This is a genomic window from Streptomyces sp. NPDC041796 (assembly GCF_055590785.1).
The window spans coordinates 149,490-207,160 of sequence record NZ_JBVJAH010000002.1 but is presented as its reverse complement, the minus strand read 5'-3'; the positions used below and the strand labels follow the sequence as shown (position 1 = coordinate 207,160).

Genomic DNA, 57,671 nt, shown 5'->3' with positions numbered 1-57,671 from the left:
AACTTGCGCACGTCGACGGCCAGCTGGGGGTACGTCTCGGACGACGCCTGGATGTGACGGCTCACCACTTCGCGGAACCGTGAGAGGTCCGCCTCGGTCGCCCTTCCCTTGACGGCCAGCTCGCGGGCCCAGGCCCGAAGGACCGTGGCGGAGAGGGCCTTGCCCTCGGCGTACGCGAGGTAGCGGCCCAGCAGCCACTCCTTGTCGACCTTGTGTGCCTGCACGCGCTCGGCCGTGCGGGCACGCCCGAACCAGGCGGCTGCCGTCTGATGCTGGTCCTGCCGCAGGGCCAGGTCCGCCATCTCGTCGAGGAGCGTGACCAGCAGCGCGGGAGCCGACTCCTCCAGCCCGTGGAGGACCGTGTCGACGCCTGCCTTGTAGACGAAACTCCACTGGTGCGTGGTTTCCTGCAGGAGCATGAGCTTGTGGACCGCCAGCTCCTCAAGGCCCGGGTGCGCGGCGACGACCCGCTCCGGGAAGGGAAGTCCACCCTGGGAGAGGTCCGGTATGCCGGTGGAGAAGCAGTCGTCCGGCTCCCAGTGCTGCGCGCGCATCAAGCGGTCCCGGTACGGGATGAGCTGTTCGGGAAGCAATTGGCTGAGTGTGCGGCCGCCGAAGCCGGCATACGTCCGGACCCACAGGCCGCCCTCGCCCAGCTCGTCGGTCAGCTCGACGCACTCGGCGTCCAGAGCCTCCCGCCACAGTGGATCGGCATCGGCCAGGGCTCGCGGCACGCTCGCCCCGGCCACCGCCCACTCGCGCGCCTGCAGGCGGCACGCCTCACGCTGCTTACGCAGATGTGTCCATGCCTCCAGCAGCGCACCCAGCCCCGGCGCTCCGGCGATCGCGTCGGGAAACTTCTTGAGCCTCCGCCCCTGCGGATTGCGGTAGACGACCTCCAGATCGTCCGTCAGTTCCGCGGTGTAACCGTTCTTTTCGACACGCCTGCTCATGTGCCGGCCTCCCCCGTGGTGCTCGTCAATGCCTACACGCTACGCGGTGTCACTGACATCGCCGCTTCGCATGCCGACGGACCGGCAGGGAGCACGGAGCGCACCTGTAAGGCGGCGGCCTAGGGCGGAGCCGGGCCAGTCTCCGCCACCGGACGAGACGACCCTACGGAGTGGCGGGACGACCTGCCTTGAGGCCTCCGCCACCACAACGGTGCCGGACGAGCAGGCACGACGAGCAGCCAAGACGAGCAACCATGGCGAGCAGCCACAACGGGCCGTCCTACGGGTTGTCCGCTCGCTCGCGGAAACGCCGGACCGCGCTGCCGCGCCATGGCCGCCGCGGCAGCCCTCGCCCGCACCGGGTGTGCGCCGACGCCTCGCCCTTCCACTCGGACAAGGCGGTCCTGCCGCACCTGCGCCACACCGAGGGTGAGATCCGTGCACGCTGCCCGCCGCTGGTGATCAGCGTGTTCACCGGCGCCAGAGGGTCGCCGGCCATCGTCTTGGCCAGCAGTACGGCGGCGGCCAGCGGGAGCAGGACCGCGGCGAGGGCCGCGCCGGTGGTGGCGACGTGCTGCATGTTCACGCGGCGCGATGCGTCAGAGATCATGCCCTCATTCCATCCCCGGTGCGGCCGGGTGACATCGGGCGGCGTACTCAGTATTCGTCCCCCGTACTCAGGCCGGGCGGCCCCCACCGTACTCAACCGCCCGTGCAGCGCGACGGAGGCGCGGATGTGGTCGAAGGTCCACGTAGAGACCGGCGGCGGCCCGCTCCGGGCTGGTGGGCAGGGGCAGCAGGTCGCTCGTTCCGTGGCCTGCCGACCCGGGCCGGGGGACGCCGCCGTCCGGTCGTCGCACTGTGCGCAGGAAGGCGCCCACGACGTCGGTCCGGCTGTCGTGGAGGTCCTCGGCGCCGGTGCTGATGTCGAGGAAGGACTCGTGCGGCGCAGACGTGCATGGTGCCGCCCTGCGCCGTCGTCCTTGAAGGTGATCCGCCCCGCCCGGGTCTCCTCCCGCACATCGGCGCCCTGAGCACGGGCATGCGCCAGCAGCAACCGGTCGAACTGGGAGCGGATCACCTGGAAGCTGTACGCCGCCGGCCTCCTGGGCTCGTCGAACCCCAGTGACCGCTCCTGACCGCCCCAGCCGTAGAAGGCCCCCGTCTTGCGCACGAAACCGTGCTGCTCGACCACCTCGCGTGCGCCCAGGACATCCAGGACGGGCAGCAAGGACGGCAGCAGCGACTCACCGATGTGGTGGCGCGGGAACCGGTCCCCTTCCAGCACGGTCACCTGGTGACCATGACCGGCCAGCAGGGCGGCGTTGGTTGCGCCGGCGGGGCCGCCACCGACCACCAGGACGTCGGTTCGCTCACCCATGCCGTGCTCCGCCACCCTTCGGCCACCGCGAACACGGTCCCTTACACCGATCGGGCACCGTCTGAGACAGTTCCATCACTATGAGCAGTCAACCTCATGAACGGTCGGCACTGACAGACGTCCACGAGCCACCCCTCCCCGCCGACCCCGGCAGCGGGTCGGGTCCCCTCACCGTCGGCATCGAAGAAGAACTCCTGCTGGTCGATCCGGCCACCCGCACCCCGAGTCCACGCGGACCGGAACTGGTGCACGCCGCCGCCGGCAAGCTCGGGAACCGGGTGGGCACCGAGCTGACCCGCTATCAGGTCGAACTCCGTACCGACCCACACACCTGCCTGCGGGAAGCCGGCGAACAGATCCGCACGACGAGAACGACTCTCGCCCACGCCGCCTCCCGCCTGGGCCTCCAACTGGCCTCCACCGGCACACCCGTGTTCGGCCATGCGACGCCCGTCCCCGCAACACCCAGTCCTCGCTACGCGCGGAGCATCGCCCACTTCCGCGCTCTGGACGACGAGCAGAGCGCCTGCGCCTGTCACGTCCACGTCGGCCTGCCCGACACCCGCGACGCCGTCCACATCAGCAACCACCTGCGGCCCTGGCTGCCGACACTGACCGCGCTGACAGCGAACTCCCCGTTCAGCAACGGCCAGGACACCGGATATGCCAGCTGGCGCACCACCACCTGGGGCCGCTGGCCAGTAGCAGGCCCACCGCCCTACTTCGAGTCGCAGGCCCACTTCGACGAACTCGTGCACGCCCTGCTCGAGGCGGAAGCGCTCATCGACCGCGCCGGCCTGTACTGGGACATCCGCCCCTCCCACCACCTGCCCACCCTGGAAGTACGCGTCGCGGACGCCGCCCTGACCGCCGACGACAGCATCATGCTCGCCGCCGTCGTCCGTGCCCTGACCGCCACCGCCCTGACCGCCGTCCAAGCCGGAGAGCCGGCCCCCCGCCCGGCCCCGGAGATGCTGCGCGCCGCGTGCTGGCGCGCGGCGCGCGACGGACTGGCCGGAGAGGGCATCGACCCGGTCACCGGCAGACTGGTGGCCCAGACCGCACTGGCCGAACACCTGCTTCACATGATCGCGCCCGCCCTGCACCAGCATGGTGACCTCGACCTCGTCCGTACCCAATGGAAGCGCCTGCGTACCGAGGGAACCGGCGCCGATCGTCAACGTGCCGCCCACCGCAGACGCTCCAGCGCCGCCGACGTCGTCGATTACGTCGTGTCCGTCACCTGCCACCACTGAGCACGAGGCGCCGTACGCCGGCGACAGCGCGATGAACGCCGTCAGTCCACACCGCTGCGGGTCCGCCGCCACCGGCCCTGGCGGCGGACCGGAGAAGATGGACGACGATGTGACGTACCTACAGAGAGATGAGGCCGGTGCTGTGACGACGGTGCGCAGAGACCTGGAGCGTGCTGACGCCCTTTACGAGACAGGGCGTTACGAGGAGGCGAAGGCCCTGCTGGCCGAGTGGCTCGCGGAGGATGCCGACGACGCCCGTGCCTGGACGGCCCTGGCCCGCTGCCACATGAAGACGGGAGACCCCGACTCAGCCGTCGAGGCCACGGGTGAAGCCCTCCGCAGCGACCCGCGGTATGTGGACGCCTACTTGGTGCGGTCCCGGGCACTGCGGGCGTCGTCGAAGGGCGGCGGCATGGGGGCGCAGGAGGAATTGCTGCGGGAGGCGATACGCATCGATCCGCGGTTCTGGGGCAGCTACGCGATGCTCGCCGACGTCGTGTACAAGAGGGGCTTGTACGAGTTCCTGAGAGCTCAGGGGAACAGGGAGGTCAGGCCGGGGGAGGTACCGGCGGCCGTGGCCGAGGAAGCGGCCGCCCTGGCAAGGGAGGCGATCCGGCTCGGACCGGAGGAGGTCCAGGCGTACGAAACCGCGCTTCTGATCGCCGACTTCTCGGGTGCCGAGGAGGACGCCGACCAGTTGGAGCGCGCCATTCTCCGACTCGATCCCAGCCACCCGGACGCCCTTGCCCGGCAGACCGCCAAGGCGGCCAAGGCCGCGGAAACCGGCGCGGCACGGGCGACCACGCTGTACGCCGACGGGCTCGCCGTCGCACCCAACAACTCCGCCCTGCGCCGCGGACTCGACAAGGCCACGTTCCGTCTCCTGCGCGGTACCCGCTGGCTGGCCCTGGCCTGCCTGGTCGCGGCAGGGCTGATGATCGACCTGTTCGCCACGGCGAAGGACCCGGCCCTGAGGCAACTGCCCGTACCGTTGGGAAACCGGCTGTGGCTGCTGGTGGTCATGGGCGCCATATGGGGCGTGGGAGCCTGGCGGCGTTACCGCAAGCTCCGCAGCGGGGTGCAGTTGAACCTGAGGCGGGTGATCCGCCAGGACCTGTGGGCCCGTATCGTCCTCGGGCAGGCGACCTGGACCATGCTGTGCGCCCTGCTGATCAGCCAGGTGCCGTGGACGGAGCGCTCCGTGCCGCAGCTCGTGTTCTTCGCGGGCCTGCTGGTTCCTCTGAGCACGATGTCGTACGACCACCGAAAGACGCAGTGACCGGCCACGGTCCTGCTGACGCCACCCCGGGCGCGGACACTTCACGGCCTGCTCGTCCACGGCCCACCGCAGCGGATCCGTGCCGGTCACGGCTGACGCCCGCGTCCGCGCGTCGTCACGGGCGCTGTGGCCCGCGACCCGCTCGCGGACACGGCCGGGCGGATCGCCTGCGGGCCGACCGCCTGCCGGGCGGACCGCCTGCCCAGGGGCGTGAGGCGAGTGCAAAATAAAGTTCGCCGCCGACCGATGAGTTCTGCGGCTGCGGCCGGTCTGCAGGTGTAGTGGATTCACCTATGTGAGGAGACGGACATGGCCGAGACTGTTACCCGGACCCTGGACGCGCCGGGCGCGACGCTCACCTATGACGTGCGGTGCCCGGACGGTGACGGCACCGGGGGCCGTCCCCTGATGCTGATCGGCTCGCCGATGGACGCGGCCGGGTTCGGCACGCTCGCCTCGCTCTTCGCCGACCGCACTGTCGTGACCTACGACCCGCGGGGCACGGGCCGGAGCCCGCGCACCGACGGGGCCACCCGGACAACCCCCGAGGAGCACGCGGACGACGTACGGCGGGTCATCGAGGCGGTCGGGTCGGGCCCGGTCGACCTGTTCGCGAGCAGCGGCGGCGCGGTGAACGCGCTCGCGCTGGTGGCCCGGCACGGCGAGCTGGTGGCGACACTCGTCGCCCACGAGCCGCCGGCGGCCCAGGTGCTGCCCGACCGGGAGGCCGTCCTGGGGGTTTGCGGGGACATCCACGCCACCTACCTCCAGCAGGGGATGGGGCCGGCGATGGCCAAGTTCATCGCCGCCGCAGGCCGCAAGGGCCTCTTCCCCGACGACTGGCGCGACGAGCCGGCGCCCGACCCGGCGGCCTTCGGACTGCCGACCGAGGACGACGGCTCGCGGGGCGACCCCCTGCTGGGGCAGAACATGCTCGGCTGCACGGGCTTCCGGCCCGACACGGCCGCGCTCCTTGCCGCACCGACCCGGGTGGTCGTAGCGGCGGGCAAGGAGTCGGAGGGGGAGTTCCCGGCCCGGGCGGCGGCGGAGATCGCGCGGGAGCTGGGCACCACCCTGACGGTCTTCCCGAGCCACCATGGAGGCTTCCTCGGCGGCGAGTACGGGCAGCAGGGCGCCCCGGAGGAATTCGCCCAGACCCTCCGCGACGTCCTGGCCGACGCGGGCTGATCCGTACGACCGACCGGCCCGCCCTGCCCCGGAGTGCCGGGGCAGGTGTTCCGGCCCCGGGCCGGTCGGCCCCTCCGTACACGTGCCGTCAGCGGCCGTGCGCCGCTTCGCGGCATCAAGTCGTCAAGTCGTCGCCTTCTGATCACTCTCACATGTGTGCGATAGGTTGCCCGCCATGACCGGACTCGGACCCGTCACCTGGCCACCTACCCCGTTGAGGACCGAACGGCTCGTGCTCCGCGAGTCCGAGGCCCGTGACCGTGCGGCGTTCATCGAGCTGTTCGCATCGCCAGAGGTGGGCACCCACATCGGTGGCCCTCGGCCGCGCGATGAGCTCGAAGGCACGGTGCCCGAGGTGCCCGGGCGGCGTCCAGGCCTCTTCGTGATCGATCTCGACGGAGCGATGATCGGCATGGTCACGCTCGATCGGCGGGACGCGGAGCGTCCGGGGCACGTCCGTCCGGATGCCGCGGAGGCCGAACTCGGTTACCTGTTCCTGCCGGAAGCGTGGGGACGCGGGTACGCCGCCGAGGCGTGCGCGGCGGCACTCGACTGGTTCGCCGAGGCACTCCCCACCGAGCCGGTGGTGGTCTGCACCCGCACCGCCAACGAGCGTGCGTTGCGCCTCGCGGCGAAGCTCGGGTTCACCGAGGTGGAACGGTTCGAGGAGTTCGGCGCCGAACAGTGGTTCGGCGTGTGGTCCTCCGTCACGCCGTCCGCCTGAGCCAGGTCGCTTCCTCCGACCGTGACGCCGAACCAGATGATGACGCCCGCACATGAAGTGCGGCGAGGAGGATGCCGGCGGTCTTCCCGCAGCGGCTCGGTCCAACCCACTCCGTGTCAGTGAACGGCACGGTCCGACTAACGGTCGGCTGCAACGGCCCGCCGCAACGGCCGGCTGATCGAGACGGTCGGCCGATCGAGACGAAACCGCCCAGTCGGGTCGCCGCGGGCCGGACGCGGCCGTTGCGGCTCGCTGTCGGCCCGATGTCGTCCGGGGTGTCGGCCGGGGGAGTGGTGGTGTGGCGCAGGTCACGGGAAGCCGACGGGTGGTGCCGGACAGCTGATGGATGTGAGCACTCATATGCGTGCCCGGATACGGGCCGGGGATCCGAGCGCGTTCGCGGAGCTTTTCGACAGCTATGCCCGCGCGGTCTACAACCATGCCTTTCGGCTGACCGCCGACTGGTCGACGGCGGAGGACGTGATGGCCGCGACCTTCATGGAGGCGTGGCGGCTGCGTGACCGGACCGATCCCGAGGGCGGCTCTTTGCGGCCGTGGCTGCTGGGCATCGCCACCAACATCGCCCGCAACCAGTACCGGAGCAACCGGCGCTACCGGGCGGCGGCGACCGCGGCCGCGGCGGCGGAGCTGTCGGTTCCGGACCATGCCGAAGACGTGGCCGAACGGGTCGACGACCGGCGTCGTCTCGCCAAGGCCCTGACCGCCCTCGCCTCACTGCGCAGGACGGACCGCGAGGTGGTGGCGCTGTGCCTGGGGGAGGGCCTGGACTACGAAGCCGCGGCGCAGGCCCTCGGGATCCCCGTCGGCACCGTCGGCTCGCGCCTGTCCCGGGCGCGCAAGAAGCTGCGCGCGCTCGCCGAGGACGAGCCGGCCGGTGCGGCCGCCGACAGTACGCGGAAGTTCGTGCCCGGAAAACGGGAAGGCAGCCGCTCGGCCCGACAGACAAGAGGTGATCACGTAAACGTGGTCCGGCCCGCGCAGGGAGGAAACCGATGAACGCGAGCACGTCCCGGCAGAGTCCGGCCGAGGGGGAAGACGGCCGGGAGCTGCTGGCCCGGACGGCGCGTGACCTGCCGACAGGCCGTCACCAGTACCACAAGGAGCGTCTGATGGCCCACATCCAGCAGGAACAGCACACGGAGACCGCAGGCTCGGCGAGGGCACGGAGCTTCCGGCTGCCGCGCCCGGCGATCACCCTGCCCGCCATGGCGACCGCCCTGGCCGGTGTGGTCGTCGCCCTCATCGTGATGCCCGGTGGTGAGAGCGGCCGAGGCCTCGCCACCGGACCGGCCATGACCACCACCGTGGGCGTCGCGTCCGCGAAGGGCGTGCCGCAACTGCTCGACCGGCTCTCGCTGGAGGCGGCCAAGAAGCCCCACCCGGTGGTCAAGCCCGGCCAGTACGTCTATATCGAGTCCAAGATGGCCGACACCTTTGTGAGGACCGAAGGAGACAAGAGCACCCTGGCCAGCCACGAGCTGCACACCCGCCAGATCTGGCAGTCCCCCGACGGCACCAAGGGGTGGCTCGTCGACCCCGCCGTCAACGACAGCCCCGAAGGGGAGACACTGAGCCTCCCCGACGAGCAGGGCCGCACTCCGGTGGCCACCCTGAACGCTCCCTCGTACGACCTGCTGGCCGAGCTGACCACGGACCCCGGCCAACTGCTCGCCAGGATCTACAAGGAGGCCGAGGGCAAGGGCACATCCCCGGATCAGCAGGCGTTCACCACCATCGGCGATCTTCTGGGGGAGAGCTACCCGCCCGGGGACCTGTCCGCGGCCCTGTTCAAGGCCGCCGCGAAGATCCCTGGTGTCGTCGTCGTGCAGGACGCCGTGGACGCGGCGGGCAGGCGGGGCGTGGCGGTGGCCCGGCTGGACGAGGCCAGCGGTCAGCGTGAGGAATGGATCTTCGACAGCAAGACCCACGCCTTCCTGGGCAAGCGCGTCGTCCAGGTGAAGGAGTCCCGTGAGCAGGGCACCGTGATCAAGCCCGGCACGGTACTGCACACCAGCGCCATCATGAACCGGGCCATCGTCGACGACATCAAGCAGACCCCGTCACAGGCGGGCTGAGGCACCGACGACGCCTTCTGAGGCCGGGCGTCGGGGCGTCGGGGCGTCCGCGCGTGCGACAACGCCCGGACGCTCCGGCTCCAGGGCACCGGTACCTCCGCCGGCCGGGCAGTTCGGTTCGGTCGGGCATTGGTCCGGGCGGGCGGCGAGGTAGCGGTGTCCGGCGGACCAGGGCCCGGTCAGGTGGCGGGCAGCGGTCGGTTCGCGTGCGGGTGCAGGCGGTCGGTGAGGAAGGCGAGGATCTCGTCACGGGCCCGGACCGTGGCGTGGCCGGCCTCGTCGACGAGATGGGCGGTGACGACGCTGTGCGGGGTGCCGACCAGCTCGGCGAAGAAGGGCGGCGGGGCCGTATTGGCGGCGCTGTCCGGGAGGACGCGCCCGTCGAAGGCGTCGCCGAGCAGCGACCGGTACGCGGCGAAACGCTGCCCCGTGCACCAGCGGTCGCCCTCGAAACGGTAGGCGAGGACGGTGAGTCCGTCGCGGTCGAGCCGGTCGCGCACCGCGCGTGCGTCCGCCGCGTCGAGTTCCAGACCGCCGGGGTCGTCGAGCGGCAGCGACGGGTGGTTGACCACCGGGGCGATCACCGCCGGCTCCAGAGCCATCGTGAGGGCGAAGTTGCCGGTGAAGCACAGGCCGATCGCGCCCACCCCCGGTCCTCCGCACGCGGTGTGCGCCTGGCGCGCCAGGCCGCGCAGCCAGACCGTCACAGGGCTGGTGCCGCCTCCGGCGAAGGCGCGGAACTCGGCGCTGACACAGGCGCGGCGGACGACCTCCCGGCCGCCGTCGACGGTGGGGAAGGCGCCGTCCGTCCCGAAGAGTGAGGGCACATGGGCGGTGAAGCCCGCGTCCCGCACCCAGCGTGCGAGCCGCAGAACGTCGGGGCTGATGCCCGGCATCTCGGGCAGCACCACGACCGCGGGCCCTGTCCCGGCCACGTACACCGTCTTCTCCACCCCCTCCACGGCCACGCTCAGACGGTTGAAGTCGGCAATGGGATCGTCGTCGCTCATGGGGCCAGCGTGGCCCGTGCCCGCCCGCCAAGTGAGGGGCGGGATCGCCGAAGCCGGGGGTAATCTCGCCACAGGTGGGGGACGCGTGCGGTACGTGGTCGGCGACCCGTTGCCGGGACACCAGGGGGTTGGGGGAGCGATGGCGGGGACGACGCGTCGGGCAGAGGACGGTGCGGGCTCGGGTGCCGGGTCGGGTGCGCTGCGGGTCGGAGTCCTGGCGTACCCGGACTGCTTCGGGTCCGAAGTGTTCGGCGTCCCTGACCTGTTGACGATGGCAGGGCATGTCGCCGGACCGGAAGCCCCCGGCTATCGGGTGTCGGTCGTCTCGCCCCGCCGCCGGGTCACCGCCTCGGGCGGCGCGAGCCTGGACGTGCGTCCCCTGCGGGAGGTCGACGTCCTCGTGGTCCCCGGCTTCGAACTGCGGCCGGACACGGACCTCGACGCGCGGCTCGCCCGGCTCGCCCCCGAGATCGCGGCGATCCGCGCACAGGCCGCCGCCGGCACCGCCGTCGTCTCCCTCTGCGTCGGCGCCTTCCTGCTCGCCGAGGCCGGCCTCCTCGACCGGCGCCGGGCCACCACCTCTTGGCTGCACGCCGGTGAACTGGCCAGGCGCTGCCCGGCCGCCGACGTGCGGCCCGAGCGCCTGGTCGTGACCGACACGGGCGTGACGACCACGGCCGCCTTCAGCGCCATGTACGACTTCGCGCTGGACCTGATCCGCCGACACAGTGGCGCCCGGGTCGCCCGTACGACCGCGCGTGTGACGCTCGTCGACGACGCGCGGACCTCCCAGACCCCGTACGTCGACCCGCGGCTCCTCCCACAGCCCGGCCGGGAGTTCTCCGAGCAGGTCATGCGGCGGCTCGACCAGAACCTCGCCGAGCGGTACGACCTCGCCGCGCTCGCGGACGCCTTCCGGGTCAGCACCCGCACGCTGCTGCGCCGCTTCGCCGACGAGACCGGACGCAGCCCGCTGGCCCATCTGCAGGACTCCCGGGTCCGCCGCGCCCGCCATCTTCTGGAGACCACCGACCGCACCGTCGCCTCCGTCGCCGCGGCGGTCGGCTACCAGGACCCCGGCACCTTCGCCGCCCTCTTCGCCCGCCACACCGGCCACCGCCCGAGCGCCTACCGGGCCGCCTTCCGCCGCACGACCCGTTCGCCGACTGCGGACGGCGATGCCCAGCCGTCTTCCCGGTCACCGGATCGGGGGTCCGGTCGTGCGGGATGTTGAACCCGAGGGCGGGCGCGTGCGTCGCCTCGCCGTCCACCTCGAGGTGAGCGGGAGCCTGCACGACGACCAACGCGACCAGGCCCTGGAACTGGCAGCTCCGCGAGGACATCCCACCCCCGGACGGAGCGTCGTCCGCTGCGGGACGCTCATCTCCCCAGCCGCGGAGACGGCCTCCGGCCGGGCAGGGGAGAGGCCAGCCGGCCGCTACGGCACGGGCGGTTGGTGGGCGGGTGGGAGATCTCCCCCAAGCACGGCTCGCCCTTCGACGACGACTCGGTCATGGAGAGCCCACCGCTCCTCGGTCTCCCGTCGCTGTGCCTCCGTCTGGTAATCGGCAGGGCACCCCTCCCCACCTGAGTGTTCTCGCCTCAGGGCCTCGATCAGGAGCAACTCCGATGTGTACTTCCGGCACAACCGCTCCGTGAGGTCCGCCAGCAGGCTCGGCCCGGCCAGGCCCACGATGACCTGGCACTCCCTCACTTTCCGAGCGGCTGCCCAGGCGACCTCGGACTGCTCCGCTCCTTCGGACCCCATCGGTGCGGCCCATGCCGTTCTGACCTTGTCATCCGCCGAGTGGCATGCACAGAGCAGATTGGTGTAGGCCGCGTGTCGCATCTCGTGCTGGCGAGCCAACCGTTGCTCCCGCCGATCCCTTTCCTTGTCAGCGCTCTCCTGCCGGCCCTTGACCAACGCGAACAGGCCCGCGAGCGAAGCACCCACGACAGTGCCGCAAACCCCGATGAGCGCGCCCGTCAGTTGAGACATCTCTCTCCTTCGCCGCGTTACCGCTGCCGCTTTCCTCACCTGCTCCGGGCCATGGACGCCCCACATGCGGCGGGCCTCGGCACGCGAAGAGGATCCCGTACAGTACCCGCCCGGCCCGCCGCGGATTGCCTCCCGGACACCGGAAGCGAGCACCCGGCGCCCGGCCCGAGCGCTCCTTCCCCGGCGGTACCGGCTCGACCTCTCCGACAGGGTTCATGCGACACGATCCACGGCGACGATCCCACGCGGCGGATCACGCGGAACTCACCCTCCTGGCACGGCCGCAGCATGTCGTGCCCCCGACGGCGTCATGGCTGCTGCCGGGCACTTCCTGGGGGCAGTCCTCGCGGCAGGACCGGCCGCCCCCGCTCGACAATTCCCGGGCCGCCGGACCCAGTCCGAGACGCTCGCCTCGCGGTAGGCAGCCGGACAGCTCTGAGGGATCAGCCCGGTTCCCCCACCGGGCGTCAGGCGCCAGGCGGCGTCGCCTCAGCGTCCGGTGACAGGAGGTGGCGGCCCTGAGCGCACCAGCTCACCCCCCGGCAGAGCTGCGAGGCACGCGCCGTTCCACTAGCCAGGCGGCTCGATACGTGACACGCCGAGCTCGTAGCCCACGTCGGCGCGACACCGGCGGCGGCGTACGGGTAAGCGTCGCCAAGTCGCTGGTGATCGCGCTCGGCGGGTGGGTGTGCGCCTTTTCGGCGCCGTGCGGCGCTGCTGCCGCGCAGTTCGGCGTCCGAGGTGGGGCACTTCCCCCGCCGGGGTGCTGCCGCTGTCCGACTGCCGGAGTGTCGCGCCCTCCGGGTGCGACCCACTCACATCACCGTCGCGCCGGGCATTCGCCGCCGTGCCGTTCGTCTGCGCCCGGGCGCCGCACCGCCGCCGATCTGCCGACTCGGTCGTACGTCGTCCAGTCCGCCGCTGTTGTACGAGGCCGACTGCCTGCTTCCGGCTGTCCGCTTCCGCCCGCGGTATGACCGCTGACGGCTCGGTGGGTTGCCGCAGACAGCAGGTAGCGGAGCCTGCACCCGTGCGATGAGGCCGCCCCCCATCGCCTCCCACGCAGTGCAGGATGCCGCGGTCCCTTATGAGAAGAAAACCCGTTTCACAATCTCGCAAGCAATTGTGGTTCAGCTCACATTTCTGGTCTGCTTTGCGTTTTATCACCTATTTGTTCGTTCTTTTGGACTGCTATGGACTGATACGCCACCCATCCAAAGTGTGAGACGGATTTGTGGCCCACGTGCGTCCTGACAGCGTTTTTGAAGTCGCCCCGCGAGCCAGGCCCACTCCCTTTAAGGGGAGTTGGGCCTTCTTTGTCGTCTCGGGGCCCTGACTCCATCGAGGGAGTGAAGGCCGCACTTCCGCGGTCTTCTGGAGGGGGCCTGCTCGCCGGGATCTTGGCGGGTCGAGGCGGCAGGCCCCCCTGAGCCAAGGGGCCCAGTAATGACGGTACACATCGAAGGTGTACACCTGCTGATCCTCGCGATCGGTTGTCTGGTCGGCTACGCCGCGTACAAGCACAGCCGCACTCGTCACCCCGGCCTGCCTGCCGGGCCCGGCGACGTCGTGGGCGCCATCGGCGCCGGCGCGGCCGTGATCACCGTGCTCACGCTTCTCTTCGCGAGCAGCCCTGAAGTAGAGGCGGAAGGCAAGAACCAGGCGCCGACGATCGCGCCCACCCAAAGCACTGCTTGGACCCCGCCCACGACAACGCCGTTGCCCTGACATCCCGGCACTGGGCAGCAGCACGACCTGGGCAAGAGCCGCTTCGTCGCCGCCGCGGTGAGCCCGCAGCCCCCGGACATCTTCCGGGGGCCTCCTCCGCCCCACGCGGGACCCGCTGGCCGGGACGCCTGCCGGACGCCGTCCCGGCCATTGGCCACGGTGGCCGACATACTTACCGGGCCGTCACTCGCCTTGCGCTGCTTCGCCGTTGTCACGCGTCTGGTCGCCGCTCTCCGCCCGGGCACCGGCCGCGCCCGGGGCCTCCGGCTTCACGGAGATCGACCGTCACGTCCGACCCGTGGCAGGTCCGCCCGGAAGAAGCGGCCGGTGCTGTTCGGCGTGTGTCATGACTGCAGTGCGGCACCAATACGGGGCATCGCCCTTGCCGGACTCGGCGCCGTGGTCGCGCTGGGGCGGCTGCGGGCCACGCTGCGGCTGGGCCCGCCCAGGCGGAAGGGGCGTACCTCGTCCCGGCGTTCACTCGAACACACACTCAAGTGGTCTGCCGTAGTGCTCATATCCTGGCGCCATGACAAGCGAGAGAGAGCCGCAGCCCCATGTGAACCGCTGGGGCGACACATCGCATCCGGTGCCGGAAGGGGGCGGGTCCCGCCAGGACGTTTGCGCGTGCTTCGACCAGTCCAGGCCTCATCCGCGAGCCCGGGTCGGATTTCACAGCGAGCGCCAGGACACCTCCGCTCCGGGCTGGCGGCGTCTGCTGGAGCTGGTCGATGAGGCCGCCGCCGACGGGCGTGAGGAGTTTCGACCCCTCGTGGAACTCACCCCGGAAGAGCGGCGGCAGGTCCTCACTCTGCCGCCGAGCATCGCCCGGCTGACCGCGGTCAAGCACCTTGTCCTCTACGGCAGCAACCTGGTCCGGATCCCGCCCGAGATCGGAGCCATGACCAACTTGGAGGAGTTCACGCCGTACACCTCCTACCGGCTGCACTGGTTCCCCTACGAGATCACCCGATGCCGGAAGCTGACCCGCAGCACGGTGAGCACCCGCGCGCTGTTCGGCAACTACAAGGTGCGACCGCCGTTTCCGCGGCTGCAGCCTTCCCGGGCCTCCGTCACGGACCTCGACCTGGGAGACCTGGACCCCCGGCGCTGGGGGAGCACGGCCATCCACAACTGCAGCGTCTGCGACCTCCCGATCGCACGGACCGGGCTCCACCAGATGTGGATCTCCCTACGCGTGGCCACCGACGTATTGCCCTTGCTGGTGAACGCCTGCTCATCGGCGTGTGCCGCCTCGCTGCCCGCCGGGGCGCGCGACCACATCCCCACGTCGCACAAGGGCGGCCCGGTAGAGCAGCCGCCGTTCGACTGAGGCTGCCGACCGAGCTCGGCGGCGTCGCCCCCTGTGCTTCGTACAGCCGCGCCGCCGACCCACCCCGCCCGAGGCGACCCACCCCGCCCGAGGCGACCCACCCCGCCCGAGGCGACCCACCCCGCCCGAGTCGCCGCAGGTCAGCGATTTCCCGTTGGAGTGATTTTCGGCCCGGCTGTGGTGGCATGGGCGGTGCGGCGGCGTTAGGGAAGCGGTTGATCATCGTTGCCGAGGCCATGGCCCCGGTACCAGGTGCAAGGGATGTCATCGTGACCGCTTTCTCTGTCCCCGCCCAGAGTGTGCCGCCCGCGGCTGCCGGGCCGCGTCGCCATGTGGCGGTGTTCAATGTGCCCATGCATGGGCACGTGCTGCCGACGCTGGCCGTGGTCGAGCAGCTCGTGGCCCGGGGATACCGGGTGAGTTACGCCGTGACGGCAGAGTTCGAGGCGTGTGTGCGGGCGGTCGGTGCCGAGCCCGTCATCTACGCCGCGCCGGATCAGGGTGAGGCGCCCGAGGACCTGTCCGAGGGCGTCCGGCAGGCGATCACGGTCAATCTCGGGGCGCTGGGCGAGCTGGCTGCCGCGTTCGGCTGCGTGCGGCCCGACCTTGTTCTGTACGACGTGTACGCCTGGGCGGGGCCGTTGCTCGCCCAGCGGTGGGGTGTCCCGGTGGTGCAGCTCGCTCCGACGCACGTTCCCTACCAGGGCCTGGTGGAGGAGTTCTTCGGTCTGGCGGACATCTCGGAGATTCCCGGCTTCCCCGAACTCGCTGCTGCGGTCGGTGCTGCCGGGCTGCGCTCGGTCCATGAGCTGACGCTGGCCCCGCCTCGGGTGGTGGCGTTCCTCCCTCGCGCTTTCCAGCGTCGGCCGGAGACGGTGGCGGCCGGTCGCTGTCGGTACGTCGGTCCAGCGCTGGCTGACCGGTCCTTCCAGGGACGCTGGCTGCCGCCCAGCCCGGACGCCAAGGTTCTGTACGTCTCCCTGGGCTCGCAGTTCACCCGCCGTCCGGAGTTCTACAGGGCGTGCGTGGAAGCCTTCGCCGGCTCTCAGTGGCATGTGGTGATGACGGTCGGCCAGGCGGTGGCCCCGGAAGAGCTGGGAGCGCTGCCCGCCAACTTCGAGGTGCACACCAGCGTTCCTCAGCTCGACGTCCTGGCCGCGGCCTCGGTCTTCGTCACACACGGAGGCATGGGCAGCGTCATGGAGGCCCTGCACCACGGAGTGCCGCTGGTTGCCGTGCCCCAGATGGCCGAGCAGCGCGTCAACGCGGATCAGGTCGAGCGACTCCGCCTGGGCGTGCACCTGCCGCGGGAGACCGTGACCGGCCCCTCTCTGCGCGAAGCGGTGATGCGGGCGACGACGGATTCCCGCATCGCCGCCGGGGTGGCCGCGATGAAGACGGAGGTTCATGCGGCAGGTGGTGCGGTCGGTGCCGTGGATTTCATGGAAGAGGTCCTGACCGCTGTCGCTGCCCCGGTGCACTGACATGCCCATGCATCCCCAGACAACGGGACCGGGTGGGCGAGGACCGGGCAGGCGAAAGGCGCGGCAGCGCCTGGCGCTGTGCAGTGCCTTCCTCACCGCGGCTACGCCCATGGTGGCCCACCCGGCATGGGCCGCCGAACGGCACGTACTCCCCGTCGTACCGCACGTACTCCCCGTCGTACCGCACGTACTCCCCGCCGTACCGCACCTGCTGCCCACCGCCGCCACGCCCGGAGGGCAGCCCGCTCGTACCGCGGTGCACGAACACGTCCGCATCCGCAGCTTCGACAGGACCGTCCTGGCGGCGGAGGTCTACCAGCCTGCCCGGTCCGGACCGCATCCGGTGGTGGTCATCCCGGGTGCCTGGATCTCCCCTCCCACGCATGCTCTGACGTCGGTCCAGCGGCTGACGGCGCTGGCGGAATCGGGGTACGTCGTCGTCAGGTACGAACCGCGAGGTTTCAGGCGTTCGGGCGGCATGGTCGACATGGCCGGCCCCAAGGACGTCGGTGACGTGTCCCGAGTCATTGACTGGACCTTGGCGCACACGGACGCCGACCCTTCGAGAATCGGCCTGCTGTCGGAGTCCTACGGCGCGACGGTGAGTCTGAACGCTGCCGCGTTCGATTCCCGGGTGAAGGCAGTCGCCGCCCTCAGTGGCTGGACGGACGCGGTCGGTGCCAACTGGCGCAACGGTACACGTGCCACCACCATCGGCCTCTTCCAAGAACTGCTGGGGAAGGCCAACGCCCGCTTCGACGAGGCGACCATCGCCGCCTTCGCCGATTTGCGCCGTGGCGGCACCCGCTCACATGCCTGGGTCCGCCAGCGCTCTCCCCAGACCCATCTCGAACGACTCAACCGGAACAGACCCGCCATCCTGATGGTCAACGAGTGGGACGACCCCCTCGTGCCCGCAGGCCAGACCGGTGAGTTCCTCGACGCACTCGAAGGCCCCAGGCAACTCCAGATGCGTCCCGGAGGACACGGGGACAGCACGAACCCCACGACACAGCCACTGGGCGGCGCCCCTACGATGTGGGAGGACGCCGTGAGGTGGGTCGACCGCTACGTAGCGGGCACCACCAGCGGGCCGCCCGGGCCGCCCGTCGTCCTGCAGCCCCGCACGTCCCACACCCTGGAGAGCCACCCGAGCTGGTCCGCGCTTCAACGCACGAACCAGAACGTCACCCTCACCCCCGCACACCGCACACACACGGTGGACCTCATCGCGGGCACCCCCTCGGCCGCCGAGTCGGGACCCTTCCCCGTCACCGGGCTTCTCGACACCCTCGGCGTACCCCAACCCACACTCCTGCCGCTGCTCGCCCCACCGGCCGCCGCTGTATGGACAAGCACACCGTTCCCCACACCACAGGCCGTACGCGGCACCCCCCGGATCACCGGCCGCCTGACATCAAGCGCTCCGAGTGGCACGCTCATCGCCCACCTTTACGACACCGACGCCCTGGGGCATGCCCGGCTGCTCACCCATGCCCCGTTCTCCTTCCGTGAGCATCCCGTCGGCCGGCCGGTGAACTTCACCATCGCGCTGCCGGCCACGGCATGGGACCTGCCGGCCGGCCACCGGCTGGCCGTCGTCTTCGACACCGTCGACCACCGCTACGCCTCCGAGAACCCCATCGGCGGAAAGCTGAGCATCGAGACAAGCGCCACGCGGCTGACCGTGCCCCTCACCCGGCGCCTGCACAACTGAGCCGGTCAGGCCGGTACCCAAGTCCGGCCCCTCACCCGGGTCTTACTCCGCAGCACAACACCGCGGGGGAAGACCCGGCCGTCTTCACGAGGACAGTGCCTCGGCCTGCCGTTGCCGCTCCTGCTCACGGCGCGTCGCGTGGGGAAGCGGGAGGACAGGGGACGCGGCAGCATGGAACCGCCGCAGAGCAATACCCCGCACAGGACCGTCGACAGGCAGCAGTGTCGCCCCGGGCTCGCTCACCACGCACTTCGAGGCCCGGACGGCATCGGCGAAGTCGGCCGGCCCATGCCATGCCGTACGCCCCTCGCGGCAGGCCACCGCGGCCTCACGGACCGCCACTCCCACCCGGTCGAGATAGAGGGCGTATCCCGTGGCCGACGGATGAAAGCCGTCCTCGCAGTACAGCCCGTCCTGCACCGTACGGAATTCCGGGACCGCCAAGGAGCCAACCACCGCTCCCGCCGCCAGCGCCGCGGCGGCCTGCTTGCGGGCCAGACGCCGGGACCGCCACGTGGCCACCGCACGGCTCCACCTGCGCAGCGCCGGAGCCGCCCCGATGTCAGCGCAAGTACCGACAACCACGTGCCATCCCGCAGTCCGAAGCTGTGCGACGTACCCGCCCAGCAGCCGGGCGTTCGTCGTGGTGCTGCTGGGAAGGAAGACATCGTTGCCGCCGATGAGGATCAGCACCACCCCCGGTCCGCCCCGGCGAACCGCCGCCCGCACTTGTGGAGCCATACGCGCCGTCGTGGCGCCGACCCGGGCACAGACCTCCACATCGACCGGCCGGCCGGAGTCCCGCAGCCAGGGCGTCAGCGAGGACGGCGCCGACCGTTTCCTGCTGCCGCGCCACTCCCACCGACACCGAAGAGGAGTCTCCCAGAAGCAGTAGCGTCATGCCGTTTCCCGCCGAAGGGCCGTGCCGCCCGTTGCACAAGGGCGTCGCGCGGCCGTCCCACAACGGCTGACGAACCACCAGCCGCATATAGGCGCCGATCAGCGTCCTGCGCAGCCGACGCCCCAGCGGTTTGCCACGCGAGCCGCCCCGCGCCTTGGACGGCAGCCCGGCCGATGACGCACACACCAGAGAACTCCAATGATTTGAGCCAATAGGACCGTCTGCTCAACGATCCGCATTTCACGAAAGGCACGCACGTGGCCATGTCGATGAATGAGAGATGCCCTTGTTGGTGCGTGTCGGAGGCGGTCCCGACCGACCTCGTGGATGGTGCGTGCTTCGACGGGGCTGAGACCTTGATGAGGTCCGCCGGATCCACTCCCGCCCCCCACACGATTGGCGAGTACTTCCGCGCCGGACAGCCACGGTTCAAGCCGCTGCCGGAGGAGCCGTTCGAGACGAGTCGCTGGTTCACCCCGTGAGTGGGTGGATTGCTACAGCCAGTTCCCCGTCCGCGCCCACCGGTACTCGGTGGCGGTCCGGCTCATCGGTCAGGCGGTGCGCGTGCTAACGCCAACGACCTGGTCGTCTATGACGGCCGCAACGAGGTAGCCCAGCAAGAGCGCTGACAGCACCAGGGGCGGCTCACAGTTGGCACCGGACCACTACCTCAATGGCCTCGCTCGATGCCCACAGGTCGCCCTCGGCGCCAGGCTCCTCGCCTGGGTCGACGCGGTCGATACTGGTCAGATGCCCGGGTCACCAGCTCCGCACTTCACCTGATCAGGGACCGGGACGCCGTGACAGCCGGGCTCACCTGGACTGGAGCTCCGGCAGTATCGGAGGCGCGGGGAACCGCAGCAAGAGATCAAGAGGCAGCTCGACGGTCGGAGCCGGCTTCCACCTGCTGCGGAAGAGGATACTGCTGCAGTCGGCCGCAATAGTCTCTTGCAGACGTGGGTTCGACGGGCTAGAACGTCGTGTGATCGTTTTTGTGTGTGCCGCCTGCGCCCAGCCTCTGACCAGGGCAGTGCAGATCTCCGAAACATTGATCAGGCCCGAGTTCGACGGACGGATCGGCCCCGACGGCTGTCGCCGGGCCCCAGCCACCATGAATGAGGGGTTCTACGCTCTGGAACCCGAGCCCTGGGGCGCCCCGTTTCTTCCCACGGACGAATGCGTCGCAGTATTTCCCGGAGGGCGGCTGTCGCCAATCCCGACGGAGAGGGGTTCCTCACCTCCGCAGGACCCCGAAACACGATCGTTCTCCATCCCGACGATGCGCCGGACCTGCTGCCCCACCTTGAAGGGGATCACGTGGGCTGCTGCGGGCTGCACGGACAGGGTGGACCGAATCAGCTGTGCCCATGCGGTGCTGCGGTGGGAACAGAGATCAGCGAGTGCTACACCGCGTACGAACTCCACCTCGACCCAGCACGGGTCCATGCACGGGATGCCACCATCGCCTGATCACCGTCAGAGTTGGTGGGGCCAGCGAGGCCGACCGCCCCTGAGCTGTCCAGGTACCTGGCAGGCGGACCGCCCTGCACACAGCCAACGCCCACCCCCCCCGTGCAGGCCCGCCGGCCGCACCGGCGGTACTCCTGCGGTAAAGGCCGTGGGGCCGGAGGGCAACTGCCTGGCCGGGTGCTCTGGCTGCTGGAGTGGGACTGGAGTGTGTAACCCGCTGGCCGCCAATGAAGTCGTGATGTCGTTCCCCGACCACGGTGAGCGAGCCGAGGATCGCCGCGACCGGGGACGCGCCATGTTGCCACCAGGGTGTCGCGGCCGTTCTTGCCCTGGTGCTGCCGGCGGTTTTGCCAGGCATTCGGACGTCGAGGGCGTGGGGAAGAAGGACAGGACCGGGGACGTATGGAGTTCCAGTCGACAGGATCCGGAAGCCTCAGCTCAGCGTCTCGATCGTCAGGACACCTGGACATCTCATGACATGCGAGGTGCCGTTTCCGCCCCGGGGGCCGGGGCAGGCGCATCGTAGACACGTCGACGAAGGGACCGACATGACTGCCGGGGAGAAGGCCAAAGCCACGACCGAGCAGGTCGTCGGCAAGGCTGTGAAGAAGCTGGCTCACGCGATGGGCAAGGACACCACGGCCGCGAAGGGCGCCGCACTGGAGGCACGGGGCAAGGCCCGAGCCGCCAAGGAAAGCGCGCGGGGCCGATTCCACCACTGATCGCGTCCGCCGAGGCGATGGCGCGGAAACAATGGGGCCGGTGCGCGAAACACCGGCCCCAGGTGACTCGACCGCCGTGGCGTGCCGCCTGTCGGCGTATCGCACCGGGGCGTCCAGGGGGCCGCCGTCGCAGCTACGTCGTGGGTGCCAGCGCCCTCGCTCTCTTCCGGCGTACCGGCCGGAAGGCGGTCTGGTCGTCCCGTGAGCCTCTGCGGCCAGAGCGGATGGCGCCCGCCGATCTCCTCGGCGAGGGGTCAGGGGCTGGCGGCGATCTGGCCGGCATAGGTTCCTGAAACGGCGCGTCGGGGCCTCTGGACGTGAGGCCCTGTGGGCGAGGGGCAATCTCCAGGGAGATACGGCACACTGAATGCAACGTCTTGCGGCGGGAAGCTTTCCGAGGGGGAAACGTGAGCGCTGACGAGGATCATGTCCGCGACGAGGACGCCCGCCGCCGACAGAACAGGTACTGGGCGATCGCTGTCACGATCGCCCTGGTCGCGTTCGGTCTCTTCCTGATTGCCATCTACGAAGACCCCGGTGCGGTCTGCGGCACCGGTCAGGACAAGGGCCCCTGCTGAACGCGCCTCCCCCCCGGTGGAGCGGGACGCAGGCCGGGGCCCGTCCCTCAACCAACTGCCGTTTCCCGATGGCCGTGTCGTCGGCGTACAGGGCGGCGCGCTTGAGGACGTCGCCTACGCGATGGTGCCAGGGCACGGGATGACGCCAATCCACCACTGACTTCTCTTCATCCTGGCCGGCGCCACTACGTCGCGCGTGGCCGCACACCACGGGTGAGGGCAGTTGCGGTCGGCTCGCGCGACGGTCGGCCTCCACATTTCGACCTGGTCGACCACCGCGAGCGTCATGCGGTCGAGTGCGGGACCAACCGCCTCAAGAGCCACCGCGCTGTTACCACCCGTTTCGAAAGACTTGGCTTCCGCTACGAGACCACCGTGCTGGTCGCAGCCCTCAACGACTGGCTGTGATCAGCACGTGGCTGCATCTCAGGCCCATACCGCTTTGACCACGGCGTGGCCTGCCGAAGCCGCCTGCCCGTAGAACTCTTGGAGGCTTCGGTGATGTTCGAGGTGTTCCTGCCTGGTCCGACCGAGGGCACTGAACCGTGCATCGACAACGTTCCACAACTCGTCGAAAGAGACGGTCGTAAGGAAACGCGCGGCCTGTGACACCCCGAGGGGCTCAAGAAGCATCAGCGGGGGATCGGAGGGGTCGGCATCAGCGCTGTGGGGCACGGGGCGGCCGCCGTAGATCGGCAGATTCCAGGGCTCGTCGGCGTCTGTACAGAGGGCATCAGCTGCGGCATAGAGATCATGGACAGCGTCCCAGCCCTTGTTGATCGAGAGGGCGATGCCCGCTGCGTACTCGGCGATGTCGTTTTCCCAAGCCTCAGACATGAACGCGGCGAGCCAGGTGTGGTCATCCCGGATCTCCGACTCAGCCACGGCACGAAAGTGCAGGTAGATGCTCACTACGACGAATCCCTCAGCTCAACGACCCACCTGTCGGGCCGAACGGACAGAACCTACGTGAGGGCACTGACAGCCACGTGTCGTCGAGATCGACTCGCGCCATCCGGCAGGACTTTGAGAACACGGCCTAGCAGGATGGCGCCGCCCGATCCGTCTGCCGAGTCGCCTTCCGCGGCGACGGGCCCTGTGGACCTTGCCATGGTGGCGACCGTCCCGGGCTGCCTACCGCCGGCGCGGGGCGCGGGGCAGGCTTGGGCTTGCTGGAGGCGCGTGCAGTAGTGCGTGAGCCGCCTGCCCGTGGCACTGCCTGAGCGCACGGCCACCGCCGAGGGTCGCGTCACGCCGAGCCGTTGAGCGCTCGCCGGCACGCACCACCAGAAGGCCGGCCTGCTCCTCGACGCGTGCAAGCCGGGCAGGCCGCCTGGCGTCGAGTCGCCCAGCCGGCCTCCCACAACCGCATCCGGGTGGCGACGAAGCCGTCGCACTCCGCCGCGGTTCAGGGGCGGGAGCGCCCGATCTCCCGCCCCTGCCGCGGATGGCCGACCGTCCCGCGCGCCGTGCGGGTCAAGGAGGCTGCCGATGTGAGGCGACAGCTCCGATCCCAGTGTCGACGCTGAAGCCGCGGGAGGGTACGAGCCCGATGCGTCAGCGACGCCGACGGGTGTTGAGACGGGCGGCCTGGCGCGTCAGGTGGTGGCGCTCGGCGAGGTTGGGTGCCTTTTGGGCCGCCTCGGCGTACAACCGTGCCGCTGTCTCCAGATCGCCGTCGCGCTCGTGGAAGTGTGCCGCCACTGCGGCGTGGCGGGGCAGTGAGTCGTTCAGCTCCGCAAGCGCCGCCAGGCCTGCGCGCGGTCCGTCGGCCTCGCCGACGGCCACCGCGCGGTTGAGCCGGACGACCGGGCTGTCGGTCAGGCGCACGAGCTCGTCGTACCACTCGACGATCTGCACCCAGTCGGTCTCCTCGGCGGTGGGCGCGTCGGCGTGGAGTGCCGCGATGGCGGCCTGGGCCTGGAACTCGCCCAGTTGGTCGCGGGCGAGGGCCGCCTGCAGGATCTCGACCCCCTCGGCGATCGACCGGGTGTCCCACCGGCCGCGGTCCTGCTCGGCGAGCGGCACCAGGCTGCCGTCGGACGCGGTCCGGGTGGCGCGCCGGGCGTGGTGGAGCAGCATGAGGGCGAGCAGCCCCGCCACCTCGGGGTGGTCGATGGCGGCCGCGAGCTGCCGAGTGAGCCGAATGGCTTCGGCGGCGAGGTCGACGTCGCCGGAGTAGCCCTCGTTGAAGACCAGGTAGAGGACGCGCAGCACGGTGGCGACGTCGCCGGGCTGGTCGAACCGCACGCCGGAGACCGTGCGCTTGGCCCGGCTGATGCGCTGCGCCATGGTCGCTTCCGGCACCAGGTAGGCCTGGGCGATCTGACGGGTGGTGAGCCCGCCGACGGCGCGCAGCGTGAGCGCGACCGCGGACGACGGCGTCAGCGACGGGTGGGCGCACAGGAAATAGAGCTGGAGCGTGTCGTCGACCGCGGGCGCGGGCCCGGGCGCCGGCTCCTGGTCGAGGCGGTCCTCCCGCCGGCGGCGGGCGGCGTCCGCCCGGGCCTGATCGAGGAACTTGCGCCACGCGACGGTGACCAGCCAGCCCTTCGGGTCGCGGGGCGGGTCGGCCGGCCAGACGCGGAGCGCCTCGGCCAGGGCATCCTGCACGGCGTCCTCGGCCGCCGCGAAGTCGGCTCCGCGACGGACGAGGACGGCGAGAACGCTCGGCGTGAGGCTCCGGAGCAGGGCCTCGTTCATCGATGAGATCACTCCGTGACGGTGGGCGGCGCGGTCAGGAACGGACGCACTTCGAGCCACTCGTGGATCGGCTTCCCGCCCGCCCCGGGGGCGGCCGACAGTTCTCCGGCCAGCTCGACTGCGCGGTCGTAGCTGTCGACGTCGATGATCATCCAGCCGGCGATGAGGTCCTTGGTCTCGGCGAACGGTCCGTCGGTGACCGGAGGGCGCCCCTCACCGTCGTAGCGGACCCACGCTCCCTCCGGGGCGAGCGCCTGGCCGTCGACGAACTCGCCGGTCTTCTCGAGCCGGGCCGCGAAGTCGTTCATGTACTGCACGTGCGCCGTGATCTCCTCCGGCGTCCACTGGTCCATGGGCACGTCGTTGACGGCTGCCGGGGCGCCGCGGTAGTGCTTGAGAAGCAGGTACTTGGCCATGATGGTTCTCCTCGGTACTGGTGCGGCCCATTGTGGCCGCGTTCACTACCGGGACGGAGCCGGCCACGGGTTCTCGACATCCTCGTGTGAATTTTTTTTGGCTGTCGTGGAGGCACCTGGGTGAGCCGTCTCTGTCGGTACCGGGCCGACGGCGTGTCGCGCGGGCGAAGGCGAGAGAGGACGAGCCGTTCCGAGCCGGCAGCGGTCAGCAGCGGCCAGGAAGCCCTGGTGCCGCTTCACGGCTGCCCGCTCCGCGACGTCATAAGCCCGCTGGCTCGCTCAACGCTTCTGTGGCCTTGCCCACCAAAGGATCCGGATCCCGCGTGCCTCAGACGACTCGATCAACGAACGAGCCGACCAGGCTGATCTACGCAAAGCCCCGCCCGCCGGCCTGGGTGCCTTCGAGGTGGTCCGTCCGGGTGTTCGGTGCGAAGGGGACCATGCGCAGGTGGTGCTGTGCCGGATGCGAAGAGGCCGCTGACCACGATGGGTGGAAGGCGGGTGGTTTGCAGCGATCATCACCGTCTCGCGGGCGCTAATGCCGGTCATTGCGCGCTGGACCGCCTCAGCACTCCGCGAGCGGCCCGGTGGGCGCCGGGTCCGGGTCCCGCGGCCGGCTCGGAAAAAGACCACCGGCTGCGCGACGTCGGTCGCTCCCGGAGCGAGATCACCCCAAGGTACGCCCATAGTGGGGGGCTGTCCCCACCCTCGATCGACGGGACAGCCGGATGGTCGGGAGAAGGCCGTACCAGCGACTGTTGGGGTGTCCCACGCAAGTCGTCTACAGACAAGGCAAGATTGTGCGCATCGTCACGGCCACCGCAGTCGCACTGGCATTCGTCGCCTCAGCCGCGCAGGCCTCCACCGCCCCACGGCAGACCATCGACGGAATCTGGCGAATGGACGGCTACGGCACCGTGCTGTCCATCCGGAACGGAACTCTCCAGGAATACCAGACCACCGCCATCAGCTGCCTCAAAGGCGACTCCGCACAGCGGACCGGCCCCGGCACCTTCACCATGTCCGACGGAGGCGCCCTGACCGTGCGCACCCAATCAGACAGCGACCACGCGTCCATGCGCGCGGACGGCGACGTCGGCAGCCGGAACCTCCGGCGCATCCCGACGCTGCCCGACACCTGCGCGCACCCGACGGCCGAGGACCCGCTGACGACCTTCGACGTCTTCTGGCAGACCTTCGAGGAGAACTACCCCTTCTTCACGTCCAAGGACATCGACTGGCACAAGGTCCGCGATCGATACCGCCCCGGGGTGCACGCCGGAACGACGAGGGATGAGCTCTACGCCGTCTTCAGCGAGATGGTCAGGCCGCTCTATGACGCCCACGTCGTCGTGCAGGACGGCAAACGCCACTTCAACCAGGTCCGCCCAGGCACCGTCGCGCCCTCGCCGCAACTGGACAGCGAGATCAAGAAGTTCATTGTGGAGCGCGACCTCAAGAACGCCCGGAACCTTCAGGACTTCGCCCAGGGCCGGATCACCTACGGTGACCTTCCTGGTGGGCAGGGCTATGTGCGGATCTCCAGGTTCACCGGGTACGCGGCCGGCGCAGCCTACGCAGCCCAACTGGCCGAGCTCGACAGGGCGCTGGACACCGTCCTCAGCCAGGAGCGCACCCAGCGCCTGAAGGGCCTGATCATCGACCTGCGCATCAACGGCGGCGGCGACGACGCGCTGGGGATCCACATCGCCGAGCGACTCACCGACACGCCCTACGTCGCCTACTCCAAGCGCGCCCGCAACGACCCCGCCGACCCCGCCCGGCACACGCGCCCCCAGCCCGTGTACGTCACCCCCGCCCAGGGCCCCCGTTACACCGGGCCGGTCGCCCTGCTGACCGGCGGCTCGACCGTCAGCGCGGGGGAGACTTTCACCCAGGCACTCATGGACCGGCCCGGAAAGACGGTCCGTATCGGGCAGCCCACACAGGGCGTCTTCTCGGACCTCATGATCCGCAAGCTGCCCAACGGCATGTCGGCCTGGTTGCCGAACGAGGAGTTCCTGACCCGGACGGGCAGGACCTTCGACGGCACAGGCATTCCGCCGCACTTCACTGAGCCGGTCTTCACCAATGAGGAGTTCGACAAGAAGAGAGACTTGGCCTTCGACAGGGCTGTGAACGTCCTGCGGAATCATGGCGGCACCACGAGCTGAAGCCGGATCAGCCGGACTGAGGCTGAGGCGACTGGGGCCTGGGGTGGGGGACGACCCGGTGAACACACGGAAAGTCACCACGGTGCCCAGCAGCAGGCGACCACGCGCGACGGTTGGATACGCGAGCACACCGGTACCGGGGTCGCACACCGGTACCGGGGCCGGGGCGAGCTGTTACGGGAGGGACGACCGGCCCAGTGCCCGCAGCAGCCGGCTATTACCCCCGCCTCACAGCGCAGCCGGCTGATCACCAGGCCGCAGGGGTGCAAGGTCCCACCGTCAGCGACGGTGACGGCGGCCCGGTGATGAGGCTTTCACGCCCACGGAAGCACAGCCCACCCGGCAACAGCCCCGCTACTGGGGCCTCTGCAGGGAGAATTCGTTGCCGTCGGGGTCGAGCATCAACACCCTGCCGTCGTCACCCTCCCCGATGTCGGTGCGCGTCGCGCCGAGCGAGATCAGGCGGTCGATCTCCGCCTCCCGGTCGGCGCCGGCGGGGAGCGCCAGATCGAAGTACAGCCTGTTCGTGCCCCTCTTCGGAGCCACCGGAGGACCACCCCACGTGATCTTCGTCCCGCCGTTCGGCGATTGGATCGCGGTCTCCTGGTCCTGGTCCCAGACCAGCGGCCACCGCAGCGCCTTGCTCCAGAAGTAACCGACCTCCTGTGTACCATCGCAGGCCAGCGCTCCGATGAAGCCGGTGTCGGCGAGGAACTTGTTACCCGCCTCGATCACGCAGAACTCGTTGCCGTCCGGATCGGCGAGCACTACATGCCCGTCTTCCGGGAGTTGGCCCACGTCGATGTGGTGCCCGCCGAGTTCCAGCGCCCTGGCCACTGTCTGCTGCTGATCCTCCGGAGAGGTGCTCGTCAGGTCGAAATGCGCCCGGTTCTGGCCGATCTTCGGCTCCTGGCTCGGCAGGAAACGAATGCGGAACCCAGTGCTGTCAGGGGGCAGGATCGCGATGCCGTCATCCGGACCATCGGCCAACTCCCAGCCCAGGACCCCGGACCAAAACCGCGCTAGCCCCGACGGCCGAGTCGCATGGAAGCAGATCGCGAACAATTGACTGGTCATACCCCGAGCTTCTCCGATCCACTGCGGCCGACACGGGGCCTCGCCCGCCCCCGCGGGCGCAGCCTAGGGGGGCCGAGCGGCGCCCGCATCCGAGTTTCCGTTACGGGGGAGCGCCCGGTCCCCCCCCCGGTCCGTCCCACCATCGCGGGCGAGGACCTGGTCGGGCCGCAGAGGCGCACCTTCTGGGCGAGGCGCCCGGTCTACCGGCGCAGCGGCGCAGGTTTCCAGGAGGCGGCGTTCGGTCAGGGGCTGGGTGAGGCTGGCGAACGGCGCGTGGCGCACGGTGCGGGGGCGCCGCTGCGGGTATTCCCCTCGTCCGGGACACCCGCGTCGAGGACGTCTCCGTCGACCGCGGACCGGGTCACCGTACGCTGTGCGGACGGCACCACGCGTACCGCACCGCATCCGATCGCCGCCGACAGCGCCGGCTCCACCGTCCGCGTGGCACTGGGCATCGGTGTCGACGGGGGTACGTCCGACTGTGCCTTCGCGATCACGGACGTAGCCGACGCCCCCTCCACCCGCTCCGTACCCCCGCGACTGCCCTACCACCACCCGCTGGCAGCCGGAACGTCCTGCTCCTGCCCTTCCGGCGGCTGGCGCGCCGACCTGCAGGGCCGGGCCTCAGACGACGAGGGCTCCCTGGCAAACGACGCTACCTTCCGAGCGCCGGCCATCCTCGGCCACGCCTACGGCGACCGCGTGTCCTGGTCCTCCGCCTACCACTTCCGGCAGCGCGTCGCCGACACCTCCTGACCAATCAGGACGCGGCGGTTGCAGCCGCCCTTCACCATGTCGAAGCCCCATGCCACCGACCGGGCCGCTCAACGCCTGGCCGCCGCGGCCGCCACGGCGCTTCCCACTGGCACCGGCCGGGCCGCTGGCTCGGCAGTCGGCCCAACGGCTCCTCGCTCGACAGTTCCGCCCACCTGATGACGCCGGGGACGCTGAGGTCTGTGGGGACCGGCACAATCCGGTCAGCTTGGATGGACGCTCCATGAACCGGGTGCGTCCAACAGCAGGTCAGGGGCTTTCGCGCGGGCGAGACTTGGGGGCGGCACGCTGCGTGAGCGCCCGGTGGCACAGGGCACACCACCCCGCTGAGCTGCACGAACGACCATTCGGTCGCCGGTAATCGAACGAGTTGTCTGTAAACCGGCCCTCGATGTGCACGTGATCTTCACATCCGACACACTCAACGACGTCCACACCAGCGAAGTGTAGGCAATTGCCGCGCTTCATCTTTGAATTGAAAGCGAGTTCTGTCGTGCGTCGCCACATCGCAGCTGTCTCCGCCACCGCCCTTCTGAGCCTGGCTTGCGCCACGGGCGTCGCGGAAGCCCAGCCCGCCAGCCTGTACGCCCCGTCCGCGATGGTCCTCACCGTCGCGAAGGGCGAGGACGCGGCCACCGTCGTCCGAGCGGCCACCGTCAGCTGCGCGCCGACCGCCCAGGGAACGCACCCTGACCCCCAGGCGGCCTGTGCCGCCCTCGCCGCGACCGCCGGCTCCCTCGACACCCTCCTGGCCTCGCCGGACTCGAACCGCGCCTGCCCGATGCACTACGACCCCGTCACCGTCACCGCTGACGGTGTCTGGCAGGGCAGCCGCGTCTCCTGGAAGCACACCTTCTCCAACGCCTGCGTCATGTCGGTGACCTTCAACGGAAACCCCCTCTTCGCGTTCTGACCGCCCTGCCGCGACCGGGCCGTGGCCCCGCCGATCCGTACATCGGCGGCGGCCACGTTTCCCGACCGGACTCGACCATGCGCTGGGACCGATCGGGAACGGCCGGCCCACAGCGCGAAGCGGTGAGCACCCGGTCTGACAGGGCGTGCCCGCCCGGCCAGTCGCAGACGCTGACCGGCCGGGCTCGGCGGTCGGCGGACCACCCACCTGTCTCATGGCCGTTGCACCACGACCGATCCCACATCCAGGCACCCGCCCACCGGCCCGAAGTCGAAGTCAGGCTTCGCCGGACCACCCGGTCATGGTGCGGCAGCCCGGCGGTGGCCCTTCTTCCAGGCACCGCAGTCGGCAGCAAATGGTCCTGGAATCCTGGCCGGTACCGGAGGCCGGGGCGGTGATCGGGCAGCCAGTGGTGTGGTGCAGGAACGGCCTGGTGCTGGTCATCGCCGGCGCCGAAGAACAAAGGGCGGGGCCCCCTCCCGCCAGGGCGCCGGACGAGGTGAACGGCGCCCGTCCGACGGCCTCGTCACCACGGCAAGTTGGGGACCAAGCAGACCGCCGAGCCTCCCAACGGGACCAGCCCCACCGCTGTGAGCAGCAGGGTGCGCAGGGCGAAAGCGACGGTCAAGGGGCGGCTTGCGCGGGTGGGTCGCTCGGGGTCGTACATGAGTTCAACCGGTCCGGTGATCGCCTTACCGGAGAAGTCCCAGACGGATACGACCGACGGGACGCCCCGCATCAGCTGCCCGTCGACCGTGGTGAAGGTCAGCTTGGAAAAGACCCACAGGTGAGCTCCCTTGTCCCAGATGCGCACATAGCCATTGGCTTCACCGACCACGCCGACACCTCGCCGCCGCAGCAGCCACAGGGAGCGCACACGGCGGGCCATCCGCCACATCGCCATTCCCCCGATCAGACCGAGGACGCCCGCCACGCTCAGCGTTACGGTGGCCAACCCGTCCTCCAGCGGGCTCGACCTCCCCAGCAGGAACAGCAGCAGCGTGTACCCCATCAGCAGCAGGCCGACCCGCACCGCCCGCCTGCCCCGGGGGCCCAGCGCGTACGACGGCGGCGGCTGTGTCTGCACCCGTATCAGCGCGTGGCCGTTCGCGGCGGGCGTTGTTGTGGCAAGGGCGGCCGTCATCTGCGCCAGGAATGCCGCCGCGGAGTGGCCGTTGGCGGCGGGCAGTTCCAGTACCCCGCCCAGACCATGCCGGACATGGCCGGGATCTCCACTGATTTCGACGCGGATGGTGTTGCCGTCGACTGTCTGCGCGGAGGCGATCGCGCGGACGGGCAGGGTCCATGTCCTACGCCCTCGTACGACCAGCAACCGCTGACCGTCGAAGCGGGCCTTTGTGCCGCCGCCGGTCAGCAGCGTCTCCGGTGCGTTGCTCATGGATCTCCGATTCGGCGTGTGCGGGTCCTGAGGAATTGGTCACCAAGCGTCGCATGATCAGGCTCCTGGGCCCAGCGGGCAGCGCGCGGCGGCCAGGGAGGGGGAAACAGAGGCCGTGGTGTGGTCCCGGGTGGAGTCGTGCATGACGCGCTGAGAGCGTTCCTCCAAGGCGTACGTCCATGGATCCCGGCCCAGGCTGCTGATCGCCGCGTTGAGCCGGTTGGTGATCTGCCCCTGCTCGCTGATCTGTAGTTCTTTGACGGCCCGACCGGCCTCTACCCAGGTGAACAGCAGCACGGCGAGCGCGGCTAGCCCGGAAAGCTGACTGCCACGAGCCGGATCCATTCCGTCCGATTGCCGCGCGCTGGACGACCGCGGACCACCCTGGCGGTTTCGGTGGCGCCGACGTCGCCTTGCTGCACCTCGACGGCTGATACGACGAGGCCGCTCGGCGCCTATAGCTCTTGTCACCGTTCCTGCGGCGTCTGCAGGAACTCGCACAGGTGTGTCGCCACACCACCGAGACACGCGAATGGGCGCAGCCCTATGAGCCCCCATGGCGCGTGCCCGACCATCCCCCGCTCCAGCCCCGCTCCATCCCCGATAGACGCCGCTGCGCCCTCGGCCCGTTCGGGCCGTGTGCCGTAGCCGGCTGCGGGCCGTCGCGCCCGGCCGCGTGGTCTGGTCCTCCGCCGTCGGCTCGCCGAGTTGAGTCGGCCGCCAGAACGGCGCCGCCCCTCTGCCCTGCCGCGTGCCCGTGCAGGAGAGGGCGTTTCCGATCGCGGACAGGGCGCCCCCATTTACGAAATCCCGCTCTGCTGGCGGAACTGCTGAGAAGGGTGGGTCGGTGGCGTCGCCGCCGGTCCACGGCTTTCGGGAACGGCAGTCCGGCAGCCCGCAGGCCGGTTTCTCGTTCTGCGGGCGGCGGCCAACCGGAAGGGTTGCGGCATCGGTGCCCTCGGTACGCGGGTCGCTGTGTTTCGGTAGTTCCTCGCCCAAGAAGTGGCGCCACGCCAGGGCGTGTCGGAACGGCTCCAGCGCTGCGGGTTACCTGGCAACGCATCGATCACTTGTCGATGATCCCGCCACCGCCCGCCCCGCTTCGGACGTCGGTCCGGGAGCAACGGTTCGATCTGCGCCCCACTGCGCGTCAGTCAATGCCACGCGCAGATCAACGATCGGTGACGACCCGATGCCGCTTCAGAGGGACCGGAAGACGCCCTCTGGATCCGCGATCGCCGTCTCGGCGTATTCCTCGAAGTCCATGTTCGCGAGCGAAAGGTTCGCATGTACACAGTGGACGCCGACAGGAACGGTCCGGAACTCACGGCGAGGCGGGGAGCTGATGAGCTCCTGGTAGTACTCGGGGTCGAGATCTTCATCTTCGACCCCGACGTCGAGCGCGAGGAGAGCTCGATGGGCGGATTGCATCGTGACGCGGTCGGCGATGAACACCACACTGAGGTTCTCGTCCCGGCTCACCGCGGCGAGAACCTCGTCGGACGTGGCATCCGCCCAGACGGGGTCCTCGACGAGATGAACGTCGGCTTCGAACTCACCGTCGTCTCCCCATGGCTGACGCAGATCTGCGGCCACCGCCTGCCAGGCCGTCTCATCGCTGTAGTCGGTCCTGATGATCAAAGCGGCAAACTCGTCACGTCCGACAACCTCAGGCAACACGTCGGTCCCTCCCTTGATCCTTGGCCAGGGCCCAACTGTTTCATGGAGTACCGACAGCACATCGGCCACGCCCCTGGCACCCAGGTACCGGACCTCCTCAGCACCCTTGATCCGAAAGAGACGGCCTAGGCAGCTGAGAGCGGAGACCGGCTGTTGACGAGTCTCCGTAGCAGTGGTTGATCCACTGGGCCGGAAAGAATCGGTGAGGCCTGACACCGCTGCTGGGCGCCGTCTGGAATGTCCGTGGCTGCTGAGAGCATCGAGTCATGACTGACCGCATTGCTTCGATAACCGCCTACTGGGATGCCGCTGCAGCGGCCTTCGACGACGAGCCCGACCACGGGCTGCGGGCTGGCCACACGCGCGCTGCGTGGGTCCGGCTCCTGCACTCCTTGATGCCGACCGATCCGGTAGACGTTCTCGACGTCGGCTGTGGCACCGGGTCGGTGTCCTTGCTGCTGGCCGAGGCCGGGCACAGGCCGACCGGGATCGACCTGGCGCCGCGCATGGTTGAGCAGGCGCGCACGAAGTTCGAGGCCGCCGGCATTGCCGGCCGTTTTCTGGTCGGTGACGCCATGATGCCCCCGACCGGGGAACGGCGGTTCGATGTCGTGTTCTCGCGGCATCTCGTGTGGACGCTGCCTGATCCGGACGCCGCCTTGCGTGAGTGGGTGACACGCTTGCGGCCGGGAGGTCGGCTGGTGCTGGTCGAGGGGCGTTGGCGCGAGGCAGGCCAGACCGCTGTCCCGTACGTGGCCGGCGCCGAATCGCTGCCGTGGAACGGCGGAATTGGCGCCGAAGACCTGGCCGCGGCCGTACGCCCTCTTGTTGCCGCTGTGCGTATTGAACCGCTCAGCAGCGACCCAGACTTGTGGGGTGGTCCCGTAGGCGATGAGAGGTATGCCCTGATCGCCGACGTGTGATGTGCTCAGGAAGGTCTCACGCACCAGCGGCGCGGCGCGATCAGGAGCTCCGGCAGACGCGGGCCCTGTCCCGTCACGGCGTTCAGTGAGATCGGCGGTGAGGCAGGGCAACAGCAGCGCGAACCCCTAGCCTGTCCCGGTCCGTCAGGGATGGTTCATTCGGGTATGAAGTGGGTGCGGTCGGGCGTGAGGATGACGGTGGCGTGGCGGCGGCCGCCGTCCATACGGTGGTCTTTGCCGTGGTAGCGGGGGGTGATGTAGGACCATTCGAGGTTCCCGGCGATCATCCATTTCAGCGCGTCCAGGTACGTGGTGATGTCAGAGGCCTGTTGGTGCGGTCGGGTGCCGAGCTGTTCGCAGAGCTGTTGAAAGTCGTCCTCGACGCGGTGGACCGTGGCTGCGACGCGGTCCACGGCGTTTTGCAGGTCGCCGCCGTTGTCGGACAGGGCGAGCTGGATCTCGTTCATGGTGTCGCCGCTGTAGAGCTCCTTTCGGTAGGAGAAGATGTCGTTGACGGCGATCCAGTGACGGCCTACCAGGGTGTTGAGGCGCCGTAGGTCGGGCAGCTCTGCGGTGGCGTGGGTCAGGTCGATACCGACGCCGAACTCGGCAAGAGGGAAGCAGCACTCCCCGATCGACACAGCGCGGTACGCCTCGTAGGTCGTCAGGTCCATCGTCGCTGCCTGCTTCACCAGTTCCCGTTCCCGGTGGCACGCGGCGAGGAATTCCTTCAGCGTGTGTGCGTAGCGCTCCCACACGCCTGCCGGCATGACGGCCAGGCTGCGTTCGCGCAACATGGCGAAGGCCCGGGTGTAGGCGGTCTGCTCGGGGACCGGCCGGCCGTCGAGGACGGCGGGCAGCAGGAGGATGCCCAGGCGTCGTAGTTCTGATGGCGGGTTGTGGGCGAAAGCGTCGTCGATGCTGAACAGGACGTCGATCCAGTTGCAGATCAATCCGATCCGGTCGGCGCGGGCGGTGGCGTACACCAGCAGATTCCACAAGGTGGTGCGGTGCTCCAGGAATTCCTGAAAGGCCTCCGCGTCGGCGAAGACGCCGCGCAGGTGGTCGGTCAGCCACTGCCGGCAGCGTCTTTCGTCCTGCTCGATGCCCGGACGGCGCAGGGCCGGGGTGAACCGGGGGAAGAGCGGCAGCCGGAACGACGGGTAGGCAGACAAGTCTTCCGGTTGTCGGATGCTTGTGGGTATGCCTCCGGGGCGAGCGCTGGTGTGAGCTGCGTCGCCGGTCACCGGTCACCGTTCGTCCCGTGAGTTGGGGGGACGCGGCGGCCGGGTGCGGGGATGCGGCGGTGCAGGGTCATGGGGCCGCCTTCAGGGGTGAGGAGGAACCGCGGCACCGCGCGGGTCGGCTTCCTGCCGGAGGCTCGCAGTTGCCATTGGCCGCTGATGGTGGCGACGGCGAGGACGGCTTCGGTCATACCGTAGAACTCGCCAAGGCATTTGCGCCGGCCGCCACCGAAGGCGGTGAACGCCTGGCGCATGGCGGGAGTGAGCCGTTCAGGCAGCCACCGGTCCGGGTCGAACACCTCGGGGTCAGCGAATACCCGTGGGTCGCGGTGCAGGGCGTAGGGGGAGATGATGACGTCCGCGCCGGCGGGGACGGTGAAGCCCTCTATCACGGTGTCCGCGAGGGCGACTCGGCTGAGCATCCATGTCGGTGGCCAAAGCCGCAGCACCTCCGTCAGCGTCCGCCGGGTGAATGGCAGGCGCGGCAGGTCGTCGAACCCCGGCAGGCGTCCGGCGAGGACGTCGTCGACCTCGGCCAACAACCGCTGTTCGACGTGGGGGTTGGCGGACAGTGCGTGGAAGGTCCACGCCAGGAGGGAGGCGCTGGTCTCCACTCCAGCCGCAAGGATCGACATGACCTGGTCGCGGACCTCATGGTCGTCGAACGGCGGCCCGCCGTCCTTCGGACAGGTCATGACCAGGGACAAGAGGTCGCCCCTGCCGGTGTCGGACTCCCGGTACTCGGCGATGACGTCACCGACGGCCCTCGCCAGGTCCGTGCGCGCTCGGGCGAAGCGCCGGTTGGCAGGCAACGGCAGGCGGTGCACCCAGGGCCAGGGGATCAGCATGTGGCGGAACATGCCGCGCAGCAGTACTGGCAGCGCCTGGCCCATCCTGTCCGCCGCGTCCTGCCCCGCCGGGGCGGAGCTCAAGGTCCGGGCCACGACCTGTGCGGCCAGCCGGTACATCTGCTCGCGCACATCGACTCTGTCACCGTCGCGCCACTCTTCCATGGTCTGGCTGACGCACTGGCTCATGACCGGCGCGTACGCGGCGACCTGAACACGCTGGAAGGCCGGGCGCAGCACCGGCTGCTGACGCCGGTGGTCGGCGTTGCTGCACGTGATCAATCCATTGCCGACGAGGAGCCTCGCCGTTTCCATGAAGGGGCCGCCCTTGTCGAACTGGGAAGACGCCAGCACTTGTCCTGCCGCACCCGCCCCATTGATGAGGTAGACCACGCGGTTTGCGATCCGTACCCGCGACACCGCGGCGCCGCCGCGCTGACCCATGAGGAAGCCGAGCGGGTTCCGAAGAAGCCGGTGAGCATGTCCGATGAGGGGAAGTTGACCCGCAACTACGCCGATCTCCTGCACAACTGCCAGTCCTCCTCGCCTCCCCGCGGACGGAACGGGGCAGGATCCAGCTTCTGGAGAGAGATACCCGCACACGGATGAAGACAGTCCACCGACCATGCGGCCGCGCTGCGGCGGGAAGCCGGGCGATGCCCATTGCGCGCGGGCGGGAAGGCGCGTACTAGCCATAGCCGGGATCTATCTGTCCCTGGGTGTCTTCTTGCGGGGCGAAGGCCGCAAACACCTCAGCGGGGAGCCCCTTTCCGACGGCACCGAAGGAGAGAGGTGACGCTGCCGGCCCATCCCGCCGACCGTGCCTTCGTCGACGCAGCTAATGCCAGAGACCAGGAGGCCCTGTGGAGCTTTCTCGCAGGCGGCCCCACGGCACACTGGGTTCGACTCGTTTGTGGTGGCAGTGATCCAGTGCTCGTTGCGCCAGGTCCGCCCCTGAGTATCGCGCAGCGTACATGCCTGCTCGCTGCTTATGCGATCAGGACTTTGGCGGGACTGATATCGAGGTCGTTGGCATGATCGCTGTGCCGTGCGGGGAGATTGGGCAGGCATGGATTTCCACCTGGTCGGCCAGCGTCTCGCGGCCAAATCCCGGAGGGCCGATGACCACAACGTGCCGTCATTCCTACGGTCATACGTGGGCGGACTGGCTGTATGGCAGTGAGAAGGACGCCTTCATGGTGAAGGTGTACGACGATTGTCACGCGATCGACAGATGCCAGGACCCCGGTGAAAGGGCCAGGAGGCTGCTGCAGCTGCGCACCCGCGTGAACGGCAGCAACAAAGCCTGGGTGGAAGGCGTCGAGGACTTCATCGAGTTCGAGAGCCTGTACTTGGCTCGTGGCGAAGCCCCGGTGCAGGTGCTGGGAGACGGTGACGACTACCGGGCCCTCGGAGCATTGGAGGCGGCATACCGGCATGGAGCGTTCCGGGGGCTGTGCCGGTCTCCCGGCGGGGCCGAATGGATCGGCCTGTTGGGGGAATTCTGCGCCACCGCAGTGCATCAAGGCTTCAAGTGGCTGCGAGGTGGGGCTGTATCCGAGTGGGAGCTGAAAACGCTCGGTGAGTCCTGGTGCAAAGGCGCTGCACTGTGGGGCCTGGTCTGCCATTACATGGCCATTGATGCCGCAGGTGACGACCCGGACAACGACACGGCCCTGGCACGCGTGCACACGGTGGTCGCAGCCCATCACCTCGCGGGCGCGGTGTGGAAGAAGTACCGGGGGGAACATCCGCACACGTGGTGGAACCGCGACGTGCGAGGACGCGCGCCGGGCGAGGCCGCCATTCGGCGGTTCGGGGAAAAATGCGGGTGGCCTGCGGAAATGGTCGACCTCATGGTGCGCGGGGCGGCGCACGTCAATAAGTGGACGAACCCGCCGTTCGACCCCGTGCATCGCGAGCGGACGCGCGGCCTGTTGATCGGAGACCACACTCCGAGGCTGAAGGACCGACTCACCCAAGTATGCGGCGAGCTGACGGAAGTCGCCGGCGACATGAGCATTGCCGAGACGGCCGAGCTCCTTTCGCGCAGTTCGAACTGGATGACCGGGCACACGACTTACTGGCGGGCACGTGGGGACTGGAACGACCGCGTTCAGGAGATCTCGGCCATCGGCGCCCTGACGGGTGTTCTGCGTGAGACGCGCTCCCACCTGACGGTCGAGTTCGTCGACCGCACGGTCGCCTGGTGCAGGCGCAGATCCAGCCACCTGGACCCCGGGCAGCAAGAGCTGCTCCTGCAGAAAGTGCGGCGCACCATGGAGGTCCGGGGCAGGGTGCCGGGCGCGGTAGAGGGTGACGGCAGCGCCGGTACCGGCCCTGTCCGGTTCATTGACGGCGTGTGGGATCTGTCCACCTGGTGCGTGATTCTCGGCAACACATACGGCGGGAGCGAGCTGCCCCAGAATCTGCGCGAGCAGGCAATCCGGTTCTTCAACTCGCTGGCCGAGGCACGCGGGATCAAGGAGGGGGAGATGCCCCGCGCGGCTGACGACAGCGGAGGCTGTGCGGTGTGTGTCGGCGACGCCCTGTTCGCAGCGATGGTGGACAACCGCCCCACAACGGGGGTGGTGCAGTGCTTGATCTGGGGAAGCATCTTGTACTGCAACCTGGGGTTGGGTACTCCCGACGACGTATCCCTGGGTAGCCTTCCATCCACTCCATCGACGGATCTTGCAGCGTGCCCAGCTGTCCTTGGGTGAACTCGCGACCGGCGGCCCGCCCGCGCCACTCACGGCACCGGTCGGACCGGGGGCTCTTGCACGGTTCGCGCCACGCCTGGCGGGCTCGCGTTCCAGCTACTGCCCGCCGCCCTCCGCCGGGGGCTTGGTGAAGCGGGCCGCGGGGAGCGTAGCGGGGTGGGGCTCCAGGGGCGGAGTGGGACCGGCGTGCCCGCTCCCTGGCACGGGGGCACGATCACTTTGCTCTGCCAGCAGATCGCAGCGCCGCTCCGCCACAGGGCGTCCCTCGTGCCCGGTTGCCGTGGTGGTTGGCACAGCTTCCGACGAAGGCAGGTGATAGGAAGTCGTCGGCGTCTCCGGCGGACGCCGGTTCCGGTGGGCCGGTTCCGCCGTCCCCTGGTCGTGGGCGCTACGCGCCCGGCCCCGTGCCCCCAGGCGCGTGCCTCGTTGGCTTAGTAATCATCACTCCCTGACGATGGAGGTTTCCGATGACCCCGCTCATCTCCCGTATGGCCACGTGCGCCGCGCTGGCCCTCATCGGCGTCGTCACCCCCGCAGTGGGGCAGACAGCTCTCGCCGCGCCCGTCATGCAGAACTCCGGCTGCACGGAGGAAGGCTGGTTCCCCAACGAATCGGACGTGAAGAAGTTCTACCGCTGCTACGAGGAGGACGGCGTCATGCACCGCGCTGACTTCGACTGTCCGCCCGGCACCGTCTACGACACCGACTTGCCGCCGGGACACTGCAACCATCCCTTCGCCCTCAACCCCGGCAACAAGGCGTACGAGCCGCTCATGGCCGACTGACGCCTGGCAGTTCCACTCCGCCTCCACCTGGTGCTGCCCGCGGCCAGTCGCTGACTTCGCACGGATGCACGGCGGTGAACTCGCCCCAAAATGAATCCTGGCCTGTAGATCTCGCTGTCGAAGGTCTCGTCGAGCGAGGTAGAAGGGCGGTATGGATACCGCCGCTCTTGAGCAGATGCTGGACGAGACCTTCGATCACGCTGTCGTGCACCACGGATACACCAACTACATGCGCGACTACGAGGTCATCATCTACGCGACTGCGGACCCAAGTACCGGCATCATGCCATCTCACCTGCGGTATCTCTTTCGGTACTGCGTCGAGGCCCGGTGTGAGACGTCAGTGTCGGGGGAGACCTGGCGGGTCTCGTTGGACGACCAGCTCATCGAGTCCTAGACCGGCGTCGACCTTGACGGATACGTCTGGGGCGTGCAGTGGCACTGTCTGTACCCGGGAGCCAAGCTTCTCCCTGAGTCGGAGGCGACCCGTCGCTGGTCGAACGTCCTCGGGATCGACTTCCATGAGGTACGCATGGAGACCAGCGCGCACAACCTGACCTTGCTCTTCTCGGACCTCCAGGTGAGTGAGGTCCCGGTCGGATATGCACCCTTTGGCAAAGGAGAGGGCGAGGTCGACGGGCTCCTGAGCGCCCAGGAGGAGGGATCGTAAGAGCGTCGGAAGCGTCGGATTCAGCCCGCGCCACCCGGGTCGTGGTCGATGCTCACGAGGACGGGGGACATGCTTGGGCAGTGGGTGGGCCGGGTAGAGGTGGGGCGGCGGCTGGGCGGCACGCCGACGTCAGCACGCCGCATAGAGTTGTCTGATGTTCGATCGTTTGGAGATTCGGGTATTGCCGCCGGGAAGCCGGTTCGCGGCTCAAGTCCGGTTCTGGATCAATGGCGAGGACATCGTTGCAGAGGCGGTCGACGAGGGCGGCCGCGGAGCGTACGCCGCCGATCTGCTGCCGACGGGTCGGCCCAGCCCGCTGCGCGCGACAGATGAGGCTCGCCGCTTGGAGCTGGGGGAGCCTGAGTGCACTGGCGGGTGCTGCGGCTTCCTGACCGTGGTCGTGCAGCGGTTCGGGGACATCGTGCAGTGGTCGGGCTGGGAAGTTCCGTGGGCGGCGCACACGGACCCGCCCTACCTCCCCCGGAGCTCCGCTTCGATGCTCATCAGTACCGCACTGAAGTGGCTCGCGCTGAGGCAGACTGCTGGTGGCAGGTGTACTCATAGGCCCAGCACGGCGCGTACCTGAGACGGGCTGTCTGCTGGACCAGAGGTACCCTCACGGCCGCCGCGCCGCAGCACCGCCAGGGTGAGGCGCATTTCGTACGGGCCCGGCGAACCCAGCGGCGGGCGGGCACGCCGCCATGCTGGAAGAGGGCGGCGAAGGGCTCGCAGGCGGAGACGGAGGCCGAGCGGGCCTGCGCAGCACCCCAGGCCATCTGCGTCAAGGTGACGCCGAACAACAGCGGAGCCTCAAGCCGACACAGCGCTGATCAGGATACGACGAGGGCCCGTAGCCGAAGTCCGCACACACGCGGGCACGGTCGCGCGAAAGCGTGGTGTGGCAGAGGAGCATGTGCTGTTCATGGGCCGCTGTGCGGCCTACGCTTCCCACAAGGATGAGGAAAGGGCGCCGTGCTCCTCGTGGGCGTCACTGTCATCGGCCTGCTGTACGTGATCCTCGGGCCGGCGTCCGGAGCCGCTGTGGACGATCCGCCGGCGCCTGGGGAGCCCACCTCGGCCGGTTCCTCGCAGGCTGCTTCGTCTCGCACGCCTGAGCGTTGACCGACGGCCGGGCGCGCATCGGCGTGCAGGTGCACTGAGCGCCCAAGCATCGCGAGACACACAGGCACGCGGAGAGCAACGCGCTGTCCGCGCACATGCCCAGTCGTCTCCGTCGGTTGATAGAAGTCAAGAGCGACTGGAGGCATTGGAGGCGGCCGAGCTGGGAGCCACCATCACGGTGCACGGCGAGAGCTTCACCATGCCCTGGTCCACCGAGGAGCCGGTGGCCGCTACCCGGCTCCTCGAGCCACTCGACTGTGGGTGACCGCTCTCGGGAGGGGCATCGGGCGAGCGGGGCAGCAGCTCACGGGAAAAGGCCTCCGGTGGTCCTGACCTGTCATCCCACTTCAGTGTTACGTCGGCCGCCCGCCGTACCCTCGGCAGCACGTGATCGTTTGAAGCGATGTGACGATCAGCGCTTTCTCGGTGTGGGCCAGGAGCCGGGCCCTGGTGGCTGCCGCGTTGACGGTGCTCCTCGTCGGGGCCTGTGCGGCACGGCCGGAACCGGAACCGCCTGCCTCGGAGCAGGGCCGCAGTGACCTGATCGCGACCGCTCAGCGGTTCCTCGTGAACCGGTGCCTGCACGCCCGGGGCGCCGCCGGGCCGCCCCCGCGGCAAGAGGTGCTGTTCGGGACCGGACCTGCCGAGCTGTCGATCACGCTCGTCACCGGCTACACCGTCCGTGCGCACACCGACGGCTGCCAGGCCGTAGCGCACCGGTACCTCTACGGTGACCAGGAACGCTGGTTCCGCGCCGAGGTCACCGTGAACAACCTGCGCCCCGAGGCGCAAACCCGTCTTCATGAGAATGCCGACTACCGGGCAGCGCTTGCCCGCCGGGCGGCCTGCGACGACCATGACACCTCATGCGTCCGGGCGAGCGGCCTTGAACAGCTGCGGGACCGGCTGGAGCCGGCCCGGCTCGCACAGGTCCGCGCCGCGCACCGCGACGAGATCACCACCTACGACCGCCTGCGCGACCGCGCAGTGCGGCGCGCGGCCGGTCTGTTGGCCGATCGCCCCACCCCCCATGGGAAAGGCAACGCTTCCTCATGACCGTCAGCAGATTGCTCCCCTCCGCCACTGCGGCCTTCCTCGTTCTCACCGGCAGCCTCGCCGCAGCTGCTCCGGCCGGCGCGGTCGACTGCCCCAGCGGCCATTTCTGCGCCTGGGAACACTCCGACTTTCAGGGCCAGCGGGCGAACTGGCACGGTGACGAAGGCTGGTGGGAGGGTCACATCGCCGACGCCGACTCCTCCTGGGCCAACCACGGCGTCGTGGGACCGGGGGTGCCCGCGTACGTGCAGGTCTTCGACGAAGCCTGGCAGGGCGGAGACATGACCATCTGCCTCGCCCCCGGCCAGGAGGTCAACTGGAACGGCGTGGCCAACGACCGCGGCGATTCCCACCGATGGGCCCACGGGTGCTGACATCCGGCGCGCCGAGGTGTCCCCACGACGGGCAGCGGTCTGCTGAACCAGACGCGTCCTCACGGCTCCCCCGCCGGAGGCCGGGAGCGTACGCAGGTGCTGCGGCCTTCCACGGTCTGGGATGACAGGACGAGATCCTTGAAGGGCTGCCCCGTGAGCTGGTGCCCACTTCCTCGACGCCTCTCATCAGGGGCGGGCACCGGCAGCGGCGCGGGGGAGGGAGCCGGAACAGAAACGGCCAACAGCGACACGTTCCACTTCACGAACGCCGCACCGCAGATGGACATCTTGAACCAGAGCAGGGAGCCGCGGCAGGGATGGGGAAACTGCCTGCTACTGGGTTTCTGGACAGTTGCTGCATTCACGCAGGACGGGGAGCCGGCGTGCACCGCATGCGTCCTTGACCCGAAGCCTTGATTCGCCCCGCGACGCGGCCGCGCGAGCTCTGGCCGAAGTGGCGAGAGCTGGAGACCATCCGCCGCTTGGCGCCTTCCGTACCTCCCCGGTACCGGTGGTTGACATCGGGGAGATCACCGGCATGGACCTGGGCCCGCTTCCGGCCGCTGACCGGCTGCCTCCACGAGTACGCCGAGAAGCGGTGGACGCGATGGGAGGGGTTCGAGGACATCATGGTGCAGCGACGACTGATGCCTCGACGTAGGAAGCGCCTCACTCGTTGCCCATGCAACCATCAGTGATGGAAGTGGATGAGCGGGCGAAGAGGGCAGATTCGTGCACAAAATGAGAGACGGCGAATCCCGCCCACCATGTCCCGCCGTGCCCGTGCGGTTGCTCCCATTCCAGGACGCGAGGAGACTGGAAAAAAACGGGGGATATTCCTCAACGGGGTTTTCTCTCTCGGGCCGCGTCCTGTCGCCGTGACGTATCCGGCCGGGACAGCCGCGCCCATGAGGGCAGCCGCGCCCATGAGAAGAGGCGAGTGGGATGTCGCGTCAGTATTACCAACGTGGCAACCTCGTCGAGGCCGAGGAACTCGACGATGTAGTCGCGGTGAAACTGGAGACGGACGGTATGAGGGCCGCCACCGACGCGGAGGCGGAGCTGGGCACGAGCGCACGGGGAGCGCTGCGCGAGGCGGGAATCGACGACGCAACCACCGCGGCCTTCGCCCGCGCGCACTGGGTGTTCGTCAGACCGAACCGGCAGACCCGAGCGGCGGTCGACGTAGGCGAGGAAATCGCCGCGGCGGAGGCTGCGGGCAAGGTCATCCGGCGGCCCAACGGCAGGATCGGTATCGCGACCGACGCGCTGAATGTCCAGCTACAGCCGTCGCTCTCAGAGGAGGAGGCAGAGCGCGAGATCGAGGCGGCCGGCCTCACTGTCGTCAACAAACTCGGCTTCGCGCCGAACCTGTACGAGGTGCGGGCCAGGGCCGCCGAGGACGCCCTCGCGGCCTCCGTGGAGCTGCACGACAACGACCGTTTCCTCTTCGCCGAACCGTCGTTCATCGAGCACGTCCCGACCCGGCTCCGCCCCTCCGACCCCGAGTACCCCAAGCAATGGCAGTGGGAGAACACCGGCATCAATGGCGGCAAGCCGGGCGCCGACGTCCACATCGAGCAGGCATGGGACCACACTCTCGGGGAGGGCGTCCGCGTCGCCGTCATCGACAACGGCTTCGATGTGCGGCACGAGGATCTCGCCAGTGGGCTGGACCCGCGCTCGGGCTTCTACAGCAGCGGCGTGGTGGGCGTGACCTTCACCCAGAACACCGTGGGCATGCCCGACGAAGACCACGGCACTTTCTGCGCCGGCATGGTCGGCGGCCGGCACAACGGCACGGGCGGAGTCGGTGCGGCCCCCAAGTGCGCACTCATGCTGGTGGCGTGCCTGGGGGACACGGTCGGCACCCAGACGACCCTGGCCCGGTCCGTGGCGTACGCCGCCGACCCCTCGACCGAGCCCGGAATCGGCGCACAGCAAGGCGCGGACATCCTGGTCTGCAGCCTGGGCCCGAACGGTGCGGAGTGGGACCTGACCGAGACGCTGAAGAAGGCCCTCGAATTCGCCGCCGCCAACGGACGCGGGGGCAAGGGCATGCCGATCTTCTGGGCGGCCAGCAACGGCAGGAACGTCGACATCTTGCTGGACGAGGTGGTATCCCATCCGGACGTCATCGCGGTGGTCCGGTCGGACAACAAGGACCGGGAGGACAACGCGGCCCGCGGTCCCGAGGTCGAACTGATCGCCCCAGGCGTCGATGTCTTCAGCGCGACGTCCGGAGGCGGCTTCGGCCCGAGCACCGGAACCAGCTTCGCCGCCCCCTGCGCGGCCGGCTGCGCGGCACTGGTGCTGTCGGCCAACCCCGCCCTGACACGCGACCAGCTGCGCGAGATCATGCACCGGTCGGCCGACAAGATCGGTGGCCCGGGTGTCGTCTACGACGGCAACGGCCACAACGACGACTATGGCTTCGGCCGGGTGAACGCAGCCGAGGCCATCGCGCTCGCCGAACTGATCCCGGGGCGGGCGGCGCCAACGGCACGAGTAGGACAGCCGACGCGATGAGTGACACGGGCGGCACCGACGAGGTCCCCGCGGTCTTCCGCTGCCACGTCGTCGCCGAGGACGCCAAGGCACTGCGAAAGTTCATCGCGGAGACCCGGCCCGACACCGGCTGCCGCCCGGTGGCCCGGGACACCGCGGACGGCCTCAGCCTCGACCTCTACTTCCGCCAGGACCAACTCGACTCGGTCAGATCCGCGAGGTCGGCACCACGGGTGAACATCACCACGGTCGAGAACATCACGGAGAACTGGCACGCCAGGAAGCAGGAGGTCGGCGAGGGCGACCGCTTCGCGGCCCGGGGCACCTTGCCCCGAGGGCTCGGCCGCAAGGAATGACCCGCGACCCGACAACCCGCGCGTCCGGACGGAGTGACCGTGTACCTCAACGTGGCCGAGATCGAATCGGCGATCAGCAACCTGCACGCCGCCTACCCGGAGGCGACGGAGGTCCTCACCCCGCCCCACCCCACCCACGAGGGCCGCACGGCACGCCTGCTGCGGATCGGGGCCCGGCCGGCCGACGACGTCGACGGCATTCTGATTCTGGGCGGAGTCCACGCCCGCGAATGGGTGCCGCCCGACGCGCTCGTTTCCCTAGCTGCGGACCTCCTGGATGCCCACAGCATGGGCACCGGGCTCGGATACGGTTCGACGTCGTACACGGCCGCCCAGGTCACGCATGTCATCGACGGGCTCAACCTGTTCCTCTACCCGTGCGTGAACCCCGACGGCCGGGCCTTCAGCCAGACGGCCAACGCGATGTGGCGCAAGAACCGCCGCCCGGCACCGGCCGGACACGGCGGCCCGTCCTGCGTGGGCGTGGACCTGAACCGCAACTTCGGCTTCCTCTGGGACCACACCGCCAAGTTCGCCCCCGATGCGGATGTCCAGACCTCCGACAACCCCTGCGACCCGCAGACGTACCGGGGGCCGTCCGCCGCCTCGGAGCCCGAGACCCGCAACGTCGTCTGGGCGCTCGACGCCCACCCGCGCATCCGCTGGCTCGTCGACGTCCACAGCGCCGTACCCGTGATCCTGCACAACTGGGGCTCGGATCAGAACCAGTCCACGAGTCCGAGCGACAACTTCCGCAACCCCGCCATCGACGCCGTACGCGGCCGCAAGGACGACGGCGTCGGCGAGTTCATCCCCCACCAGGACCTGAAGACCGCCGTCGAACTGGCCGGGCGTATGAACGACGCGGTACGCGGAGTGCGCGGCATCGACTACGGGGTCGAGGCGGCATACGGCCTGTACCCCACCTCCGGCACCAGCGACGACTACGCATACAGCCGCCACTTCACCACCCCGGCCGCCACCAAGACCCTCGGCTACACGATCGAGTGCGGCGCCTCGTTCCAGCCCCCGTATCCTGAGGCCGAGCACATCATCCGCGAGGTCTCGGCGGCCGTCCTGGCCCTCGCCCTCAACGTCCGCTAGGCCATGGCGGGACCACCGGGAAGTGATCGACGCGATCGCCCACAAGGTCCAGACCGGGTGTTCACGGCGCGATGGCCCAGGCCGACGCCGACGACAAGCTCAACCTGGGCATGTGAGTGGACTCCACGGTCGTGCGTGCTCCCCACCGCGCGGCCGGGCCCGCAAGAAGGTGCCCGGTCACAGCCTGGCGGCCACGCCTCGGCCGCTCCCGCAGTGAACTGACCACGAAGGTCCACCGCGCTGCCGATGCTCACTGCCCGCGCGTGCGTTCCACCTCAGGTCAGGCCGGTGACGCGCCTGCCCGCACCGACGTCATGGCTCGCTTACGCGTTCCCCGTCGGCCGGGGCGGCCTCGCGCTGGGCCCGACTGGGTGGACGAGGCCACGCCGCAGCCTTGTGCTGCTACAAGCGACTGGTCAGCCTCACCACACAGGACACCGTTCAAGGCCCGACCCGGCTCGAACAGTCCTGGGCCGGGCCGCATTTCGGGGTTGCCGATCAGCTCGACATGTCGGCGAACATTCCGGGCTCGTACGAACCCCCCGGGTTATGCACGATCACGTTCATCCGGGTGGCCGCGTTGATCAGGGCGACCAGGCAGACCAGCGCACCGACCTGGTCGTCGTCGTAGTGCTTGCGCACCTCGGCCCAGGTTTCGTCGGACACGCCCTGGTCGCCGAGCCGGGTGCCCTCTTCGGCGAGCGCCAGCGCGGCCCGCTCGGCCTCGGTGAACACGGTGGAATGGCGCCAGGCGGCGACCAGGTTGAGCCGGAGGGCGGTTTCACCGGCGGCCGCGGCCTCCTTGGTGTGGACGTCAACGCAGAAACCGCACCCGTTGATCTGGCCGACCCGCAGCTCCACCAGTTCCCTCAGGGTTTTCGGCAGCGTCGACCCTTCCAGGGGCAATGAGGCGTTGTAGAACCGCTTGGCGACCTTCGCGGCGGTCGGGCTGTCGAACAGGTGGAAACGAGGTTCCATGACGTCGTCCTCACTCGTGAAGTGGCGTGCCGCGCGGATCGTCGCGGCGTCCTGACGCACACCAGATGCCGGCCGCCCGATGCTTGTGACAGCACGGTGATGTGATGTGGGCCACCGATCGTGGGTGTCACAAAAGGGCTGGGACCGGCGTCTTGTGCGTGACGCGGTAGGGAGCGAACAGCGGGAGCCGGCCATGAGCGAGCACAGCGAGCAAACGGTGAACACAGCCGAGCCACCCGCCCGTGACGGCCGCATGAACGCCGCTACCGAGGCGTTCGTGGCCCACCGCAACCTGCTGTTCACCGTTGCCTACGAGATGCTCGGCTCTGCCACCGACGCCGAGGACATCCTGCAGGAGACTTGGCTGCGCTGGGCGGACGTCGACCTCGACACGGTGCGTCATCAGCGTGCCTACCTGGTCCGTGCGACCACCCGCCAGGCGCTGAGCCGGCTGCGTACACTCCGTCGGCGCAAGGAGTCCTACGTCGGCCCCTGGCTGCCCGAACCGCTGCTGACCGCACCCGACGTGGCCGAGGATGTCGTGCTGGCCGACAGCGTCTCGATGGCGATGATGCTGGTGCTGGAGACGCTTGCCCCGACCGAGCGGGCGGTGTTCGTGCTGCGCGACGTGTTCGATCTGGAATACGACGAGATCGCGGAAGCCGTCGACAAGAGCCCAGCCGCGGTCCGCCAGATCGCGCACCGCGCGCGGGCACACGTCGGGGCCCGTCGGCCGCGCAAGGTCGTCTCTCCGGCCGAGACCCGCAGCGCGCTCGAGGCGTTCCGGCAGGCAATCGAGACGGGCGATCTGCAGCGCCTGCTCGACATGATCGCGCCGGATGTCGTCCTCTTGACCGACGGCGGCGGAAGAGTGCGGGCCGCGCCAGCGCCCGTCGTTGGCGCCGACAGGGTGGCCCCCGTGCTGGGCAGGATCGACGCCGCAGTGTCGCTGCAGCCGGCACAGGTCAATGGCTATCCTGCGCTGACTCTCCGGGTGGGGGGCAAGGTCGACACCGTCCTGGCGTTGCGCATAGACGACGGTCTCATCAGCGGGCTGTATGCCGTGCGCAATCCTGAGAAGCTGTCACGCATCGACCGAGAGGTCCTTGTGAGCCGTTGAGTCCGTGTCTGCCAGGAACTCGGTGGACGATCCGAACCGGCTGATCTAGGAATCGGAGCTCAGTCGGTGGGGGCGGCCCTCGTGGGGGGAGGAGGGGGCAAGGCGGATGCGTCGGTGGCGGCGTAATGGAACAGGAGGCCGGAGGAGGAGAACCCGATCGCCCTGCGGCGCAGGTCCCCGGTCGCGGCGGCCACGGCCACGACGGCGCCGACCAGGAGTCGGCGCGGTGCGGGACCTGGAACTTGGGTGGACGGCGGCCGGAGCGTGCGGCGGATGCCGGTCGGGGACCATGGCCAGGGCGGTGCGGCAGACTCCGAGGACGAGGGCGGGCAGAGAGCCGAGGGAGCCGAGCGCGGCGACGGCCGCACCGACGCGGACGACGGGCACGAGCCAGTCGGCGTTTGCGGCCCGCATGGCGTCCGACAGCGGCGCCGCCGTTCCGGCCAGCCCGTCCGGTCCGAGCACCATCAGGACCGAGACCGCGACGACGGCATAGACGAGCAGGGTGATGCCCAACGCGCGTAGGGGAAGGGATCCCCGTGCACTGCTACACCGCCCACACGAACGACGTCCTCAAACGCCTGCACCGCATCGAGGGCCAGGAGCGGGGCCTGCAGCGCCTGGTCGAGGAGTACACCGACTGCCATCGACGTCCTCACCCGGGTCAGCACCATGACAAAGGCGCTGCCCCTGACGACGATGGACGATCACCTGCGGCGATTAGGCTCCGGCAAGATCATCGAAGTGTCCCAGTCGATCGCCCGTATGGTCCGCTCCTGAAGCAGCCGCAGGGCAGCCGGGGCGACTGTCATCGTCGCGCGGCCCCGCCGCGTACGGCGGTGACCAGCCAGGAAGTGCTGCGCAGCCATACCGCGCCATCCGCTTCATATCGGCGCAGAGTCGTCGTCAGCGCCTGCCGCGCCTGGGCCTGTTGGTGCGGGGTGACCTGGTCGAGCAGGTGGCGCCCGGGGCCCGAGTCCAGGAGGAACCCCGCGGCGTCCGCCGCGTCGGCACCCCACTTCCCCGGCACCTCGATGCGCTGCACGTCGATTCCGGCGAACCCGCCCGCCGTGAGCAGGGCGCGGATGCGGTCGGGATCGGTGAGGGAGAACATGCCGGGGCCGCCGGGCTTACCGAAACCGCCGAGCGGCAGGATGCCCTCCAGCGAGGCCAGCGCCTCCAGCCATTCGTTCGCCTCGGCTTCGGCCGCGCAGATGAAAGCCAGCTGGCCACCCGGGCGCAGCGCGCGGTGCAGATTGGCGAACGCGGCGACGGCGTCGGCGAAGAACGTCATGCCGTAGCGGCTGATGACCGCATCGAACCCCTCGGCATCGAAAGCGTGGACCTGGGCGTCGCCCTGAATGAACGAGACGTTGTCGACCCCTTCACGCAGGGCGCTTTCGCGGGCCTTGCCCAGCATCGGGCCGGACAGGTCCAGGCCCAGCGCGTTCCCCAGGTGGGCGCGCCGGGCTGCGAGGCGGGTGGTGCGGCCGGCCCCGCAGCCGATGTCCAGCACGGAATCGGCCTCCGAGACGGCCGCCGCGTCCAGGAGGGGTTGGTTGAAACCGTCGTTGACGGCGTCCCAGCGGGCCTGGCTGCGGGCCCACTGCTCGCCCTCATAGCCGTTCCACGCCTCGGCCTGCACGGTGTTGACGAGTCTGTCCATGTGTGAACTCCCTCGGGCTGGGGGTGCGCTACGGCGTGCCCCCGACCTCTAGTATGGGCACGTGCCCAAATAGTATGGGCGAGCGCCCATACGTGCAATGGGGTTGAGGGAAGGGGCAGTTGTGTCACCTCGTGGGGTAGCGATTCCGGACTTGCGTGAGCGGCTCTTCGCGGCCGCCGAACGGGTGGTGGCCCGCGACGGCGCCGCAGCACTGACCAGCCGCGCGATCACCGCGGAGGCGGACTGCGCCAAGGGTGTCCTGCACACGCACTTCACCGGCCTGGACGAGTTCGTCGCCGAGCTCGTCCTTGACCGGTTCGCGCGCAGCGCCCATCAGGCCCAGGCATTGGAAGCGAAGGTGGGGCGAGCCACGGTCGCGGACAACCTCCAGGAAGTCGTCCTCGCCCTGCTGGAAGCCTTGCCTCCGGCAGTGGTGGGGCTTGCCATGACCCGCCCGGCAGCCGCGCTGCACACCCGCGAGGGCTTCCAGTCGGGCGCGCCCGCGTTCGACGCGATCCAGCACGCCTTCACCGCCTACCTGCAGGCGGAGCAGCGCGGCGGCCGACTGTCCGCCGACGCCGACGCCGCCACCATCGCCCTCGCCCTCGTCGGCACCACCCACCACCTGCTGATGACACGGGACCCCGGACGGGGCGAGGACGTCAAGGTGACCACTGGACGGCTGTTGGGCGTTCTGCTCCCCGGTGCCGAGCAGCCGCGCGTGGCGTAGTCCTTGCGGTGGATGCCTGGGGCCTGGTGCCGGCGCCCGGTGCCTGTGTTCGCTCGTGGCGGGCGTGCGGGGAGGCGGCCCCGCCGTGCTTCCTCCGCCAGGGTCTGGCAGCTGACGCCGGGCGGGCACCTGGTAGGACTGCAGATCGTCAATCGCGTCCTCGGGGACCAGGTCCCGGCGGTCGGCGTCGCGTACCGCGAGGATGAGCCGGAGCAGCTGCTGGAGCGGGCGCAGCCACGGTTTGCTGTAGCAGTGCCGGCCGTGTACGCGGCTGTGATCGGCAGGAATTCTCGCAGCCGCGCAGCGGCCGGTGTGGGGTGCGCGGCACGATCTTCAGCGGCGTGGGCTGCGAGGCGCTCACCCGCGCCGCGTCCACGTCGATGCTGGTCGCTGTTGACGTAATCCTCGTGCCGACAGCGCAGGCAGGTCCGCCGGTCCGGGGGCTGCAGCTTCCAGGCGGCGCAGCCCCCGCTCCGCTGGTGCCCGGAGGCGGGTGCCCGGCCGTGGCCGACCCGGCAGGATGCGATGCGCCACGGCGGCCCGATGCGGGTGGCACTTCACCTGGTGCCGATGAGGGCGAGGACTCCGACCGGGAGCAGCAGCATCCACTGCGGGAGCTGGAGGAGCGGCCGTGGCCAGTCGGCGGCCAGCGTGATGGTGAGGAACACCACCGCGTAGGTGAGGTACTGGGCGGCGATGAACAGTACGAGCGCCGTACTGGGCGCGGTTGTGAAGGCGAGGACCAGCAGCGCGACAGAGCTGAGCAGCAGGTCGACGGTGACCATGTGCCATACGACGTGCAGGGTGCGCTTGGGCTCGGCGGCCACCTCACTGCCCAGGAGCGGGCGGACGATCGACCGCCCGCCGGCGACGGCATGGATGAGCGCGGTCGCCGCCGCGATGCCGCCCGCGGTAAGCAGCCAGCCGTTCACCGGGCCTCGATCCCCTTGGTGATCATGACGGCGATGCGCCGGGCCAAATCCGGTCCAGGGCGCTCGCCCATGATTCCGAGGTGGAAGAAGACAGCCCCGGCCAGCGTGTCGAGCACGAGGTCGACCGGCAGGTCGGCGCCGGTCTCTCCGCGCTTCTCCGCCCGGTCGAACACCGCGACGAGCCGCTCCTTGGCCGGCTGGAGGAAGCGGGAGCGGATCGTTGCGCGCAGTTGCGGTGTGGCGGCGAAGTCGGCGAGCAGGCCGGGCAGGGCCGCTGCGGCTGGGGGCGCGGAGAACTCCTCGACCAGGGACTGGACCACTGCGGTCACGTCGCCTTCCAGGGTCCCGGTGTCCGGCAGGTCCGCGGTGTCGGCGGTGGTGAAGACGGCCTCGTACACCAGGTCCGGCTTGCCGGACCAGCGGCGGTAGATGGTGTCCTTGCCGACACCCGCTCGAGCGGCGACCGCGCCGATGGACATCGCCGCGTAGCCGCTCTCCACGACCAGTTCGGCAGTCGCCTGAATGATCGCGGCGCCGGACCGCTCGTCTCTGGGGCGCCCGCGTCCGGAGGGAGAAGGAGTCATGCCTTCATATTTATCATACGGGTCGACCCGTATGGGATTGGGGGCTCGGATCAGTGGGTCAGGTGCCGGTCGACCGGGCGGCTCGACGAGGTGGCCCGCGACCTTCACCGGAACGTCCGTGGAGGTTCCGGCGTTGCCGAGAGGAGCCGGGCGACATCGCCCCGCGTCCTTAATGTGTACGCCCAGCGGGTCATCACCCCGCCCGGCTCGACCACCCCCTTCGGGCTGGGACTGATGACGGCGCTGCGCCCGCTGGCGAAGCCGGGGCGCGACGTACAACCCGGAACTGCTGGGGACGGAGCCCACGGATCCGGCGCCGCCGGAGGCCACCCCGGAGCACCCGATGGTCGTGAACAGCGGCTGAACCGGCGGGTTCCTGAGCGAAGGGCGTACTAGTGGGTGCGGTTGGTGGTCCTTCTGGGGCCGGGGCGGCCCGCGGCAGAGGGGCGTTACCCGCCGGCGTTTCCGCACCGGCGCCGCTGCACCGTCCCCTGCCGCGCCGCCAGGCGTCGCTGTCGGCCTGCCTGCCGTTACGGCACCTGCTGTGCAGCATCCGCAACTCTTTCCCCCAGCACGCCAGGCTGGACCTCGGGCGGGAGGCCGTCCACCTCGACCAGGTGCGGCGGTGGTTGGTCAGCATCCGGCATGGCCACGAACTGGAAAAGCAGTTCTGAGATGTTCGCGCGGATCCTTCGGCGTCATGGGCTTGACCCGGATGCGGTCGACGACGTTGCCCGGGCCTGGTCCGCGTTCCAGGAATTCGTCCAAGAGCAGCTCGAGGGGGAGTGGGCCCGCAGAGGACGACGGCGACGGGTTCGTTGTGCAGGATGACCGAGAAGACGAGTTCTGGCAGCCGCAGCGCTGGAACGTGGAACGTGGAGCTCTTCTTCGCCGACGCTCCGGCCTGGGCCGACTTGGGCGATATGGCCTGGACGGACAGCATGGGCTTCGACTTCGATCCCATCGGTCCTGAACGGGCCGCGGCGCTGGCCCGGATTGGCACGTTCATCGCATCGCTTCCGCAGGTCAGTGCGATGTGGCGGGCGATCCCGGTAGGTAGTGCTCTCCGGCTGGAACCCGCGGACTGATCCGACGGCAGTGCCCGTGCCCCCTGCTCCTGTGTTCTTGACGCGGCGCGACCGCGACGGGCAGTGGCCGCGCCGTGCCGCCGCCCGAAGCCCGCACCCGGCCCCACCGGTCGCCCGCACCGGGCCGTGCTGCGGCCGGTCCGGTCCCGGGACTCGCTCGCCGGGTGGGGTGGTCAGGAGCGAGTCCGGCACTGCGATTATCGGCGGACCTTCAGGGTCCACTTCTCGGCGGTGCGGACCCCGATGAGGCCGGGCGGGACCGCGTAGACCCCGGGCTTGGTGCAGAGCTGGCGCTGGGGGCGCAGATACGCGTCCATGGTGGCCAGCACGATGGTGTCGGTCTCGGCCGCCTGGTCGAGGCGGACCTCCACCTTCGCGCCGGATCCGGTGACTTCCACCAGCTCCCAGCCGTGGCCGGTCAGCTTCCGATTGAGCTCGCGGGCCTTGTCCAAGGGCAGCACTTCCAGCTTCCACGAGGCGGCGTGGTCCAGTTTCACGGTCACGTGGCACCAGCCCTCGGGCCCCACGGCGAGCGGGCCGGTCATCGGGAGGCGGGTGCCGATCTGCCCGACCCGGTCGCTGGTGCCGTCCGGCTGGACGGTGAGCACGTAGCTGATGATGTCCTCGGGGGCCTCGCAGGCGACCCGGAGCAGGGCGGGCGGGCCGTCGTAGCGCAGCACGGCCTGTCCGCGTCCCTCGAATCGCCCGACCAGGGCGGGTATCGTGCCGATCGGGCGCATCCGCAGCCGCCAGTCGCCGGAGCCCTCGACCCGTACCCGTATCTCGGACTCGCCCTTGGTGAAGGCCAGCATCTGCCCCCGTGCGTCGGCCGTGGTGGAGAAGATGCTCAGGTCCGACGCCTCACCGTTGTCGCCGAGCCGCCAGATGTAGAACCAGCTGTGCGGCTCGGCCGCCAGGAGCCGTTCGAACTCCAGGACCGCCGGCCGGCCGGGCTCCGGATTGACCAGGGTCAGCACCTGCTTGCCGTGACCGGCGTGGACATCACGGACGACGGCCTCCCCTCCCTCCGCCCCCGTCGGCCCCGACCCGGAAGCAGGGGTCGGCTTCGTCAGCGAGGTCGCCGTGGCCGTTTTCGTCGGGGAGGCCGCCGGAGCCGGAGCGACACCAGTGGACTCGGGTGCCTCCTTGTGGACCTCGAACATCGCGGGTCCCGGCACCGGCGCGGCCGGCAAGGCGTCGACAGGGATGCCGTAGTCGGCGGCGAGCGCGGCCGGCCCGGCGCCGTACCCCTGACCCACTGCGCGGAACCGCCAGGCACCGTCACGGCGATAGCACTCGGCGAGCACCAGCGCGTTCTCCCCGGCGGCGTCCGTGACCTCGTATCTGGCGACCGGCGCGCGCTCGCCGTCCGCCTCCGTCATCTCCACAAAGAGGCCGGGGACCGCGCCGAACGTGCCGCCCGCGGCGAGGGCGACGATCAGCACCCGCTGAACGCCGGGCTCCACCGCCTCCTCGTTCAGCTCCAGGCTCTGGACGAGCAATCCGCCTTGTGCCGTCCCGCCCAGGTGGCGTACGGCGCCCGAGGCATGCGACGGCTGGTCCCCCCGCACCACGTCGCCTTCGCCCCGGACTCGGCCTGCCGCGTCCACCAGCACGGCCGCGACGGCGACCAGGGGGCTACCCGCGCGGTCCGCCCGGGCCACGGCGATGCGGAAGGGGCCTCGAGAAAGCGGGGTGTTGGCCCCCTTGATGATCGTCATATCGGCATCCTGACACCGCCGACCGCAGCAGTCGATGCCGTGTGCGTACGTGCTGCGGTCGCTCGGCACCGACACCCTCGCCAATTCGCCGCCACCTACGACCAGGCCTGGCCCGGACGTTCGCCTGCCGTCCAGCGGCGCGACGGCGGCCGTCTCGCCTGCCTCGAGGGTGAACGGGCCGTGACGTCGTCACCGTCGGTCTGCGGTCTGACGGGGGCTGAGGAAGATGATCCGGTCCCGGACCGTGAAAGACCGCCGACCGGTAGTCGGCCCGGGCAAGGGTGTGAGAGGTACGCCCGTGGTCGAAGCGCGGGCGGCAGGCGGACCTGACGGTGAGGGCGCTGGGGGAGTCGAAGCGAGGTGTGGACCCCTGACGGTCGGGAAGGCACCGCTGGACCGCCTGTTCGACCTGGTGAAGACCGTCGTCATGGTCAGCGGCCTGCTGCGCGGTGCGCGCCGCCGGGCGGGCGGTACTCGGGCGGACGGGGCGTCACCGGCTCGCGCCCTTGTGGGCCGTACGCGCTGCGAAGTCGGCGAACCAGGTCAGCAGCTCGAAGTGGGTGACGGAACCCTCACTGGCCACGTCGGCGACACGTGCCCCCTGCAGGATGCGCTTGACGGGCACTTCCAGCTTCTTGCCGGTCAGTGTGCGCGGCACGGCGGGAACCGGCACGATCGCGTCCGGCACATGGCGCGGGGACAGCCGGTGCCTGATGGCCGTGGCGATCCGCTCGCGCAGCGCGTCGTCGAGCGCCGAACCGTCGCTGGGAACGACGAACAGCGGCATGAAGTAGCCGCCGTCCGCCTGCTCCACGCCGACGACGAGACTGTCCGCGACCTCGGGGAGCTGCTCGACGACGGCGTAGATGTCGGCCGAGCCCATCCGTACGCCCATGCGATTGAGGGTGGAGTCCGAGCGGCCGGAGACGACGACCGACAGGTCCGGGTGGATCGTGACCCAGTCGCCGTGCCGCCAGACCCCCGGGTAGGCGTCGAAATAGCTCCGGCGGTAACGGGTGCCGTCGGGGTCATCGACGAAGTGGAGCGGCATGGACGGCAGCGGGGCGGTCACCATCAGCTCACCCTGCACACCCGTGAGGGGCTCTCCGGCGTCGTCCCATGACGCCAGCGCGACGCCGAGCGAGGGGCACTGGATCCGGCCGACCCGTACCGGCAACAGCGGGGAGCCGCCGGCCAGTACGGAGCAGATGTCGGTCCCCCCGCAGATGGACTGGAGCCAGACGCCGGGGGCGAGACGGTCGTGGACCCAGCGCCAGGTGCTCGGGGCCAGGGCGGACCCGGTCTGGAGGATGGAGCGCAGCGCGCCGAGATCGGCGTCGGCGGCAGGATCGGTGCCGGACTTCTCCACGGCCGCGAGGTAGGCCGCGCCCACCCCGACCATCGTCGCCCGTGTCTGTTCGGCGACGCGCCAGGCTCCGCCCACGTCGGGGAAGGTGGGGCTGCCGTCGTACAGGACGATCGTGCTGCCGTGCAGCAGGCCGCCGACGAGGAAGTTCCAGACCATCCAGCTCGTGGAGGTGAGGAACAGGTACCGGTCCTCGGGCCGCAGGTCGGCACCGAGTCCGAGGGCCTTGAGCAGTTCCACCACGATGCCGCCGTGGCCCTGCACGATGCCCTTGGGCACACCGGTGGTGCCTGACGACCACAGGATCCACAGCGGGTGGTCGAACGGTACGTCGGCGAAGACGAGCGGTTCGTCGGCGGGCAGCAGTGCGGACCAGGCGTGCTGTTCGACGTCGGGCCGCGTGGACCACCCCCCGGCCGAAGGGAAGAAATGGTCGACGGCCAGGAGATGACGGACCGTCGGGAGTTGGTCCAGGAGCTCGGCGACCGCGGGCCGCCTGTCGTACTCCTTGCCGCCGTAGCGGTAGCCGTCCGCGGCGACCAGGACGGTCGGACGGGCCTGCCCCAGCCTGGCGAGGACACTGGGTGTGCCGAAGTCGGGTGAGCAGGCCGTCCATACGGCGCCGACGGCGGCGGTGGCCAGGAGCGCCACCACCGCCTGGGGGAGGTTGGTCAGGTATCCGGCGACGCAGTCACCGGGCCCCACCCCCATCCGTCGCAGGGCCGGGGGGGGGGGGGGGGGGGGGGGGGGGGGGGGGGGGGCGGGCGGGGGGGGGGGGGGGGGGGGGGGGGGGATAGGGGCGAGCGAAGGGGGGGAGG

At 69.8% G+C, this 57,671-nt stretch carries 46 protein-coding genes and 4 pseudogenes (1 of these 50 only partly in view); 30 read left to right on the top strand and 20 right to left on the bottom strand.

The annotated features are described in order from the left end of the window. Both ACZ6C1_RS04280 and ACZ6C1_RS04275 read right to left on the bottom strand, forming a co-directional pair. Positions 1-953, bottom strand: the 5' end (the start) of a protein-coding gene (locus ACZ6C1_RS04280) for a hypothetical protein (RefSeq protein ID WP_469237503.1). 3,133 nt of this gene lie to the left of the window's left edge; the window shows 953 of its 4,086 coding nt (coding positions 1-953); the start codon lies at positions 951-953; the stop codon falls past the left edge of the window. Positions 954-1,233: 280 nt separating this feature from the next. Then, positions 1,234-2,334, bottom strand: a complete 1,101-nt coding sequence (locus ACZ6C1_RS04275) for an NAD(P)/FAD-dependent oxidoreductase (RefSeq protein ID WP_469237501.1) — start codon at positions 2,332-2,334, stop codon at positions 1,234-1,236. Between the two features lie 80 nt (positions 2,335-2,414). On the opposite strand from ACZ6C1_RS04275, the gene ACZ6C1_RS04270 reads away from it, so the two are divergent. The 6 genes from ACZ6C1_RS04270 (at position 2,415) to ACZ6C1_RS04245 (ending at position 8,877) form a co-directional block, all read left to right on the top strand. Beyond that, positions 2,415-3,590 carry a carboxylate-amine ligase gene (locus ACZ6C1_RS04270; RefSeq protein ID WP_469237499.1) on the top strand — a complete coding sequence of 392 codons (1,176 nt, stop codon included), beginning with the start codon at positions 2,415-2,417 and terminating at the stop codon, positions 3,588-3,590. Between the two features lie 142 nt (positions 3,591-3,732). Continuing rightward, complete coding sequence (locus ACZ6C1_RS04265; RefSeq protein ID WP_469237497.1) at positions 3,733-4,869, top strand: tetratricopeptide repeat protein; 1,137 nt, start codon at positions 3,733-3,735, stop codon at positions 4,867-4,869. A gap of 309 nt (positions 4,870-5,178) precedes the next feature. Continuing rightward, entirely contained in the window at positions 5,179-6,057 is an 879-nt protein-coding gene (locus tag ACZ6C1_RS04260; protein ID WP_469237495.1) for an alpha/beta fold hydrolase, read from the top strand. Positions 6,058-6,232: 175 nt separating this feature from the next. Further along, a complete protein-coding gene (locus ACZ6C1_RS04255) occupies positions 6,233-6,781 on the top strand; it encodes a GNAT family N-acetyltransferase (RefSeq protein WP_469237493.1) in 549 nt (182 codons plus the stop codon). A gap of 360 nt (positions 6,782-7,141) precedes the next feature. Continuing rightward, on the top strand, positions 7,142-7,798 hold the full coding sequence (locus ACZ6C1_RS04250) for an RNA polymerase sigma factor (protein WP_469238161.1): 657 nt from the start codon (positions 7,142-7,144) through the stop codon (positions 7,796-7,798). Next, positions 7,795-8,877, top strand: coding sequence for a CU044_5270 family protein (locus ACZ6C1_RS04245; RefSeq protein WP_469237491.1), 1,083 nt, complete (start codon positions 7,795-7,797; stop codon positions 8,875-8,877). The genes ACZ6C1_RS04250 and ACZ6C1_RS04245 overlap by 4 nt, the downstream gene beginning before the upstream one ends. Positions 8,878-9,056: 179 nt before the next feature. On the opposite strand, the gene ACZ6C1_RS04240 is transcribed toward ACZ6C1_RS04245, so the two are convergent. Further along, positions 9,057-9,887 carry a dienelactone hydrolase family protein gene (locus ACZ6C1_RS04240; protein ID WP_469237489.1) on the bottom strand — a complete coding sequence of 277 codons (831 nt, stop codon included), beginning with the start codon at positions 9,885-9,887 and terminating at the stop codon, positions 9,057-9,059. Between the two features lie 271 nt (positions 9,888-10,158). Between ACZ6C1_RS04240 and ACZ6C1_RS04235 the strand changes: the two genes are divergently transcribed. The 5 genes from ACZ6C1_RS04235 (at position 10,159) to ACZ6C1_RS04215 (ending at position 18,148) form a co-directional block, all read left to right on the top strand. After that, positions 10,159-11,121, top strand: a complete 963-nt coding sequence (locus tag ACZ6C1_RS04235; RefSeq protein ID WP_469237487.1) for a GlxA family transcriptional regulator — start codon at positions 10,159-10,161, stop codon at positions 11,119-11,121. A 2,211-nt stretch (positions 11,122-13,332) separates the two neighbouring features. Next, complete coding sequence (locus tag ACZ6C1_RS04230) at positions 13,333-13,614, top strand: hypothetical protein (protein ID WP_469237485.1); 282 nt, start codon at positions 13,333-13,335, stop codon at positions 13,612-13,614. A gap of 772 nt (positions 13,615-14,386) precedes the next feature. Next, positions 14,387-14,947 carry a leucine-rich repeat domain-containing protein gene (locus ACZ6C1_RS04225; RefSeq protein WP_469237483.1) on the top strand — a complete coding sequence of 187 codons (561 nt, stop codon included), beginning with the start codon at positions 14,387-14,389 and terminating at the stop codon, positions 14,945-14,947. 185 nt (positions 14,948-15,132) lie between these two features. Beyond that, the gene (locus ACZ6C1_RS04220; protein ID WP_469237481.1) at positions 15,133-16,431 is read left to right on the top strand and encodes a macrolide family glycosyltransferase; all 1,299 of its coding nucleotides are present in this window, start codon (positions 15,133-15,135) and stop codon (positions 16,429-16,431) included. Between the two features lie 7 nt (positions 16,432-16,438). Further along, positions 16,439-18,148 (top strand): S15 peptidase family protein, encoded by a 1,710-nt coding sequence (locus ACZ6C1_RS04215; RefSeq protein WP_469237479.1) that lies wholly within the window; start codon positions 16,439-16,441, stop codon positions 18,146-18,148. A gap of 84 nt (positions 18,149-18,232) precedes the next feature. Here the strand turns inward: ACZ6C1_RS04215 and ACZ6C1_RS04210 are convergent. Continuing rightward, positions 18,233-18,982 (bottom strand): annotated as a pseudogene (locus tag ACZ6C1_RS04210) (GDSL-type esterase/lipase family protein); the annotation flags it as partial. A gap of 2,085 nt (positions 18,983-21,067) precedes the next feature. On the opposite strand from ACZ6C1_RS04210, the gene ACZ6C1_RS04205 reads away from it, so the two are divergent. The 3 genes from ACZ6C1_RS04205 (at position 21,068) to ACZ6C1_RS04195 (ending at position 22,227) form a co-directional block, all read left to right on the top strand. Continuing rightward, a complete protein-coding gene (locus tag ACZ6C1_RS04205; RefSeq protein ID WP_469237477.1) occupies positions 21,068-21,241 on the top strand; it encodes a hypothetical protein in 174 nt (57 codons plus the stop codon). A gap of 407 nt (positions 21,242-21,648) precedes the next feature. Beyond that, positions 21,649-21,819, top strand: coding sequence for a hypothetical protein (locus tag ACZ6C1_RS04200; protein ID WP_469237475.1), 171 nt, complete (start codon positions 21,649-21,651; stop codon positions 21,817-21,819). A 213-nt stretch (positions 21,820-22,032) separates the two neighbouring features. Beyond that, positions 22,033-22,227 (top strand): hypothetical protein, encoded by a 195-nt coding sequence (locus tag ACZ6C1_RS04195; protein ID WP_469237473.1) that lies wholly within the window; start codon positions 22,033-22,035, stop codon positions 22,225-22,227. Between the two features lie 18 nt (positions 22,228-22,245). Here the strand turns inward: ACZ6C1_RS04195 and ACZ6C1_RS04190 are convergent, their stop codons facing one another. The 3 genes from ACZ6C1_RS04190 to ACZ6C1_RS04180 form a co-directional block, all read right to left on the bottom strand. Then, the gene (locus ACZ6C1_RS04190; RefSeq protein ID WP_469237471.1) at positions 22,246-22,731 is read right to left on the bottom strand and encodes a DUF1877 family protein; all 486 of its coding nucleotides are present in this window, start codon (positions 22,729-22,731) and stop codon (positions 22,246-22,248) included. 645 nt (positions 22,732-23,376) lie between these two features. Further along, positions 23,377-24,522, bottom strand: a complete 1,146-nt coding sequence (locus ACZ6C1_RS04185) for an RNA polymerase sigma factor (protein ID WP_469238159.1) — start codon at positions 24,520-24,522, stop codon at positions 23,377-23,379. Between the two features lie 8 nt (positions 24,523-24,530). Beyond that, complete coding sequence (locus ACZ6C1_RS04180) at positions 24,531-24,938, bottom strand: YciI family protein (RefSeq protein WP_469237469.1); 408 nt, start codon at positions 24,936-24,938, stop codon at positions 24,531-24,533. A gap of 800 nt (positions 24,939-25,738) precedes the next feature. On the opposite strand from ACZ6C1_RS04180, the gene ACZ6C1_RS04175 reads away from it, so the two are divergent. After that, complete coding sequence (locus tag ACZ6C1_RS04175) at positions 25,739-27,112, top strand: S41 family peptidase (RefSeq protein ID WP_469237467.1); 1,374 nt, start codon at positions 25,739-25,741, stop codon at positions 27,110-27,112. Positions 27,113-27,466: 354 nt separating this feature from the next. On the opposite strand, the gene ACZ6C1_RS04170 is transcribed toward ACZ6C1_RS04175, so the two are convergent. After that, complete coding sequence (locus ACZ6C1_RS04170) at positions 27,467-28,189, bottom strand: VOC family protein (protein WP_469237465.1); 723 nt, start codon at positions 28,187-28,189, stop codon at positions 27,467-27,469. Positions 28,190-28,462: 273 nt separating this feature from the next. Here ACZ6C1_RS04170 and ACZ6C1_RS04165 point away from each other — a divergent pair, with 273 nt between their 5' ends. Next, complete coding sequence (locus ACZ6C1_RS04165; protein WP_469237463.1) at positions 28,463-28,945, top strand: hypothetical protein; 483 nt, start codon at positions 28,463-28,465, stop codon at positions 28,943-28,945. A 511-nt stretch (positions 28,946-29,456) separates the two neighbouring features. Further along, positions 29,457-29,876, top strand: a complete 420-nt coding sequence (locus tag ACZ6C1_RS04160) for a subtilase-type protease inhibitor (RefSeq protein ID WP_469237461.1) — start codon at positions 29,457-29,459, stop codon at positions 29,874-29,876. A gap of 526 nt (positions 29,877-30,402) precedes the next feature. Here the strand turns inward: ACZ6C1_RS04160 and ACZ6C1_RS04155 are convergent. The 3 genes from ACZ6C1_RS04155 to ACZ6C1_RS04145 form a co-directional block, all read right to left on the bottom strand. After that, positions 30,403-31,275: a hypothetical protein gene (locus ACZ6C1_RS04155; protein WP_469237459.1), complete on the bottom strand. Its 873-nt coding sequence runs from the start codon at positions 31,273-31,275 to the stop codon at positions 30,403-30,405. Between the two features lie 57 nt (positions 31,276-31,332). Next, positions 31,333-31,620, bottom strand: a complete 288-nt coding sequence (locus ACZ6C1_RS04150; protein ID WP_469237457.1) for a hypothetical protein — start codon at positions 31,618-31,620, stop codon at positions 31,333-31,335. Positions 31,621-32,475: 855 nt separating this feature from the next. Next, positions 32,476-33,024, bottom strand: coding sequence for a DUF6924 domain-containing protein (locus tag ACZ6C1_RS04145; RefSeq protein WP_469237455.1), 549 nt, complete (start codon positions 33,022-33,024; stop codon positions 32,476-32,478). Between the two features lie 197 nt (positions 33,025-33,221). Here ACZ6C1_RS04145 and ACZ6C1_RS04140 point away from each other — a divergent pair, with 197 nt between their 5' ends. Further along, on the top strand, positions 33,222-33,878 hold the full coding sequence (locus tag ACZ6C1_RS04140) for a class I SAM-dependent methyltransferase (RefSeq protein ID WP_469237453.1): 657 nt from the start codon (positions 33,222-33,224) through the stop codon (positions 33,876-33,878). A 155-nt stretch (positions 33,879-34,033) separates the two neighbouring features. Here ACZ6C1_RS04140 and ACZ6C1_RS04135 read toward each other — a convergent pair whose 3' ends face one another. Both ACZ6C1_RS04135 and ACZ6C1_RS04130 read right to left on the bottom strand, forming a co-directional pair. Continuing rightward, positions 34,034-35,125, bottom strand: a complete 1,092-nt coding sequence (locus tag ACZ6C1_RS04135) for a terpene synthase family protein (protein ID WP_469237451.1) — start codon at positions 35,123-35,125, stop codon at positions 34,034-34,036. Next, complete coding sequence (locus ACZ6C1_RS04130) at positions 35,122-36,414, bottom strand: cytochrome P450 (protein ID WP_469237449.1); 1,293 nt, start codon at positions 36,412-36,414, stop codon at positions 35,122-35,124. The genes ACZ6C1_RS04135 and ACZ6C1_RS04130 overlap by 4 nt, the downstream gene beginning before the upstream one ends. Positions 36,415-37,166: 752 nt before the next feature. On the opposite strand from ACZ6C1_RS04130, the gene ACZ6C1_RS04125 reads away from it, so the two are divergent. The 8 genes and pseudogenes from ACZ6C1_RS04125 (at position 37,167) to ACZ6C1_RS04090 (ending at position 46,668) form a co-directional block, all read left to right on the top strand. Beyond that, positions 37,167-38,693, top strand: a complete 1,527-nt coding sequence (locus tag ACZ6C1_RS04125; RefSeq protein WP_469237447.1) for a hypothetical protein — start codon at positions 37,167-37,169, stop codon at positions 38,691-38,693. Between the two features lie 467 nt (positions 38,694-39,160). Next, positions 39,161-39,478 carry a chitin binding peritrophin-A domain-containing protein gene (locus ACZ6C1_RS04120; RefSeq protein WP_469237445.1) on the top strand — a complete coding sequence of 106 codons (318 nt, stop codon included), beginning with the start codon at positions 39,161-39,163 and terminating at the stop codon, positions 39,476-39,478. A 151-nt stretch (positions 39,479-39,629) separates the two neighbouring features. After that, positions 39,630-40,148: pseudogene (locus ACZ6C1_RS04115) on the top strand (YxiG-like protein). A 1,572-nt stretch (positions 40,149-41,720) separates the two neighbouring features. Continuing rightward, positions 41,721-42,326 carry a hypothetical protein gene (locus ACZ6C1_RS04110; protein ID WP_469237443.1) on the top strand — a complete coding sequence of 202 codons (606 nt, stop codon included), beginning with the start codon at positions 41,721-41,723 and terminating at the stop codon, positions 42,324-42,326. Beyond that, complete coding sequence (locus ACZ6C1_RS04105) at positions 42,323-42,700, top strand: peptidase inhibitor family I36 protein (protein WP_469237441.1); 378 nt, start codon at positions 42,323-42,325, stop codon at positions 42,698-42,700. Before ACZ6C1_RS04110 ends, ACZ6C1_RS04105 begins: the two co-directional genes overlap by 4 nt. A gap of 945 nt (positions 42,701-43,645) precedes the next feature. Continuing rightward, positions 43,646-45,229, top strand: a complete 1,584-nt coding sequence (locus tag ACZ6C1_RS04100) for a S8 family peptidase (RefSeq protein WP_469237439.1) — start codon at positions 43,646-43,648, stop codon at positions 45,227-45,229. Further along, a complete protein-coding gene (locus tag ACZ6C1_RS04095) occupies positions 45,226-45,564 on the top strand; it encodes a hypothetical protein (RefSeq protein WP_469237437.1) in 339 nt (112 codons plus the stop codon). Before ACZ6C1_RS04100 ends, ACZ6C1_RS04095 begins: the two co-directional genes overlap by 4 nt. 39 nt (positions 45,565-45,603) lie before the next feature. Then, positions 45,604-46,668, top strand: coding sequence for a M14 family metallopeptidase (locus ACZ6C1_RS04090; RefSeq protein WP_469237435.1), 1,065 nt, complete (start codon positions 45,604-45,606; stop codon positions 46,666-46,668). Between the two features lie 498 nt (positions 46,669-47,166). Here ACZ6C1_RS04090 and ACZ6C1_RS04085 read toward each other — a convergent pair whose 3' ends face one another. Next, positions 47,167-47,646 carry a carboxymuconolactone decarboxylase family protein gene (locus ACZ6C1_RS04085; protein ID WP_469237433.1) on the bottom strand — a complete coding sequence of 160 codons (480 nt, stop codon included), beginning with the start codon at positions 47,644-47,646 and terminating at the stop codon, positions 47,167-47,169. 193 nt (positions 47,647-47,839) lie between these two features. Between ACZ6C1_RS04085 and ACZ6C1_RS04080 the strand changes: the two genes are divergently transcribed. After that, positions 47,840-48,766: an RNA polymerase sigma-70 factor gene (locus tag ACZ6C1_RS04080; RefSeq protein ID WP_469237431.1), complete on the top strand. Its 927-nt coding sequence runs from the start codon at positions 47,840-47,842 to the stop codon at positions 48,764-48,766. A gap of 60 nt (positions 48,767-48,826) precedes the next feature. Here the strand turns inward: ACZ6C1_RS04080 and ACZ6C1_RS04075 are convergent. Beyond that, positions 48,827-49,285 (bottom strand): annotated as a pseudogene (locus ACZ6C1_RS04075) (amino acid permease); the annotation flags it as partial. A 20-nt stretch (positions 49,286-49,305) separates the two neighbouring features. Between ACZ6C1_RS04075 and ACZ6C1_RS04070 the strand changes: the two are divergent. Next, positions 49,306-49,374: pseudogene (locus ACZ6C1_RS04070) on the top strand (transcriptional regulator); the annotation flags it as partial. A gap of 200 nt (positions 49,375-49,574) precedes the next feature. Here the strand turns inward: ACZ6C1_RS04070 and ACZ6C1_RS04065 are convergent. Further along, positions 49,575-50,432, bottom strand: a complete 858-nt coding sequence (locus tag ACZ6C1_RS04065) for a class I SAM-dependent methyltransferase (RefSeq protein ID WP_469237430.1) — start codon at positions 50,430-50,432, stop codon at positions 49,575-49,577. 121 nt (positions 50,433-50,553) lie between these two features. Between ACZ6C1_RS04065 and ACZ6C1_RS04060 the strand changes: the two genes are divergently transcribed. Further along, positions 50,554-51,162: a TetR family transcriptional regulator gene (locus tag ACZ6C1_RS04060; RefSeq protein WP_469237428.1), complete on the top strand. Its 609-nt coding sequence runs from the start codon at positions 50,554-50,556 to the stop codon at positions 51,160-51,162. Between the two features lie 557 nt (positions 51,163-51,719). Here the strand turns inward: ACZ6C1_RS04060 and ACZ6C1_RS04055 are convergent. Then, a complete protein-coding gene (locus ACZ6C1_RS04055; RefSeq protein WP_469237426.1) occupies positions 51,720-52,094 on the bottom strand; it encodes a hypothetical protein in 375 nt (124 codons plus the stop codon). Then, on the bottom strand, positions 52,091-52,678 hold the full coding sequence (locus ACZ6C1_RS04050; RefSeq protein ID WP_469237424.1) for a TetR/AcrR family transcriptional regulator: 588 nt from the start codon (positions 52,676-52,678) through the stop codon (positions 52,091-52,093). Before ACZ6C1_RS04050 ends, ACZ6C1_RS04055 begins: the two co-directional genes overlap by 4 nt. A gap of 827 nt (positions 52,679-53,505) precedes the next feature. Between ACZ6C1_RS04050 and ACZ6C1_RS04045 the strand changes: the two genes are divergently transcribed. Continuing rightward, positions 53,506-53,766, top strand: coding sequence for a hypothetical protein (locus tag ACZ6C1_RS04045; protein ID WP_469237423.1), 261 nt, complete (start codon positions 53,506-53,508; stop codon positions 53,764-53,766). A 197-nt stretch (positions 53,767-53,963) separates the two neighbouring features. Here the strand turns inward: ACZ6C1_RS04045 and ACZ6C1_RS04040 are convergent, their stop codons facing one another. Then, positions 53,964-55,487, bottom strand: a complete 1,524-nt coding sequence (locus ACZ6C1_RS04040) for a TerD family protein (RefSeq protein ID WP_469237419.1) — start codon at positions 55,485-55,487, stop codon at positions 53,964-53,966. Positions 55,488-55,977: 490 nt separating this feature from the next. Then, positions 55,978-57,564, bottom strand: a complete 1,587-nt coding sequence (locus tag ACZ6C1_RS04035) for an acetoacetate--CoA ligase (protein WP_469237415.1) — start codon at positions 57,562-57,564, stop codon at positions 55,978-55,980. Positions 57,565-57,671 lie beyond the last annotated feature (107 nt).

Bases quoted from the DNA above. Each gene is read 5' to 3' on its own strand.
- ACZ6C1_RS04275 (WP_469237501.1), bottom strand. From the start codon at position 2,334: ATGGGTGAGCGAACCGACGTCCTGGTGGTCGGTGGCGGCCCCGCCGGC.
- ACZ6C1_RS04270 (WP_469237499.1), top strand. From the start codon at position 2,415: ATGAGCAGTCAACCTCATGAACGGTCGGCACTGACAGACGTCCACGAG.
- ACZ6C1_RS04260 (WP_469237495.1), top strand. From the start codon at position 5,179: ATGGCCGAGACTGTTACCCGGACCCTGGACGCGCCGGGCGCGACGCTC.
- ACZ6C1_RS04255 (WP_469237493.1), top strand. From the start codon at position 6,233: ATGACCGGACTCGGACCCGTCACCTGGCCACCTACCCCGTTGAGGACC.
- ACZ6C1_RS04250 (WP_469238161.1), top strand. From the start codon at position 7,142: ATGCGTGCCCGGATACGGGCCGGGGATCCGAGCGCGTTCGCGGAGCTT.
- ACZ6C1_RS04245 (WP_469237491.1), top strand. From the start codon at position 7,795: ATGAACGCGAGCACGTCCCGGCAGAGTCCGGCCGAGGGGGAAGACGGC.
- ACZ6C1_RS04240 (WP_469237489.1), bottom strand. From the start codon at position 9,887: ATGAGCGACGACGATCCCATTGCCGACTTCAACCGTCTGAGCGTGGCC.
- ACZ6C1_RS04235 (WP_469237487.1), top strand. From the start codon at position 10,159: ATGGCAGGGCATGTCGCCGGACCGGAAGCCCCCGGCTATCGGGTGTCG.
- ACZ6C1_RS04230 (WP_469237485.1), top strand. From the start codon at position 13,333: ATGACGGTACACATCGAAGGTGTACACCTGCTGATCCTCGCGATCGGT.
- ACZ6C1_RS04220 (WP_469237481.1), top strand. From the start codon at position 15,133: ATGGGCGGTGCGGCGGCGTTAGGGAAGCGGTTGATCATCGTTGCCGAG.
- ACZ6C1_RS04215 (WP_469237479.1), top strand. From the start codon at position 16,439: ATGCATCCCCAGACAACGGGACCGGGTGGGCGAGGACCGGGCAGGCGA.
- ACZ6C1_RS04205 (WP_469237477.1), top strand. From the start codon at position 21,068: ATGACTGCCGGGGAGAAGGCCAAAGCCACGACCGAGCAGGTCGTCGGC.
- ACZ6C1_RS04185 (WP_469238159.1), bottom strand. From the start codon at position 24,522: ATGAACGAGGCCCTGCTCCGGAGCCTCACGCCGAGCGTTCTCGCCGTC.
- ACZ6C1_RS04180 (WP_469237469.1), bottom strand. From the start codon at position 24,938: ATGGCCAAGTACCTGCTTCTCAAGCACTACCGCGGCGCCCCGGCAGCC.
- ACZ6C1_RS04170 (WP_469237465.1), bottom strand. From the start codon at position 28,189: ATGACCAGTCAATTGTTCGCGATCTGCTTCCATGCGACTCGGCCGTCG.
- ACZ6C1_RS04155 (WP_469237459.1), bottom strand. From the start codon at position 31,275: ATGAGCAACGCACCGGAGACGCTGCTGACCGGCGGCGGCACAAAGGCC.
- ACZ6C1_RS04150 (WP_469237457.1), bottom strand. From the start codon at position 31,620: ATGGATCCGGCTCGTGGCAGTCAGCTTTCCGGGCTAGCCGCGCTCGCC.
- ACZ6C1_RS04140 (WP_469237453.1), top strand. From the start codon at position 33,222: ATGACTGACCGCATTGCTTCGATAACCGCCTACTGGGATGCCGCTGCA.
- ACZ6C1_RS04130 (WP_469237449.1), bottom strand. From the start codon at position 36,414: ATGGGTCAGCGCGGCGGCGCCGCGGTGTCGCGGGTACGGATCGCAAAC.
- ACZ6C1_RS04125 (WP_469237447.1), top strand. From the start codon at position 37,167: ATGGTGAAGGTGTACGACGATTGTCACGCGATCGACAGATGCCAGGAC.
- ACZ6C1_RS04120 (WP_469237445.1), top strand. From the start codon at position 39,161: ATGACCCCGCTCATCTCCCGTATGGCCACGTGCGCCGCGCTGGCCCTC.
- ACZ6C1_RS04105 (WP_469237441.1), top strand. From the start codon at position 42,323: ATGACCGTCAGCAGATTGCTCCCCTCCGCCACTGCGGCCTTCCTCGTT.
- ACZ6C1_RS04100 (WP_469237439.1), top strand. From the start codon at position 43,646: ATGTCGCGTCAGTATTACCAACGTGGCAACCTCGTCGAGGCCGAGGAA.
- ACZ6C1_RS04095 (WP_469237437.1), top strand. From the start codon at position 45,226: ATGAGTGACACGGGCGGCACCGACGAGGTCCCCGCGGTCTTCCGCTGC.
- ACZ6C1_RS04085 (WP_469237433.1), bottom strand. From the start codon at position 47,646: ATGGAACCTCGTTTCCACCTGTTCGACAGCCCGACCGCCGCGAAGGTC.
- ACZ6C1_RS04080 (WP_469237431.1), top strand. From the start codon at position 47,840: ATGAGCGAGCACAGCGAGCAAACGGTGAACACAGCCGAGCCACCCGCC.
- ACZ6C1_RS04065 (WP_469237430.1), bottom strand. From the start codon at position 50,432: ATGGACAGACTCGTCAACACCGTGCAGGCCGAGGCGTGGAACGGCTAT.
- ACZ6C1_RS04050 (WP_469237424.1), bottom strand. From the start codon at position 52,678: ATGACTCCTTCTCCCTCCGGACGCGGGCGCCCCAGAGACGAGCGGTCC.
- ACZ6C1_RS04045 (WP_469237423.1), top strand. From the start codon at position 53,506: ATGACCGAGAAGACGAGTTCTGGCAGCCGCAGCGCTGGAACGTGGAAC.
- ACZ6C1_RS04040 (WP_469237419.1), bottom strand. From the start codon at position 55,487: ATGACGATCATCAAGGGGGCCAACACCCCGCTTTCTCGAGGCCCCTTC.
- ACZ6C1_RS04035 (WP_469237415.1), bottom strand. From the start codon at position 57,564: ATGGGGGTGGGGCCCGGTGACTGCGTCGCCGGATACCTGACCAACCTC.